The organism is Thalassotalea sp. G20_0, assembly GCF_017744175.1.
Taxonomy (GTDB): Bacteria; Pseudomonadota; Gammaproteobacteria; order Pseudomonadales; family Endozoicomonadaceae; genus Endozoicomonas.
This window is the reverse complement of sequence record NZ_JAGHQV010000005.1, coordinates 1-57,671: the sequence shown is the minus strand read 5'-3', so window position 1 is coordinate 57,671 and position 57,671 is coordinate 1. Positions and strand designations below refer to the sequence as shown.

Sequence of the window (57,671 nt, the reverse complement as noted above, 5' to 3'; positions counted from 1 at the left end):
CCGGGTCAGTCTGTGTTCTGTCTTCCGGAGAATTCTGTGAACTCTGTTGATTCTGTGGATTTTGTGGACTCTGTGGATTTTGTGGATTCTGGTTCTGACCACTATTACTCTGTGATGGATTCTGCGGGTTACTGAATAGAATATTATGCGTTGTTACTCCCAAAGCTACGCCCAGAAAAGCCAGGGCACAAATTGCGAAAAAAATCGCAGCATAAGGTTGTCCTGCCATGAGAGTGACAAGAAAAATGGCGCTGCAAATCACAAATCCAGCCCATAGCGGGTTATTTTTGACCACATTCAACAATTTGTTAATTGCACCCAATACTCGCTGAAATAGCTTTTTGCTGGTTTTATCCCCCCCTCCTTCAATAGTGACTGAACCACCACTCCTGACGGCTGGATCATCATCAAGACCACCGCCTTCGATCGAAACGCTTGCAACGTCCGATTCATCATCCGTCGATGACGTTTTACTATGAGTCGCAGGCGGTTTATAAGGAGCCGGAAGCTTATTTTCATAATGCTCAGGATCTCTGTTTTCTCTGACAATCTGTCCCACTGCTGTGCCAAATTCAGGCCCAAACAACCTACTGGTATCATGCCTGGGCGACATTTCATGTGTCCTGACATTACGAGGCTCTTCTGCAAGCTCAGTGGTTACCGACATAATTTCATCTTCGTCAACCGGTGATAAGATTTTTTCATGGTGTTCAGGTTCTACTGGATCACCATACAAACCCTTTTCAACACGGGAATCATGAGTCGATGGAAATAAACGTGACTCTTCATTATTGGGTAGTGTGTTATCAGCAGATGCTCCGTCAGGCAAATCAGACGTCGATAATCTCGCTTCATTAGAATCAAGGTTTGGTCCCGGACCATTTTCAGCCTGATCAGGAAGTGGATTTAAAGATGGCAATGAGTCCTGTTGAGGTTTAACCGTTCTCTCCCCCCGAGGGTGAGCTACGGAATCATGCGCTTTTTCACCCCGGACAGAAGGGTCTCCTTTGCCCACTTTGGAGGCCGTCACTTTTCGAGAACCATGAGGAGTAACCATAGTCCCCTCTTTTCCTGACTCAGGCTCTGAGGACGAACCATCAATTGGTGATGACGGGTGACGGCCCGTAGGAGGAGAAATTGTGCTGCCCATGCAAATTCCTTTTCAAAAATATCCGATATATAAAGAAAAAGTCTAGCTGATGAATGAAAAGCAAAATTAATAAACAAAGGAAATTAAAAAAATTTTTTAATTAAAAATATAAACTAAATTAATAACCCTAAAAGCAGGTATTTCATGTAATGAATCAAGATAATCAATGAATCGTTCAGGCTGGCAAGTCAATTATGCAGAATCCACCGGGTGTTCATAAAATTCAAGAACAGCAGACATCAAATCTTTGGGACTGAGTATGCCCACCAGGTTTCCATCAGCAACAACCGGAACACGGTGAGCCTTATCGGTCATAAAACGCTGATACACCGTAATAATATCTTCCTGAGGGTCAGCAGTGACCACCTGACTGGTCATATAATCACGCACCAATCCTGCATCCTGGGAAAAATAGCTGCCATTTAATGTCCCTTCGAGGCAGTCTGACTCTGAAAGAATCCCGATAAGTGTCCCTTCATTGTCAACTACCGGTGCTGCCGTAATATTATGTTGCAGCAGAATACGGATGGCTTCAGCCACTTGAATATCCGGAGAAACGGTAACAACTTTGGGGGTCATGCAATCTTCAACAGTGATCGATCTCACAATCACCTCCTTTGGCTTATGAATCCAGCTCACACCAGCGACTGACAATGAATTAATTTTAGTTCTCAATCAAGCAGATAGCTGAGCATAAGCAGCCGGAAATATTCAATACCATCAAGCCAGACCCAGAGGCACTCCCGGGGTCCCGGGTGGGATGCCCCTTACAAGTGGAAAAGAGCGTAACAAACTCTATATAATACGCGGCAATTTCAAACTGACCTCACACAGAGATTGACTGTCAATGAGCTATTCATCTGTTCCTGCTGGCAAAAGTCTGCCAGAAGACATCTACGTCATTATCGAAATCCCTGCCAATGCTTCGCCAATCAAATACGAAGTTGACAAGGATATGGATGCCATCCTGGTTGACCGCTTTATGGCAACCCCAATGTTCTACCCAGCCAACTACGGTTACATCAACCAGACCCTGGCTGACGATGGCGACCCTCTGGACGTTCTGGTAGTGACACCCTACCCGGTTATCCCGGGCTCAGTTATTCGCTGCCGTCCTGTCGGCATGCTGAACATGTCTGACGAAAGTGGCCGTGACGAGAAGCTGATTGCCGTTCCTCACGACAAACTCTCTACGCTCTACAAAGACGTAAAAGAATACACAGATCTGCCAGCCCTGCTGCTCCAGCAGATTGAACACTTCTTTGAAAACTATAAAGATCTTGAGCCTGGCAAGTGGGTCAAGATTGATGGCTGGGAGGGTTCCGAAGCGGCCCTGGAAGTCATCAAAAAGTCTGCCGCCAACTATAAAGGCTGATTTTTCTTAAGGCTCAGGTTTCGACCTGAGCTTATCCACTCATTTTTGCTGTTTTCTTTTCTCTGCAACCCCGCTCCTACTTGCATCTCTGGTATATCACTGCACAATACATAGTATTCACCATTATAAACAGCAGCTTATATGCCAAAATGCCAACTCCGCCTGATCTGGCCCCTTTTTCTGGGTCTGTTAATCTCAATATCTGCCCAGGCCAACCTGAGCCAGTTATTCGGGACAGAATCCAGTGAAAACCAGGGTTTTCTTCCGGTCGAAGAAGCCTTTCAATTCACCGGGCGAATTGAGCGGGGTTCGGCGATCATTGATGTTGCTGTAAAACCAGAGCACTACCTTTATAAGCACCGTTTCACCTTTACGCCGGTGACCGATATCTCAACACTGGGTACAGCTGACTATCCTGCCGGTGAAGCGATTTTTGACCCTTATTACAACAAAGAACTGGAAGTATTCAGTGAAAACCTGGTTATCAACGTTCCTGCCAGCCATTCAGGCAACCTGCCGGAACTGGAAATCGGCTTCCAGGGCTGTGCCAGTGCCGGACTGTGTTATCCACCCCATAAAGTTGTTATTCCATTGGTGATTACCCAAGTCAGTGATTCGCCCGTTTCAGCCAGCGTAACTCTTACGGCGGCATCAGACTCCGGGAACGCCTTTCAGCAGCAGCTGGAACAGAACAGTCTGCCAATTGCGCTACTCATTTTTGTCCTCGCGGGTATTGGCCTTAGCCTGACGCCCTGTGTCCTGCCCATGTTCCCGATACTGTCGAGCCTGATCCTGGGAACCAGGACACAGAGCAAAGCCCGAACCATTGCCCTGACGATGACCTATATACTCACCATGTCAGCCACCTTTGCCATTGCCGGTACATTAATGGGGCTGTTTGGTGCCAGTCTGAACCTTCAGGCAAAGCTCCAGTCCCCATGGCTGCTGATCCCTATGGCAATACTCTTTGTGCTGCTGGCCCTGAGTATGTTTGGCCTTTACGAGTTGCAGCTGCCCGCCCGGGTTCGGGACAAACTCAGTGGCAGTCCGCAAAACTCAGGCAGCTTGTCGGGGGCTGCCGTGATGGGGTTGTTGTCAGCACTGGTGGTTTCCCCATGTGTCTCGGCACCCCTGGCCGGAGCACTGGTCTATATCAGCTCAACCGGTGATGCTCTGTTTGGTGGGCTGACACTGTTTGCCCTGGGCCTGGGCATGGGTATTCCCTTATTTGTCCTGGCGTTAGGCGGAAGGCACTGGCTGCCAAGATCCGGGGCCTGGATGAATGGTGTTCGCTCATTCTTTGGCGTATTACTTCTGGGCGTCGCCATCTGGATGCTGGAAAGGGTTATCGCTCCATCAGCCACGCTATTCCTGTGGGGTGCTTTGCTAATTGGCTGCGCCGTATTCCTGGGCGCTCTTCACACCAACCTGACAGAAGCCCACCAGAAGCTCCGACAGACCGTCGGCATACTGTGTCTGATCTATGGAACCTGCCTGATTATTGGTGCCGCCATGGACAATAGAGACCCATTGAATCCGTTATTGGGTAAAAGCAGCACGGCAATAGAAAGCCTCACTGAACAGACAGAGAGTTCCCGCTTCAAGACGGTAACGACAGTGAATGAACTGAATAACCTGCTGACAGACGCAGCCCTGAACAACCTGCCAGCCCTGGTGGATCTCTATGCTGACTGGTGCATATCCTGCAAAATCATCGAGCGGACCGTGTTCCCTGACCCACTGGTCACTGATCAGTTGGCCAGAATAGCCCTGATCAAGCTGGATATCACCGATAACACGCTGGAACACCAACAGTTCCTCAACCAGTATCAACTGTTCGGACCACCCGCCATGCTGTTTTTTGATGCCAGTGGGAGTGAGTTGTCTGCACTGAAATCCCAGGGTGAAATCACCGCTTTGCAGCTGCATCAAAAGCTGACAAAACTGCTGACAGCCTCCGGAATAACTACAGATGTCTGAACTTGTCTGAAACAGGCATGAAATGCTTCGTAACTGTCGTTAACCTCCTGTAACACGCACAAACTGGACGCACTCTTGACAATGGGGCAAAATGCCTGATCAATAACGATTGCGATGTATTTCAAAGGTCAACTGCGTAGCCAGGTTAACCAAAGCAGGGTGACTACTGAAGCTCTCCCATTGGTCAGGGTCGCAACGGTGACCATTGGGGTCTTAAGAGGATAAACATGGCTGACATTCTTGTGCTCAATGGTCCAAACCTGAATTTGCTTGGCACTCGAGAGCCCGGTGTTTACGGTGCAACCACGCTTGAACAGATCAGCCAGAACCTTGTCCAGCAGGCTACTGATGCAGGCCTTAAGCTGGAAAGCTTTCAAAGCAATGCGGAACATCTACTGATAGACCGTATTCATCAGGCCGGTAAGGATGGCGTACGCTTTATCATCATCAACCCGGCCGCTTTCACTCATACCAGTGTGGCACTGCGGGATGCGCTGCTTGGGGTTGCTATTCCATTTATTGAAGTACACCTTTCGAACATCCATTGCAGGGAGCCTTTCCGTCATCACTCCTATTTCAGTGACGTTGCTGAAGGGGTTATTGCCGGATTGGGACCTAAAGGCTACGAAATGGCACTGTCTGCCGCAGTTGACAGGCTTGCCAGACAGCCAGAGCCATAAGAACGCGAACCATTTTTTCAGAACGCGACACCAAAACAGGACAGCGTTCTGATTTATGTTAATCGCAGTGCAGCTGCCTTAACCCTTTTAAACAGTGGCACTGTCAGGCAAAAACTGACCACCGGGGATCCTGCACTCGCCAAGTTGAGTGTTCGATTTTTCGCAAAATCAACCAGACTGGCCAGCCAGAGCTGCCAGTACAAGCATTTGAGACTGACAATGGATATCAGAAAAGTAAAAAAGCTCATTGAGCTGCTGGAAGAATCAGGTATTGATGAGCTCGAAATCCATGAGGGTGAAGAGTCCGTTCGTATCAGCCGTTACTCAAAAAATGCACCTGTAGCCGCTGCGCCCATTGCCTATCCGGCTGCTGCACCAGCCCCAGCTGCAGCACCTGCTGCCACTGAAGCAGCTGCTCCTGCACCTGCTATTGCTAAGCCTGTGGTTTCCGGCCATCAGGTCAAGTCTCCCATGGTTGGTACTTTCTACGGTGCTCCGTCACCGGATGCGCCTGACTTCGCCAAAGTCGGCCAGCAGGTTAAGGAAGGTGATGTACTCTGCATTGTTGAAGCCATGAAGATGATGAACCAGATCAAGGCGGACAAATCCGGCACTATTGATGCCGTTCTGGTAGAGAATGGTCAGCCTGTTGAGTTCGACCAGCCCCTGTTCACTATTGTCTGATAATCGCCTGAGAATCGCGTTATGCTCGATAAAGTCGTAATAGCCAACCGGGGCGAAATTGCTCTCAGAATATTAAGGGCCTGCAAAGAGCTGGGCATCAAGACCGTTGCGGTTCACTCCAAGGCCGATGCTGACCTTATGCATCTGCATCTGGCGGATGAGTCCGTCTGTATCGGTCCAAACAACCCGGCAGACAGCTATCTCAATATTCCTGCCATCATCAGTGCCGCCGAGGTGACTCACGCCACCGCGATTCACCCGGGTTACGGCTTCCTGTCAGAAAATGCAGATTTTGCTGAACAGGTAGAACGCAGTGGCTTTACCTTTATCGGGCCTTCCGCCGACGTTATCCGCCTGATGGGGGACAAAGTCTCGGCAATTGAAGCCATGCAGAAAGCCGGTGTTCCCACGGTTCCGGGCTCTAATGGCTCACTCACTGATGACCACAGCCGCACCATGGCCATAGCCCGGGATATCGGCTATCCCGTAATCATCAAGGCTGCCGGCGGTGGCGGTGGCCGCGGTATGCGCGTGGTCTACAACGAAGAAGACCTGATCAGCTCCGTCGCCCTGACCAAATCAGAAGCCGGTGCGGCATTCAACAATGACACGGTTTACCTGGAGAAATTCCTGCAAAACCCACGTCATGTGGAGTTCCAGGTACTGGCCGATGGCCAGGGTAACGCCATTCACCTGGGTGACCGCGACTGTTCTCTGCAACGTCGTCATCAGAAGGTTATTGAAGAAGCGCCTGCACCCGGCATTCCGGAAGAGAAGCGTCAAGAAGTGGCCAGTGCCTGTACCCGTGCCTGCATTGAGCTTGGCTACAAAGGTGCTGGAACCTTTGAATTCCTGTATGAAAACGGCGAGTTCTATTTCATTGAAATGAACACCCGGGTTCAGGTTGAGCACCCGGTGACCGAACTGATCAGCGGCATCGATATTGTCAAAGAGCAGCTGAGAATTGCCAGCGGCCTGCCTCTGAGCGTTGGTCAGGAAGATATCGAACTCAAAGGCCACGCCTTCGAATGCCGTATCAACGCCGAAGACCCAAAAACCTTTATGCCATCACCAGGCAAGGTTTTGCAGTTCCATGCACCGGGCGGTAATGGTGTTCGCGTAGATAGCCATCTGTACAACGGTTACAGCGTTCCTCCTTACTATGACTCCCTGATCGCCAAGATCATCAGTTATGGTCCGGATCGTGAAACGGCCCTTATCCGCATGAAGAACGCACTGGATGAAACCGTTATTGAGGGGATTAAAACCAATATTCCTCTTCATCAGGCGTTGGTGACTGATCCTCACTTCAAGGAAGGGGGTGTCAGCATTCATTATCTGGAAAAGAAACTGGCTGAGTGATTTCCAGTTTTTTTACTCTTTGGCAAGGCCGTCTCCCACAAGAGATGGCCTTTCTTTTTATTGGGCGATCAGCCAGCAAATGTTTATGAAATACCGGTGCTCAGCTACAATAAGTCGCCTATGTTCCATGAATTTCTTTCCTGAAGAACAGATCGAAATTCTTATTGCTTTTCATTCTGGGTAACACAATGTCTTGGATTCAAGTCAGACTGGACACAACTTCTGACCATGCTGAAATTCTGGAAGACCTGCTTCTGGAAGCCGGTGCCTGTGCGGTCACCCTGCAGGATGCAAAAGATCAACCGGTCTATGAACCAGAACTGGGCACCACACCGCTGTGGAACAACACCGTTGTTGTTGGCTTGTTTGATGCCCAGACCCGCACCGATAATCTCATACCTTTTCTCAAAGAACGTGCCGGACTGAACCCTTTCCCTGGTCACAAGGTCGAACTAGTGGAAGATAAAGACTGGGAAAGAGAGTGGATGACCCACTTCCACCCCATGCAGTTTGGTGACCGCCTGTGGGTTTGCCCCAGCTGGAAAGACGTTCCCGATCCTGAGGCTGTTAACCTGATGCTGGACCCGGGCCTGGCCTTCGGCACCGGGACGCACCCCACCACGGCACTCTGCCTGCGTTGGCTGGATCAGCAGAATAACCTGACTGGTAAAACAGTTATCGACTATGGTTGTGGTTCTGGCATCCTTGCTATTGCAGCACTGCTTCTGGGTGCACAATCAGCTGTCGGTGTTGACCTGGATCCGCAGGCACTGGAAGCCACTATCGAGAACGCTAAACGGAATAACATTCCGGTGGGTAAGCTGGAAGTTTTTCTGCCCGATGACGAACCCACGGATCAGGCTGATATAGTACTGGCCAACATTCTTGCTGGCCCTTTGACTCAACTGGCTCCCAAACTGGCCAGTCTGACCAGGGAAGGCGGTTCCATTGCTCTGTCCGGTATTCTGGCTGAGCAGGCGGATGAAATAATTCAAACCTATGAACAGTGGTTTGCCATGGATACAGCAGTCACCTTTGATGGCTGGGCCATGCTCTCTGGTAAGCGACGTTCATAAGCTGGCATTGATGTGATGCAGGTATGACAGAACTTGTTACTCCCCGGGCTTCAATAGAAACTAAAGTACCTGTATTATCAATTAGACTGGATTCAGTACTGGGGCTCTGGTCTAATAAAAAATGCTGCTTTAAAATCAGGTAAACAGTAAACATGACGCCGTCAAGTGTCACTTGCCCTCACTGCCAGACCATATTCCGCATTACCCATGCCCAGCTTAAGGCTGCCAGGGGTTCGGTGCGTTGCGGTTCATGCCTTCAGGTTTTTAATGCCATAGACCAGCTACCGCGCCTGAAAGAACAAGAAAAGGAGGCATTCAACACTTCCATTGAAAACGTTGAAACATCATCCTCTGACCATCGGGAAGAGCCCCAGACACCCACTCAAACCCAAAAAAAACTGCGGGAAACACTGGTCGTCCAACAGCAAAAACCGGTCAAAAAACCAGATTCAACACAACCGGAAACATCCAGAAGCAAAGACCTTGACCCTTCCATAAAAGCAAAGGTTGCCACTGCGCCCATCCAGTATGATGGCTACCATCAGCAAAGCATCGAAACCCTGATTCACGAACTGGACCAGCGGGAAACCGAAGAAACCATTAACGAACAACAGCTCCGCAGAAAAAGAACCTACTGGGGTGTTGCGGCCTGCTGCCTGCTGGTGTTGCTGACACTGCAATTTGCCTGGTTCAACCGCAATACACTGTCACTGAGCCCTGCCCTGCGACCAGCTTATACCATGACCTGCAATCTGCTTTCCTGCAAACTTCCCCCCATGGTTAACCTCAATGCCATTAAAAGCGTTGATCTTGTGGTACGCAGCCACCCTGAACAAGACAACGCCCTGCAGGTAGATGCTGTCATCATTAATGAAGCCAGGCACCCACAGCCGTTTCCAGACTTAAAGCTGACCTTTACCGATATCAACGGCCGACTGGTGGCTAACCGTACCTTTACCCCATCGGAATACCTCGGTGGCGAGCTGGCCGGCTCAGACGAAATGCCTAAAGCACAACCTATCCGCCTGGGGCTGGAAATTGTCGACCCGGGAGAGCAGGCTGTGAACTACCAGCTGACCTTCAGTGAAAACTGAGTAACGCACTGCATGCCAGAACACAACACCAGTATGAAGAGCGTTTCATAGGGCATCACCAAAAAGGCACTGCGTTAACTTATTCGGATTACCCGTTGTCAGCAATGAATACAAATCACTGCTAACCCATTGGTTCAATGGCTATCAGCCCCAGTGCCAATACCGCGAATCATATGGTTATGGATATCAATCATGCAGCCTTATAAATCAGTAAGTCGCTGACATCCTCAGCTTCTGGACAGCAGCCAACGAACCATCAATGTCAGCAAGCACGCAGGAACCAGCAACAATACCCCTGTCAAAAACAGTGCAACAGGTACAGGAACATGAAAATACGTAAACGCAAAGGCAATGCTGCACACCGCATCCACAATACTTAAACTGAACGGCGTATTATCCGGCCCGGAAAAGGCATTTATCAACAGAATTTCCACGACCAGAATCACCATAATCAGGGGGATATCCCACCCTGCGACCCACTTTTTCATGAGAACCGCACCCTCAGATTACCCGTCAGAAGTAACAGAATCTCGTCAATCCACGGGCGTACCTGCCAACAACCGGGATAACCCGCCGCAAAACTGTCGATAAATGCTAACAGCTCACATTAAACAGACTCAATCTATCGTCAACAGCTACAAATATAAGGAGAAGGATTTAGTAGTGCAGTACCTTCATGGAGGAAGTAATGTTGTTTTCCACCCGTTCTTTATGCCTTAACATTTGTGCCATTCTGGCACTGGTAATCATACCCGGTACACTGGTAACCGCTGCCCCCAAAAAAAATCAACATCAGTGTCAAACCGGTGACCGTTACCTCTTTGGTCTGCAAGAAAGGGTTGATCAGATCGATGAATTTCCCTCTCAGATCAATGCATTGATTGACTCCGGCTCGACCCTGTCCTCCATGGATGCCAGAGACATCAAAATCAGAAAAAACACCAATGGCACCCTGTGGGTTCACTTTACAGTCCCTACCACCAGAGACAAACGTAAACTGGTAAAAATGGCCAAGCCACTTAAACGATTCGCCCGGGTACAGACCCATCATGGCATCCCACAGAAGCGCCCGGTAATTGAAGCAAAGATACGTCTTGGCCCAATAGAAACCCGAACCGACTTCAGCCTGACTTCCCGTTCAAGATTCAGAAACCCGATTCTGCTCGGTACCAACACCCTGAAGAACCTGGCAATCATCGATATATCGAGGGAATTTCTTCTGAAAAACAATTGCCTGCAGGTCAGCCGTTCTCCTTGATGCCAGCCAACAGGTGAATTTCGGAAGGCGGATTTCTGCCAAGAACACCCAGCGCCATCAGTGCAAAAATTACCTTATGCCCTTTGTGCGTTAAAACAATCCTTCCACGACTAAAAAACGACCAGTTTCATGCGACCTGACAACAAATTGTACAATTTCATTGCTTATGCCTACATTGAACCCGTTTCTTGCTGACCTATATCAAAAAATGCACAACCCATTGGCTCTATTATTGATCTGCGCCAGAAGGCCTTAGGTGAAGCGAGTAATGGTTTTTGCATTAGCAAATCCATCACTTTTAGCTGAACAAATATTGATCAATTTCACTTTATCGTGAAATATGTAGAGAGTATGATGACCCGTTGGTTTCATCATCATCCATCAGATCGAGGCTTTCTTTTTTGTCAGGTCAACTCTTGTCAGAACACACAGCGCCAGCACCGTTGAAGATTGGTCCTTACTCCATCGTTAACCCGGTGGTACTGGCACCCATGGCGGGCGTTACCGACAGTCCGTTTCGCAAACTCTGCCTGAAAATGGGTGCAGGCATGGCGGTGTCGGAGATGGTGACCAGCAACCCGAAGCTCTGGAATACCCGTAAGTCCAGGCTGCGCATGGATCACAGCTGTGAGTCCGAACCGCGCTCCGTGCAAATTGCCGGAGGCGATCCGGAGCAGATGGCCGAGGCGGCCAGGCTGAACCAGGCGTTTGGAGCCCAGATCATAGACATCAACATGGGCTGCCCTGCCAAGAAAGTGTGCAACAAGGCGGCCGGTTCTGCCCTGCTGCGGGACATTGATCTGGTGGAGTCCATCCTGAAAGCGGTAACGGCAGCGGTGGATATTCCGGTGACCCTGAAGATTCGTACCGGCTGGGACCCCGACAACCGCAACGGTGTTGCGGTTGCCAAACTGGCCGAACAGTGTGGCATTGCCGCCCTGGCGGTTCATGGCCGTACCCGGGCCTGCATGTATAACGGTGAAGCGGAATACGAAACCATCGCCAGCATTGTTGAGGCGGTAACTATCCCGGTGATTGCCAATGGCGACATCACCTCGCCGGAGAAAGCACGGCATGTGCTGGACGTTACCGGTGCCAGCGCATTAATGATTGGCCGTGCCGCCCAGGGCCGTCCCTGGATATTCCGGGAGATCAACCACTACCTGCAACACGGGGAACGGTTGGCAGCCCCGGATCCGAATGAGGTTCAGACAATCCTTTTGGGGCACCTGGAAGCCCTCCATCAGTTTTACGGCGCTTTTTACCAGGAGCTCCAGGCTGTGCGGATTGCCAGAAAACATGTGGGCTGGTACATGCAGGACCAGCCATCCGGTCTGGAGTTTCGCCGACATTTTAATAAGCTGGAATCTTCGGAAGAACAGCACACCTGCATACGAGAGTATTTTCAGCGTTTTTCAGAGTCGACTTTTGTAATGAACTCAAAAGGTAACGGAGAGGACATAGCGGCATGACGGCAACACAAGTAATCGTAGAAGAAGGTCGTCCAGTAAATGGCCATGGGGGAAGCCTTGCCACAGCGTCGAGAATCCCGGAGTCCCAGACTCTGCGCGACAGTGTGGAAAAATCCATGAATAACTACTTTGCCCACCTGGACGGGCAGGACGTCACCGATGTCTATCAGATGGTTCTATCTGAAGTAGAAGCGCCTCTGCTGGAAACGGTCATGGCTTACGTTAAGGGCAACCAGACCCGCGCGGCCACATTACTGGGCCTTAACCGGGGAACCCTGCGTAAGAAGCTGAAGCAGTACGGCCTGCTTTAATTGATTCATTACTCTTTTCAATGTAATCAGTAGTTTCTGGACAACGGACACTACTGATTTCCCCTTTATTCCCTCCCCCCCTGCCAATAGCCACCATTTCCAGCTAAAATCTGCCAGAATTTTTATTCCAACAAACGGTGAGTGAGAAACGATGGCAGTCACGACACGCCCGATTCGCCGGGCTCTGATTAGCGTTTCCGACAAAACAGGAATTGTTGAGTTCGCCCGGACACTGCAACAGCATTCGGTTGAAATTCTGTCCACAGGCGGAACTTATGCACTGCTGGTTGAGAACGATATTCCTGCCATTGAGATCTCCGACTATACCGGCTTCCCGGAAATGATGGACGGCCGGGTGAAAACCCTCCACCCCAAGGTTCATGGTGGTATTCTGGGCCGCAGCGGCCAGGACGAATCCGTCATGGACCAGCATGGCATCCAGCCTATCGACCTGGTTGTGGTCAACCTCTACCCCTTCGGGCAAACCATTGCCCGCCCTGACTGCGATCTGGCCACCGCCATTGAGAACATCGATATTGGCGGCCCGACCATGGTTCGGGCCGCTGCCAAGAACTACCGCGATACCACCATTGTGGTGAACGCCAGCGATTACCAGTGCGTACTCGACAGCCTGGCTGACAATAATGGCTTGATTGACCTGGCCACCCGCTTTGATCTGGCCGTGAAGGCATTTGAGCATACAGCCGGCTACGATGGTGCCATTGCCAACTACCTGGGCACAGTCATTAACAGCGATGACGATGAGCCGGAAGCTTTCCCCCGCACCTTCAACAGCCAGTTTATTAAAGTGGAAGATCTGCGCTACGGTGAAAACCCGCACCAGAAAGCCGCCTTCTACACAGAAAAGAACCCACCTGAAGGCACGGTTTCCAGCGCCAGACAACTGCAGGGCAAAGCCCTTTCCTACAACAATATTGCCGATACCGATGCGGCCCTGGAATGCGTTAAAGCGTTTGATCTGCCAGCCTGCGTTATCGTCAAACACGCCAACCCCTGCGGTGTGGCAACCGGCACAGATATTCTTGAAGCCTACAACCGCGCTTACGAAACTGACCCAACCTCTGCCTTCGGCGGCATTATTGCCTTTAACCGCAAGCTGGATATGGCCACAGCCCGTACCATTATTGAGCGCCAGTTTGTGGAAGTCATTATCGCTCCGGAAGTGGACGTTGAAGCGGCCGCCATTCTTCAGAATAAGCAGAACATTCGAGTATTAAACGCTGGCCAACTGTCAGCCGAGCCAACTCCGTTCCCGGATTTCAAGCGTGTCAATGGCGGCCTGCTGGTTCAGGATTCCGATATCCGTATTGTTGATCCTGCTGATCTGAAAGTGGTGACGGATCGCGCCCCGACCGAACAGGAAATGGCCGACCTTCAGTTCGCCTGGAAGGTGGCGAAATTTGTGAAATCCAATGCCATTGTCTATGCCAGACACTCACAGACAATCGGTATCGGCGCAGGCCAGATGAGCCGTGTCTACAGTGCCCGTATTGCCGGCATCAAGGCAGCGGATGAAGGGCTGGAAGTTCGTGGTTCCGTGATGGCATCCGATGCCTTCTTCCCATTCCGGGACGGTATTGACGCCGCAGCCAGCGCAGGTATAACTGCGGTCATCCAGCCCGGTGGCTCCATGCGAGACCAGGAAGTGATTGACGCCGCCAACCAGGCAGGCATAGCCATGGTGTTTACCGGCGTTCGGCATTTCCGCCATTGATGGTTCAAAACAAAAAGGCTGAAGAACAGGTTCAGCCTCCACGAAAAAATTTTCCCAAGCAGAAATCACAAAAAGAAAACCTTTGTACACTCCGTGGTCTCTGTGGTTCAAAAAAAGGACATCCTTTATGAAAGTACTGATCATCGGAAATGGCGGGCGGGAGCATGCCCTGGCATGGAAAGCGGCTCAAGACGACGATGTTACACAGGTGTTTGTCGCTCCCGGTAATGCTGGCACCGCCTCTGAAAACAAAGTATCCAACGTTGCTATCGATGTGCTGGATATCACCAGAATGGTTGAATTTGCCCAATCAGAAAGCATTGACCTGACCATTGTCGGCCCGGAAGCACCTCTGGTGGCCGGCGTTGTTGACCGGTTTGAACAAGCAGGTCTGGCGATATTTGGTCCACTACAGGCGGCGGCCCAGCTGGAAGGTTCAAAGGCATTCACCAAAGATTTTCTTGCCCGCCATAATATCCCCACCGCCGCCTACCAGAACTTCACAGAAATTGAACCCGCCAAAGCCTACATCAAACAACAGGGTACACCTATTGTGGTGAAAGCTGATGGACTTGCTGCCGGTAAAGGCGTGATTCTCGCCCAGACTGAGCAGGAAGCTTTTGCTGCCATTGACGACATGCTGGCTGGCAATGCTTTTGGTGAAGCCGGCCACCGTGTGGTGATTGAAGAGTTTCTGACCGGCGAAGAAGCCAGTTTTATCGTCATGGTGGATGGCAAAAACATTCTCCCCCTGGCCACCAGTCAGGATCACAAGGCCCGTGACAATGGCGATAAAGGCCCGAATACCGGTGGTATGGGTGCGTATTCTCCTGCGCCTGTGGTGACGCAGGCGATTCATGATCGCGCCATGAAAGAAGTCATCATCCCAACGGTACAGGGCATGGCCAGCGAAGGCATGCCATACCGGGGCTTCCTCTACGCCGGATTGATGATTGATACTGATGGCACCCCCAAAGTACTGGAATACAACTGTCGTTTTGGTGATCCAGAAACCCAGCCCATCCTGATGCGCCTGAAGTCCAGCCTGGTAGAACTGTGCCTGGCCGGTACCCGTGGTGAGCTGGATCAGGCTGACATTGAGTGGGACAGCCGCACTGCCCTTGGTGTGGTCATGGCAGCCGGTGGTTACCCGGAAGCCTACCACAAGGGTGATGAAATCACGGGCATCGACAACATCAGCAATGCCAAAGTCTTCCAGGCGGGAACCCGTGTTGAAGAGGGCAAAACCCTGACCAATGGCGGCCGGGTACTCTGTGTGACCGCCCTGGGCAAGACCGTGAAGGAAGCTCAACAGCAGGCCTATAACGCGGTCACAACCATTGACTGGAAAGACGTCTACTATCGTACAGACATCGGCCATAGAGCCATTGCCCGGGAAGAGGCATAGTTACAGAGGCCAGGCAAAAGACTGTTAACCACAGAGAACACAAAGCCCACAAAGATAAACTTCTTATCTTTTTTCTTCGTGAGCTTTGTTCCCTCTGCAGTTTAAAAAAAGCCTTTCACTTCGTCATACTTTGAGAAAATCCCCTGAATTTCCTGTTATTGCGTAAATCGTTGACTGATTCACTGTCCAACCCATCAGTTTTCAGTATAATTCTGCAATAAATATGAAAAACGGAATTTTCAACAGTGTTTTATCAAGCCTTTACACGGCAAAAATGGACATTCGCACTGTTATTTATTTTATCGTTTACTTTCTCCGCCCTGAATGCATCTGCGAATGTCGACATTAATCAATCGTCCTACTTACTCCAACCCGGAGCGAGTACAGAGTTCTATATTGACGACACTAGCCAACTATCTATCAATGCGCTGGTTGAGGGAGCGTTCAAATACCGCTTTGCCCCATGGCAGCCCAACTTACTCAACGCTGAAGAACAGCAACAAAACCTCTGGTTACGCTTTCCTGTTACCAACCATACGTCAGAAATAGTCCATCCCGTCCTGTCTGTGGATTATCAGCAGCAGGAACTGCCGACCCTTTATCTCAAATACATCAGCGCTGCCACTGGCAAGACGATCGTTAAACCACTGCCACTGGATCAGGTCAACACCACGACCTTTACACTGCTACCAGCTCAGTCCGCAATGATATACCTTAAAACACCGTTTCATCCGGAGCTGAGCAATAGTCTGAAACTGGGTAGCTTTGATCAGTTGATCAAACAGCAGCGATATAAGCTCTGGCAAACCGGATTAATCAGCGGTCTTTTGATATCAATGATTCTTGCCAATGCCTGGCTTTTCCTGTCGATGAAACAGCCATCGAAAGCTTCAAACAGCCTGTCACTTTCTGGTCACCGTCGTATTTTTCATCTATTGCTGGCTTCAGGTGCTATCTTTACACTCGTCTTTATGGCTTCCTGGCAGGGCTATCTGAGTACCTGGTTTTACATACCCATCCCCGCGGAAGCCTGTCTCTACAAATTATCACTGCTGTTAATCAGCCTGACCTTCTGTCAGCTGGCCATAAACCTCTTTGGCTATCATAGGCCGCGGCTTATCCGTTTCTTTAATATTTTCTCGTTTATTTACCTGGTATCAGCCCTGTGGTTGCCACTAAGCGACAGTAGTATGTTAAATACTCATCTGCTGGTACTGACACTGATCGGTAATGCCTGCTTCTGCCTGTCTTTCTGGCTGGTAAAACCCCATCGCCTCTATATCTCACCCTGGTTGCTGGCTCCCCTCGTCATCAGTCAATTTATTTTCGCCCTGAACCAAACCGGTGCATTGGGGATATCTTCCAGAAACACGACCTGGCTACTGATTCAAACATTAGCTTTGACACTCGGCTTCCTGTCACTGTCCGGGAGAGTCGACAGAAAAGTGCTCAGCAGGGAAAAATTGACTGATAGCAACCAGCACCAGAATGAGCTGGACGAAGAGACCATGAAGTCGCTGGGCCATGAAATGCGCACGCCACTGAATGGTGTGATGGGCATGTCAGAGCTGTTACTGAGCACACCACTGACCCCGAAGCAGGAAGACTACGTGCAAACACTTCGCTACGCGGGTTATGAACTGGGCAACCTGGTCAATCTACTGGCCTCAAGCATTAAGGCTCAAAACCAGGAAATAACGTCGGACACACGACTGGTTGATATACACAACACAGTGGATGAGCTGATTCATCATTTCCAGTATCGTGCGGAACAGCAGAATATTGAAATCATCTGCTTCGTTGATGAAAGCATGCCCGCCGAATGTCATATCGATGGCTATCGGGTGTCATTGATTCTGGAAGCATTTCTGTTCTATGGGCTGAGTCAGACTGAAACGGGAGAGATTGCGCTTTCTATTCAGAGAGATACTGCTGGTAAGCTGCTGTTTGAGTTCAGTTTCAAAAACCCTGCCGGTAGCAGCCTTGCAGAAAAACATTTATCCGGTGAGCACTCTTTATCCGAGATAAAAACAGAGACAGCCATAGGGCTGAATCTATACCTTGCGACTCGCCTTATACGACAGCTTGGAGGAAAGGTCAGTAAACGGACCAATATCATCTCATTTACCTTGCCCTGCTCCTGTGGAGAAGAAAATAAGCAACCCGGTCAAGATGAAATACCTCAGCAAAACCAGTATGAAAATATGCGGGTACTGATTGCTGATGATAACGCAACCTGTCGTAAGGTGCTCCGCCAGCAATGCCAACTATTGGGTATTACGGTGATTGAAGCAGAAGATGGCCTGAAAGCCCTTGCCATGATTCGTAACGAAGCTTACCTGAACCGGGCATTTGATATCATTATTCTTGACCACCAGATGCCCGGGCTGAAAGGACTGCAGGTTGCAGAAAGAATCAATGACGACCCGGTTGTTGACCCCTTGCCAGCCATTATTATGCTCACCGGGGTCAGTAACCCTCCCAGTAAGTACCAGTCCAGCAAACTGGGTATCAGCTCAATTCTCACCAAGCCGGTTACCCGGTTTACCGTACAAAGAGCCTTGATAAAGGCCCTTAACAGCAGGCAACAGCGTTATACGGAAGCATGATATTGGGCAGACAGTTCGTGTACGGCATTGACAAAGGCACCCGCCTTTTCCGGTTCAACATATTGGTGAATGCCATGCCCCAGATTGAACACATGGCCATTGCCTGTGCCAAATTTTTCCAGAACGGTTGCCACTTCCCGGCGAATACGTTCAGGTGATGCATAAAGCGTTGATGGGTCCATATTGCCCTGTAAAGCCACCCGGTTACCTACCCTCTGTCGTGCTTCACCCATATCGGTTGTCCAGTCCAGACCCAGGGCATCGGCACCGGTATCGGCCATCGCTTCAAGCCACTGCCCACCATTTTTGGTAAAGAGAATAACCGGCACTTTTCTGCCTTCATTTTCCCGCTTCAGGCCTTTAACAATCCTGCCCATATAGTGCAGTGAGAAGTCACGATAGTTCTGTGGACTGAGCACCCCACCCCAGGTATCAAAAATCTGCACCGCCTGGGCACCCGCTTCTATCTGGGCATTCAGGTAGCTGGTCACTGACTCGGCAAGCACGCTCAGCACTTGCTTCAGCATTTCTGGCTGATCAAACATCATCGCTTTTATACGACGAAAGTCTTTGCTGCTGCCACCTTCAATCATATAGGTTGCCAGTGTCCAGGGGCTGCCGGAAAAACCAATCAGGGGCACCCGGCCATTGAGTTCACGTCGAATGGTTCTCACCGCATCCATCACATAACCCAGGTCTTTTTCCGGATCTGGCACGGTCAACGCTGCCACATCAGCGGCAGTACGAACCGGCTTTTTGAACTTCGGCCCTTCACCGGCTTCAAAATAAAGCCCAAGGCCCATGGCATCGGGAATCGTGAGAATATCGGAAAAGAGAATCGCCGCATCCAGCGGGAATCGCTCCAATGGCTGCAGAGTTACTTCACAGGCCAGCTCTGCGTTCTGGCACAGGGCCATAAAGTCACCGGCACGGGCCCTGGTTTCCCGGTATTCCGGTAAATAACGACCGGCCTGGCGCATCATCCAGACGGGAGTTACATCAACTGGCTCCCTGAGCAAAGCTCGAAGAAAGCGGTCATTTTTCAATGGAGTCATAAAAGTCCCGATACCAGCGTTGCCTGAACCATCAGTATTCCAGGCTGTAGAAAAAACAGGGGCGCTTCCGGATTGGAAAAACGCCCCTATGTTATCGTAAAAAAAAGTGAATAATCAGACATCCAGATAATCAAGAATACCATCTGCTGCCTGACGACCTTCCCAGATGGCGGTGACCACCAGATCTGAGCCACGAACCATATCACCACCGGCAAACACCTGAGGGTTACTGGTCTGGAATTTGTACCTGGCTTTTTCCGGGGCTACCACCCGGCCACCTTCATCAATCTGAATATCATGCTGTTCAAACCAGTCAGCCGGGCTCGGGCGAAAACCGAAGGCCACCAGAACCACATCCGCTTCCAGTATCTGGTCACTGCCTTCTACCACCTGTGGGCGGCGGCGACCGTTGTCATCCGGTTCGCCCAGTTCAGTAGTTACCAGACGGATGCCCTCTACCTTGCCATCACCAACAATTTCTACCGGCTGGCGGTTAAACAGGAAGTTCACACCTTCCTGTTTGGCATTGGCCACTTCCCGGCGGGAGCCCGGCATATTCTCTTCATCACGACGATAGGCACAGGTAACCGACCTGGCACCCTGACGAATAGCCGTGCGGTTACAGTCCATGGCGGTATCACCACCACCAAGCACCACCACCCGCTTGCCCTTCATATCAATAAAGTTTGCCGTATCCTGTTCAAAGCCGAGGTTACGGTTCACATTGGAGATCAGGTAAGGCAGCGCATCATAGACACCCTCAAGATTTTCACCCGGAAAGCCGCCTTTCATATAGGTGTAGGTTCCCATACCCATGAATACCGCATCATACTCCTCAAGCAACTTGTCCATGGTGATGTCTTTACCGATTTCCGTGTTCAGCTGAAACTCAATCCCCATTTCAGTAAACACTTCACGACGACGGCTCATAACGTGTTTTTCCAGCTTGAACTCTGGAATACCAAAGGTCAGCAAGCCACCGATTTCCGGGTTTTTATCAAACACAACCGGCGTCACACCATTGCGTACCAGCACATCGGCACATCCCAGACCAGCAGGTCCGGCACCGATGATGGCCACTTTTTTATCGGTCCAGGACACCTTGGACATATCCGGACGCCAGCCGAGCGCCAGCGCTGTATCAGTAATGTATTTCTCGGTTGACCCGATGGTTACCGCACCAAATCCGTCATTCAGCGTACAGGCACCTTCACAGAGGCGATCCTGTGGACAAACCCGGCCGCACACTTCCGGCAGTGTGTTGGTCTGGTGTGACAGGTCTGCCGCTTCAAAAAGACGACCTTCAGAGACCAGTTTCAACCAATCCGGAATGTAGTTGTGTACCGGACACTTCCATTCACAGTATGGGTTACCACAGGACAGGCAACGATGCGCCTGATTTTTTACCTGCCGTTCATCAAACGGTTGGTAGATTTCCACAAATTCTGTTTTGCGCTGACGAAGGCTTTTCTTATCCGGATCATGACGACCTACATCAACAAACTGAAAGTTGTTATTCAGCCTTCTCTCTTTTTGGCTCAGGCTGTTGCCATTTTTTAATGGTATCTGTGACATTTCGCTGACCTCACAAAGCTGTTCGTAGGTTCAATACCTGATCTTTTGCCATCCCTGCGGACACCCTGATTACTCAGGGCTACCATGGGTACTGGCCAGCAAGGTATCGAGACTGGCAGCTTTTGGCTTCACCAGCCAGAAACGACCACTGTAGTCATAAAAGTCATCAATCAGCTCCTGTCCCCAGGCACTGCCGGTCTCGGCAACATAGTCTTCCAGGATACTCAGCAGGTGTGATTGATAAGGTTCCATGGCTTCATTATCAATGCGATGTATATCCACTAATTCATGGTTATAACGATCAACAAAACTTCTTTCCAGATCCAGCACGTAGGCAAAACCACCGGTCATGCCCGCACCGAAGTTATGGCCCGCCCGGCCCAGTACAGTCACCAGACCACCGGTCATGTATTCACAACAGTGGTCGCCTGCACCTTCCACCACAACATTGGCACCAGAGTTACGAACACCGAGGCGTTCACCGGCACGACCCGCTGCGTATAGTGTTCCACCGGTGGCACCATAGAGACAGGTGTTACCAATGATAGAGGTTTCATAGGTGACGAAACTGCTGCCAACCGGCGGGTAGATCACCAGCCTGCCGCCGGTCATGCCCTTACCCACATAGTCGTTGGCATCCCCTTCCAGGCGCATCTCCAGACCACCAGCGTTCCAGACACCAAAGCTCTGACCCGCTGAACCGGTCAGGTTCAGCTTCAGGGGGTTATCTGCCATGCCCTGGTTACCGTAACGTTTGGCAATCTCACCGGATAGACGGGCACCGATGGAACGATCACAGTTGCCCACCGTAAAACTGAACTCACCACCTTCTCCGTTTTCGATGGTATCCATCGTCTGGCGAACCATCTCTTCCGCCAACTCACCTTTGTCGTAGGGTGGGTTACGATCTACCTGACAGGTCATGGGCTTGTCCGCAGGCACATCAGCACTGCCGAGAATCGGGGACAGGTCCAGGTTCTGCTGCTTTTCCGTCAGGCCCGGCAAAATCTCCAGCAACTCAGTGCGGCCGACCACCTCCTCAAGGGTTCTGGCACCCAGCAAGGCCAGCCACTCACGCACTTCTTCAGCAACAAAGGTGAAGAAGTTCATAACCATTTCAACATCACCCTTGAAGTGCTCTTCCCGGAGTGACTTATCCTGAGTCGCCACACCGGTAGCGCAGTTATTCAGATGACAGATACGCAGGTATTTACACCCCATGGCAATCATGGGTGTAGTACCAAAACCAAAACTTTCCGCACCAAGAATGGCCGCCTTGACCACATCCAGACCGGTCTTGAGACCACCATCCGTCTGCAGGCGAACCTTACCACGCAGATCATTACCACGCAGCGTTTGATGGGCTTCACTCAGACCCAGCTCCCATGGTGAACCGGCATAACGAATAGACGTCAGAGGACTTGCAGCAGTACCGCCATCATAACCGGAAATGGTGATCAGATCCGCATAGGCCTTGGCAACGCCTGCTGCAATAGTACCGACGCCGGGTTCAGATACCAGCTTGACGGAAACCAGCGCCTCGGGATTCACCTGTTTCAGGTCATAAATCAGCTGAGCCAGATCCTCGATGGAATAGATATCATGGTGTGGTGGTGGTGAAATCAGGGTAACTCCCGGCACAGAGTAGCGCAGACGGGCAATCAGCTCATTTACCTTGCCACCGGGCAACTGACCACCTTCGCCGGGCTTGGCCCCCTGGGCAACCTTGATCTGCAGGACTTCGGCATTCACCAGGTAGTGAGGAGTTACCCCAAAACGACCCGAGGCAATCTGTTTGATTTTGGACATACGATTGGTGCCGAAGCGGGCTTCATCTTCACCTCCTTCACCGGAGTTGGAACGACCACCAAGACGGTTCATCGCTTCCGCCAGAGCTTCATGAGCTTCCGGGGACAAAGCACCAAGACTCATGGCCGCAGAATCAAACCGGCGCACGATATCACCAACAGATTCAACCTCGTCCACCGCAAGTGCCTTATCATTGCGCTTGAGACCCAGCAGGTCACGCAGAGTAGCCACTGGGCGTTGGTTGACCAGTTCGGCGTATTTCCGGTACTCCTGATAGTCGCCGGTTTTAACGGCAACCTGTAACTGTTGCACCACATCCGGATTGAAAGCGTGGTACTCACTGTCGTGTACATACTTCAACAGGCCACCCTGCTGAATTGGCTTACGGGCTTTCCAGGCCGTTTCGGCCAGCAGGCCCAGTTCATAATGGAAGTCTTCGAAGCGGGCACCCTGAATACGGCTTTGAACACCGCAGAAGCACAGATCGACAATCTCTCTGGCAAGACCCACGGCTTCAAACAGCTGCGCTCCCCGATAAGAGGCAATGGTAGAGATTCCCATTTTAGAAAGGATCTTCATTAACCCTTTGCCAATGCCTTTACGATAAGCCTTGTACGCTTCCCGGGGATCGGTCATTACCTCACCGGAGCGAATCTGGTCATTAATGATTTCATAGGCCAGATAAGGGTATACGGCGGTGGCACCAAACCCGATCAGCACCGCAAACTGGTGGGAGTCACGGGCAGACGCGGTTTCAACAATAATATTGGACTCAGAACGCAGGCCTTTGCCAATCAGCCGGTGATGCACGGCACCCGTTGCCATAGCCGCTGGCACTGGCAGCAGCCCCTGATCGATATGGCGGTCAGAAAGGCAAATTAACACCTTGCCAGATTGCACCGCTTGTTCCGCCTGGTCACAGATATTCAACACCGCCTGCTCAAGACCAATAGACGGGTCGTAAGTCAGGTTGATGGTGGCTGGCTCAAAGGACTTATGCTGATGACGAACACTCATCAGGTCCAGGAATTTCGCAGTGGACAGTACAGGTGACTTGAGAATGACCCGGGCAGCGTGCTCCGGTGTTTCTTCAAACAGGTTCAACTCACGACCCAGGCAGGTTTCCAGCGACATAACGATCGCTTCACGCAGCGGATCAATGGGTGGGTTGGTTACCTGGGCAAACTGCTGGCGAAAGTAATCATAGACCGTTCGGGTTCTGCCAGAGAGCACGGCCATTGGCGTATCGTCGCCCATAGAACCAACCGCTTCCTGGCCAGACTCGACCAGTGGACGGATCACCTGATCACGTTCCTCAAAGGTGACCATAAACATCTTCTGATAGACGTTTAGCTGTTCAGGAGACAGGTGGTCAACCTTGTAATCATCTTCACTGAAGTGCGAACGGATACGATAGGCGTTCTGCTTCAGCCACTTTTTGTAGGGCTGACGGACTTTCAGTTTGTCATCGATATCATGGGCCTGGTGCAGTTCGCCTGTTTCGGTATCAATCGCCAGAACTTCTCCCGGCCCAACCCGGCCTTTGGCAACCACATCTTCAGGCTTATAGCCATGAACGCCAACCTCTGAAGCCACAGTCAAATAACCGTTTCTGGTAATAACCCAGCGTGACGGGCGCAGGCCGTTACGGTCCAGGGCACAGACGGCGTTGCGGCCATCGGTAATAACCAGGCCGGCAGGGCCGTCCCAGGGCTCCATATGCATGGAACTGTATTCATAGAATGCCCTGAGGTCCGGATCCATGGTGTCGACATTCTGCCATGCGGGCGGAACCAGCATGCGAATGGCACGGTAAAGATCCACACCACCAGCGACCAGCACCTCCATCATGTTGTCCAGGCTGGATGAATCAGAGCCGGTGCGATTCACCAGGGGAGAAATATCATCAAGCGTTGGCAGCAACGGTGACTGGAACTTTTGACGACGGGCCTCTGCCCAGTTGCGGTTACCGGTGATGGTATTGATTTCACCATTGTGAGCCAGCATGCGGAATGGCTGGGCCAGCTGCCAGCGCGGCATGGTATTGGTAGAAAACCGCTGATGAAATACACAGATGGCGGTTTCAAAGCGGGTATCACCAAGGTCCGGATAAAACGTCGGCAGGTCCACCGGCATCATCAAACCTTTATAGGTGATGACCCTGGGCGACAGTGAGCATATATAGTAATCCTGGTCTTCCGCCATCGCCATATTGGTGTAACGGCGAGCCATGTAGAGCCTGGCATTAAACTCTTTCTCGTCAAGCTCACCTTCGGGGGTAACAAAAATCTGTTCAATGCCCGGCAGCAGGTCTTTGGCGATGGGGCCAAGGCAGTCAACATTAACAGGAACCTGGCGCCAGCCTACCACGTTGAGCCGTTGCTTCTGCAACTCTTTCTCAAGCGTTTTTTTGCCTTTCCCCGTCCGGGCTTTATCCGTGTTGAGAAAGACCATCCCCACGGCATATTGTCCGGGCAGCTCGCAGCCAAACTTTTCTTTCGCAACCGTTCGGAAAAAAGTATCCGGTGTTTGAATCAACAGGCCACAGCCGTCGCCTGTTTTACCGTCGGCAGCAATACCGCCACGGTGAGTCATACAGGTCAGTGCTTCAATCGCCGTTTTCAGAAGGTGGTGACTTTTCTTACCTTCCATCTGGGCAATGAGCCCGAAACCACAGTTATCCCGAAACTCCCCGGGATTATACAGACCTGCTTTCATAGGCACTTTCTCTACCAACCTCATCAACCCATTATTTTTCTGGCTCGCCTCGCCTTAACTAAAAGTCATCCCGACTTTCCCGGAGCCCGCTTCCACCTTGAAGTTGACTCCTATCCGGAAGGCTTCATGTTCCACTTTCTGAATCAGGTGAATACACGTCATTTAAACATTTTTGGTGTACCACCGGCACACTACCCTGTAGAGCCATAACTATTTTGTAACCGGTTTTGTAACCCGTGTGCTTTCCGCCTCTGGTAACAGGACTTCCCGCCATAATTATGCAGCTTAAGTGCATAAAACCAAATCTGGCTTATGGCCACTTGACAGGCAAAACGGCTCGCCATTTTACACGGCTGTCACTGCAATCACAAATGACCCGCATCAATGCAAGTAAAAACCGTAATAATAGATTGATATATCGAAGTTTTTTACAGCGAATTCGCACAACCAGGAATAGTTATGACTAACATAGTGAGAGCTGGAGAGCACGCTCCAGCCATTGAGAAAGTATTCAGGAACAGAACTGCGCAAGACAGTCCATTAAATGTTGATGGCTAAAACCATCCGTCACCACAGCATGACCAACAGAGTCCAGAAGCACCAGCCGCAATTGGCCATCCAGCACTTTTTTATCCACTGCCATTAGCTCGAGAAAGCGATCCGGGTTGATACCAGAAGGAGGCATTACCGGCAGGCTGGCACGTTCAAGCAAATATATAAGCCCATCGACGTCTTCTCTGGATATATGACCTTCCCGGCAGGAAAGATCAGCCGCCATCACCATACCAGCAGCCACCGCTTCACCATGCAGCCAGGAGCCATAGCCGGTATGCGTTTCTATTGCGTGACCAAAAGTGTGCCCAAGATTGAGAATGGCACGAATACCGGACTCGGTCTCATCCGCCTCGACCACTCTGGCTTTGTCCTGACAGGATTGATGGATTGCGTAGGAAAGCGCCTCCGGATCACGATCCAGCAAACGCCCAATGTTTTCCTGCAACCACTGATAAAACGGTTTATCACAAATCAAACCATATTTGATCACCTCTGCCAGTCCTGCTGATAGCTCCCGGTCAGGTAATGTGTTCAGTGTCAGCGTATCGATAATGACGGCATTGGGCTGATAGAATGCACCGATCATGTTTTTACCCAGGGCATGGTTGACCCCGGTCTTCCCACCTACTGAGGAATCAACCTGGGAGAGCAGTGTTGTTGGTACCTGAATAAAATCCACACCCCGCTGATAGCAGGCCGCAGCAAAACCGGTCATATCCCCGATAACACCGCCACCCAACGCCAGCAACGTTGTTTTGCGGGTATGCCGTTCCTGTAACAGTTGATCGAAAATAAGGTTGAGTGTGTCGAGGTTTTTATACTGCTCACCATCCAGCAAAGTGATGACCGTCAAATCATAATTTGCCAGGGTGCGCTTAATGAGATCCAGGTAGAAAGGGGCGATCGTCTCGTTGGTGACAATGGCAACACGCCGACCTTTAATGTAAGACTGGAAATAGTCAGCGTTTGACAAAAGATCGGAGCCGATAAAAATGGGATAGCTTCTATCTCCCAGATCGACTTTAAGTTCCAGCATGGTAGATGACTCCCTCACTGTTTTCCCAAACCAACCGTTTGAATGATTTTTTTTATAACCTGCCGGGGTGACATGGTGGCAGTATCCAGAACAAGGTCTGCGATCGATCGATACAGTGGGTCACGCTCTTCAAGCAACCTGGTCAGAACCTCTTCACGGTCTGCCCGCTGCAACAATGGTCGTCGTTTGTCTTTTTCCGTTCTCTGCAATTGAATTGCTACCGGGGTACTCAAATAAACCACAAACCCATTGGTGCTCAACTGTCGTCTGTTCTCCAATCGGCCAACAGCCCCCCCACCGGTTGCCATAACGACGCCTTTCTGAGTGCAAATATCTTCGATGACCTGGGTTTCCCTGTCCCGAAACCCCAGCTCGCCTTCAACATCGAAAATCCAGGGAATATCCGCGCCACTGCGTTCTTCAATCACATGATCCGAGTCAAGAAAGGGTCGGGCCAGCTCTTTTGCCAGCATCCTGCCAATGGTACTTTTGCCTGCCCCCATGGGACCAATAAGATAGATATTTGTTAATGGCATGCTCTTTGCCAGCCTGACTTCCTGCCTGTGTGCAGCGAGCGTAGCGCATCGTAAGCAGTGATGACAACAAAAAACGGGAGCCAAGGCTCCCGTCAGAGATTTTAAAACCTGCTATATGCCAGCAGTTTAACGCAATGAAACACCTTCAGTAATGATTCTGGGCGTTATAAAGACCAGAAGCTCTTCTTTTTCATCACTCTCTGTTTTTTTGCGGAACAAGCCACCAACCCAGGGAATATCACCCAGAACTGGTACTTTATCAACGCCGTTTTTTATAGTCTGCTTAAAGACACCACCCAGAACGACTGTTTCACCATCTTCAACCAGAACCTGGGTAGTGATCTCATTGGTGGAAATAATTGGTACGTTATTGGATGCCTGATTGGTTGTATCGTCATTATTGATCTTGATATCCATAATGACGCGACCATCCGGGGTAATCTGAGGTGTCACCTCCAGCCCCAGCACCGCATCCTTGAACGCGACCGAAGTTGCACCGCTGGAAGTTTTCTCCTCATAAGGGATTTCTTTACCTGACTTGATCACTGCGGTTTTCTTGTCCGCTGTAATGACTTTTGGCTGTGAAATTACTTCGCCTCCGCCATCACTCAACAGGGCAGAGAGCTCAAGGTTCAAAATGGTGCCACCTTTACTGGAGAAGCCGATGGCAATAGCACTTGAAGTCCCTCCGGTTATACTCAGGTCAGTGAATACATCATCATCCTTACCACCACCAATTGAGAGTTCCCTGTTATCATTCTTGAGCGCATCTTCTTTTGACCCACTCCACTTAACACCCAGCTCTTCTTTGAAGTCGGAGCTGAGCGTCACGATACGAGCCTCAATCATCACCTGCCGAATAGGAATATCCAGCTGATCAATCAGCGACCTCAATTCATCCAGCTTGGCCTGCGTATCCTTGATCAACAGACTATTGGTTCTTGCCACCACCTGAACCGAACCCCTTTCTGTCAACAGGCTGGCACCTTCTGCGCCTTTCAGTACCGTGGCAATTTCTTCTGCGTCAGCGTAATTAATCTGAACCAGATCAGTATATACCGGGGCTAACTCACGAATCTGTTTTTCGTTCTCCAGCTGCTCACGTTCACGCGCAGCAATTTCCGCTGCCGGAGCCACGGTAAGAACATTGCCTTCCAAACGCTTATCGAGCCCCTTAGCCTTAAGCACAATATCAAGCGCCTGATCCCAGGGAACATTTTGCAGTCGCAGGGTTACATTCCCCCCAACCGTATCCGATGCCACCAGATTCAGATCGGTAAAATCAGCGATCAACTGAAGCACCGCCCGGACTTCAATATCCTGAAAGTTTAACGACAGCTTATCACCTTTATAGGAGAGCCCAGCTTTTCGTCTACTGCGATCTTTAGGGTCTGGAGCCTTGACACTGACAGTCAGCAGATTGTCTGTCTGATAGGCCAGATACTCAAACTCTCCCTTGGGCTCTATGGTAATAATGCTGTTACCATCCTCAACAGTGGCATCAATAAACTTGATCGGTGTAGCAAAGTCGATAACATCCAGGCGATTTCTCAGGTTCTGTGGCAATACATCGCCCTGAAACTCCAGACGGATACGCCCCCCCTGCTCATTCATATCCATCGGAATCCTGGCATCGGACAGGGCAATGATCACCTCTCCCTCACCATCATCACCTCGCTGGAAATCAATATCGGTAATACCTCTTCGCATTTCCGCGACTTGATAGGATGACTGACTCCGCTGAGGTAACTCCCTTTGCACGGCAGTGGTGCTGTTATTCTCGCCGAGGTAAATGCTGAGCGTCCTGCCATCAGCCTGGGTGCTGAAGCGGGTAGGCTGCTGAAGATTAATAACCAGGCGGGTTCTGTCTCCGGCCTCAAGCACAGTCACACTCTTGGCATTATTAAAGCCAATCTCGTTGTACTTGGGGAGTTCACTGCGGGTAAAAGGCAGGTCTATGGAAATCCGGGGAGGCTTCTCAATGCTGTAGCCATGAGCAACCGGTGCCGCGCCATCAAAGCTCAAACGTATCTCAACCATCTCACCCGGCAATGCCGCTGTATCCATATTTTTCAGGGTGACACCCCACGCGGAAATAGGCAACATGGCCAGCAACGTATACAGAAGCCCTTGGACAGCCCTGGCCTGCAACAGGGGACTAATATTCATCTAACTTACCTATTTCAGAATTAGAATTGTTTTTTTCATCGGCATCACTGTTAAATAATCCAGCCCATTCCGCCACGATGGCTCAAAACCATACCCTCTCATACTGAAGCATCCCCCAGATAAAAAAAGCCGTCCATCCCTGAATAACAATCGGCTAACTCAACACAGCCAGCAGCGCACTGTCAACCGCTCAGGGTGTGACAGCAGCATCCTTGCTGGAAATATGATGATTAATTCACAATAAAGGAAATAAAATCACTGATTATTAAAATTAACGCGGAGAACTCTTGGTCGCTCAATCCAGTAACTTGGACCAGCAGGAACAATCTCGGTCACACGCAACTCCTGGTCATCGAGGTAAGTGATACGACCATGGTTACGCCCCAGGTAATCACCCACACGAACCCGGTGAACACCGTCAGAGCCACGCACCAGTCCCCAGAATCCTTCGTCGTTACTGATAGAGCCTACCAAACGAAACGAATCCAGTTCAAACTGTTCCAGGTACTGCTTAACACGGTGTGGGTCTGGCTTGATGTTGCTATTGAGCTGTTCCGTGGTCAGTTCAATTTTCACCGGCTGCTTAAAAGGACTGCGCAAGGCTGATGCCTGATAAGTAAACGCCTCATAAGGACTGAACTTGGGCAATGGCTCAATATTACCCGTAGGACGGGCCCTCATCTCTGCCATATAGTCATCAATGTCTTGATAACCCTGGCGACCACCATCCGAGCATCCAGCAAGAATCAGCGCAGCACCGGCAACAAAGACAAGTTGAAGCAGCTTCATCATAGCCCCCCCTGATCATTGTAGCGGTAAGTTTTTGCAAGGATGTTCATGGTTAACTGACCATTCTTGCCCGGGCGAATCTCAAAATCATGCAGGGTAACTATTCGCGAAAGACTGGCAACACCACTGACGAAGTTACCCAGATCATGGTATGTACCCGTCACGCCAATGCTGATTGGCAGTTCTATATAAAAGTGGCTGACATTTTCATCCTGAAGTTTTATTTCTTCGATCTGAAGACCTGCTCCACGCCCGGTAAAGGTAATGTCTTCAAGCAGCCCGGGCACCTCTGTATCACTGGGCAGCTGTTTCACCAGTGCACCAAACGAGTTTTCCATTTCTGCCATCTGTTCGCGGTAGGCTTGCAGGTTTGCCGACTGGAACGCCCTGATTCGATACTGCTCCCGTAAATCCTGCTCTTTACTGGCAGCAGTATCATAACGCTTCTGCAAACTGGTCAGGTGAAACTGATAACCAAACCCAAGCACCAACGCCAGAGTCAGAATACAGACAAAGACCCTGGCTCCGAGGGGCCATGAACCAATGTTATCGAAATCAATGTCATTCAGATCAAATTCATTCAGCTTTTGTATTGAATCTGCAAGGCTCATAGTCCCCCCTTGGCCTGAGTGGGGTTGATCTGCTTAACCGTTAGATCAAACTCATTCCAGCGCTGGCTGTTGGCCGCTACTTTCCTGACCGCTGTCAGATTTGGTTCAGCAAACCATTCAGAGTTATCGAAGTTTCTCATCAAGGCGGAGATACGATTATTGGACTCGGCAACCCCGACAAGCGACAGGCGATCTCCCTCCAGGGTTATCTGCTTGAAATAAACCCCTTCAGGAACCACATGTGCGACCTGGTCAAATATGCGAACAATCACCGGGCGGTTGCCCTGCAGGTTTTGAATGACCTGCATCCTCTCAAGCAGTTGTTCTTTCTTGGTTCTCAGGTCCTTGATTTCACTGATCCGCTGATTCAGCTGCGTAATTTCATTTTGTAGATATTGGTTACGACTTTTCTGGTGACTGATGTTATGGCTGATGTAAAGGTCACCGATAAAGATCAGGCCAATACCAACCAGCACCGTTATCGCCCAGAAGGCAATGAAACGCTGTTTGCGTTCTTTCCTGAGCTCTTCACGCCAGGGTAAAAGGTTAATTCTTGCCATCAGTCGAAACTCCTCATGGCAAGGCCACAGGCAATCATCAGCGCCGGGGCCTCAGTGGCCAGTCGGTCCTTATCCACTTTCCCGGCCATGGACATTCCGGCAAAAGGATTGGCCAGCCTGGTCGGGACCCCCAATTTATCCTGAATCATTTCCGCCATACCCGGGATTGATGCGGATCCTCCTACCAGGGCAATGGCATCCACATCATTGAACTGGCTGGATGAATAAAAGAATTGCAATGAACGTGATACCTGCTGAACCACCGTTTCCCGGAAGGGCTCCAGAACTTCAGGTTCATAATCATCAGGCAGCCCCCCTTTACACTTGGCCTTCTCTGCTTCTTCAGGGGTGAGCCCATAACGGCGCTGAATCTCATCAGTCAACTGCCGTCCACCGAATAACTGCTCACGGGTATATACGGTTTTACCCCGGCTGATCACATTCAGTGTGGTTTTCGTGGCACCAATATCGACGATAGCCAGCACCGGATCCCGATCTGGCAGGTCAAGCTGGCCGTCAATCAATTCGCATGCCCGCTCCATGGCAAAAGCTTCGACATCAACAACTTTGGGCGTTAATCCCCCAAGCCGAAGCGCCTCCTCGCGCATTTCAACATTGTCACGACGACAGGCTGCCAGTAAAACCTCAACTCGCTCAGGATTTTTTTCGTTCAGACCCTGGACTTCAAAGTCGATGGCCACTTCATCCATGGCATAGGGAATATACTGGTCTGCCTCAACAGAGATCTGGGTTTCCATCTCATCTTCACTGAGGGAAGCATCCATATCGATGGTTTTGGTGATAACGGCAGCGCCTGACACCGCAACGGCGGCATTTTTCAGGCCAGTTCTGGATTGGGAGAGAGCTCTTGCAACGGCTTCACCAATGACATCAACTTCATGAATATTATTTTCAACCACGGCTCCTGGCGGAAGGGGCTCAACACAGAAAGCTTCGACTCGGTAAACACTGCCTTTTAGCCCTAACTCAATGACTTTGACAGATGTCGAGCTTATATCCACCCCTAACACGGCATTTGATTTTTTCTTCAGCAGCCCAAACACTGGTGCAATCCTTGATTATTAGTTATAAGATCAACAGCTTTAGTTTAATAACAGTCTGTATACTTTCGCAATTACCGTCGCCATTCAGCCAACTCTAAACACTGGATTTTTAAGGAAGATCCTTCGGCAACCCAGGACGGTGCCACGTACAGGAAAACCACATTTTCAGCTGATGGCCATTTCACCATATAATACTCAGTCACGAACGGCTGTCAGGACGACTCTTGTTATGACAAGACAGTTCAAAGATGTCACAACTTCAGCCGGTGGCCTTCGCTTTATCAGGATTCCCTAACAGCATGAAACGGTCGGTTAAACTTCTTAAATTCCTGCTCTGGTCACTAGTAACAGTAGCCAGTGGAATTCTGCTTGTCAGTGCCAGTGCCTATTTATACCTCAGTCCTTCGCTACCTTCTGTGGAGTCATTGCGGGACGCCAAATTACAGACACCTCTGCGAGTTTACTCTCAAGATAATCTGCTCATTGCCGAGTTCGGCGAAAAACGCCGGTCCCCCATTCAGTTTGAAGACGCCCCCATACACCTGATCAAAGCCTTTATGGCTGCCGAAGACGACCGTTTTTATTACCACCCCGGCGTTGACATCATGGGCCTGATGAGGGCCGCTGTGCAACTGGTCAGCACCGGCAGCATTCAGTCCGGTGGCAGCACCATAACAATGCAGGTGGCCAAGAACTTCTTCCTGAGCCACGAGCGGGTATTTTCGCGCAAATTCAATGAAATCCTACTCGCTTTGCAAATAGAACAGCAACTGTCCAAGGATGAAATCTTTGAACTCTATCTCAATAAAATTTATCTGGGAAACCGCTCTTATGGTGTCGAGGCCGCCGCACAGGTTTACTATGGCAAAGCCATCGATGAGTTGAATCTGGCCCAGATTGCCATGATTGCCGGTCTGCCAAAAGCACCTTCCCGCTATAACCCGATCAATGATCCCAAACGGGCCCTGATCCGGCGGGACTGGATCCTGGGAAGAATGAAAGATCTTGGCTACGTCACCCATGAAGAATATAACGACGCCATCAGCCAGCCGGTCACTGCCCGCTATCATGGCGCAAAAATCGAACTTGAAGCACCTTATATCGCCGAGATGGTTCGACAGCAAATGGTTGAGCAATACGGCCTGGATGCCTACACCGAAGGTTTTAAAGTCTACACCACCACCAGCAGCGAGCTGCAGAATGCGGCCAACCTTTCGGTAGCCCATGGGTTAATGGCCTACAACGAACGCCATGGTTACCAGGGCCCGGTCACCAACCTGTTTGATAATATTCCGGAAGAAGGCTGGCAGCAGCGCATCAACAAAACGCCATCGCCCGGTATTCTGTTACCCGCCATGGTCACCCGGGTTGGCGAGGAAGACGTTGAAATTGGCCTGAAAGACGGCAACAGCGGTAAAATCAGCTGGGAAAATCTGAGCTGGGCAAAGCCTTTTCTGACCGTAAACAGCGTTGGTCGTACACCTGACACACCTGCGGATGTTGTGAGAATCGGAGACCAGATCTGGGTAAGGCTTACAGAAGATGGCAGTTATCGTCTGGCCCAGGAACCACAGGCACAGGCAGCCCTGATTTCCATGCACCCGGAAAATGGTGCAATCCTGGCTTTGGTGGGAGGGTACAACTTCTATGACAGCATGTATAACCGGGCCACTCAGGCCATTCGCCAGGCAGGCTCATCATTCAAACCCTTTGTTTATGCGGCGGCCATTGCTAACGGCATGACTGCGGCAACCATCGTCAATGATGCACCGATTGTGTTTGATGATGCCAACCTGGAAGATAGCTGGCGGCCAAATAATGACAATATGAAGTTCAATGGCCCCATGCGTTTGCGTGAAGGTCTCTATCGTTCAAGAAACCTTGTATCTATCCGCGTTCTGCGTCAGATAGGTATCAGCAAAACCGTTAACTATCTTAAGCAGCTGGGTTTCAAGGAAGAGTCTTTAAGCCGTGACCTGTCACTTTCCCTGGGCAATGTCTCCATGACACCACTGGAACTGGCTTCTGGCTATGCAGTTCTGGCCAATGGCGGTTTCCGCATTGAGCCCTGGCTTATCCAGCGAATTGAAACCGCTGATGAACTCATTTTTGCCGCCAACGCAGCAATAGCCTGCAATGAAAGCTGTATCGCCAGCCTGAATCAAGACACCATGGAGAGTGAAGAAGAGAGTCCCCTTTTCAGCGATCCAGAGCTTGAGGAAATGCTGATTCAGGAAGACACTCCATTCTCTGAACCCGACGATCAGCCGGTAATCGCCAAATCCGTTATGTCACCCCGGGTGAACTACATCATGAACGACATCATGAATGATGTCATCTGGAAAGGCACTGGCAGACGTGCCAGGGAACTTAAACGGCAGGATATCGCCGGTAAAACCGGAACCACCAATGACAGTAAAGATGCATGGTTTGTTGGCTTTAACCCGGATGTCCTGACTGCCGTCTGGGTGGGCATGGACGACTTTTCAACACTCGGGCGCTGGGAATACGGAGCCAATGCAGCTCTGCCAATCTGGATTGACTATATGCACACCGCCCTGGAGGGCAAACCGGAACATAAGCCGACACAACCGGAGGGCATGATCACCCTGAAAATTTCACCAGAAACCGGACAGCTTGCCCTGCCCGGAGACCCCAACGCTATTTTTGAAATTTTCCTCCAGGAAAACGCCCCGCAACAATACAGTGATGAAGGGCTGCCATCTCTTGGCGAGATGGACCATGAGTTTTCACCGGAAGATCTTTTTTGATATTGATCAAATATCCGCAACAGAGTTCAAAGGGTAATGGCCAGGGTATTCCACCCTGGCAACGCCAGAGTCAACGGCTGCCTGAGCCACAGCGGCAGAAACCCTGCCAAGCAGTCGGGAATCCATAGGCTTGGGAATGATATAGCCCGGACCAAAACTCAGCTTGACGCCATCGTACGCCTTCATTACCACTTCCGGGACAGGCTCTTTTGCCAGCTCCCGGATGGCATTAACGGCCGCAATTTTCATCGCTTCGTTAATGCGTGAAGCGCGGACATCCAATGCACCACGGAAGATAAACGGAAAACCAAGGACATTATTGACTTGATTCGGATAATCTGAGCGCCCGGTAGCCATAATGACATCAGGACGAACCTCCTTAGCCAGCTCAGGACGAATCTCCGGGTCAGGGTTGGCACAGGCAAAAACGATCGGGTTTTCAGCCATTTTCGCCAGCTGTTCCGGAGACAACAGGTTAGCACCGGAAACGCCAAGGAATGCATCCGCCCCATCAATGGCGTCATCCAGTGTGCGGCAGGGCGTTTCTACAGCAAACATCGCCTTGTACTGGTTCAGATCATTCCGCTGCGAATGAATGACGCCCTTACTGTCCAGCATGAGAATATTTTCTGGCTTGAAGCCGCAGCTAATCAGCAGTTTCACACAGGCAATGGCCGCGGAACCGGCCCCCAGGCAGACCAGCTTTGCCTCTTCAATATCCTTTCCGGCAATCTCAAGGGCATTAAGCATGGCCGCTGCCGTCACGATCGCAGTACCGTGCTGGTCATCATGGAAAACCGGAATATCACAATCTTCAATCAGACGACGTTCAATTTCAAAACACTCAGGTGCTTTGATATCTTCCAGATTAATACCGCCAAAGGTACAGGCAATTCGCTTCACCGTATCAATAAACGCCTGCGGGCTCTCAGATTCCACTTCAATATCGATCGAATCAACCCCGGCAAAACGTTTAAACAGCAGAGCCTTGCCTTCCATAACCGGCTTACTGGCCAGTGCGCCCAGGTTACCCAGACCGAGAATCGCTGAACCATTACTGATTACCGCAACCAAATTACCTTTGCCGGTATAACGGTAGACATCCTCTGGATTTCCGGCAATCGCCCGCACCGGCTCCGCAACACCCGGGCTATATGCCAGTGAAAGATCCAGCGCGGTCTCTGCCGGCTTGGTAATTTCAATCGAAATTTTTCCAGGTTTTGGAAGAGCGTGATAATCAAGTGCAGCTTGCTTCTTTTCCATGAGTTTTTTACTGATATGGGGAGGAGGTTATATGAAGGCCCAGAATATATGATGGAAATGGGGGTAACAAGGTCAATTCGTAAAATATCAGGCCATACAAAAAAGGCGACTGCAAAACAGTCGCCTTTTTAAACCTTTCGGTCGGTATGCTACCAGCTCGATTACTTGCGAGCGCCCAGCTTGCCAAAACGCTTGTTGAAGCGCTCGATACGGCCGCCGGTATCCATCACCTTCTGAGTGCCGGTGTAGAATGGGTGGCACTTGGAGCAGACTTCGATGCTCAGAGGTTTGCACAGCGTAGAGCGAGTTTTGATTTTGTTACCGCAGCTACAGGTAACTTCGATTTCTTCGTAGTTAGGATGGGTATCCTGCTTCATTTGAGCTTCCTCGAACTGGTGTATGCCGCCACCTGACTCTCAATAGAGCCCTGGTGTTATCAGGCTCGGGAGACAGGCACCGCAAACGGAATCCATCTCAGCATAATGAGCTGAGAGGGTAAAGAGCGGTGGATACTACCAGAGATTATGACAGAGGGAAACAGTCTTATGTTCGTCCCATATACGTAGTTTTCAAGCCATTATCCGATCATCAGCACAACCTGCAATGACAAAAAAGCAATACACAAAAATTAACAAATTACCGTTTTAATTCTGTTACCTCCCACTTTGTTTCAGGAGAGAAACCATTAGCTTAACCCTCCCATGATGTGGAAAAACTATTGGATAAATACGGACATCCAGAAAAAGTCTGGCGAAAACCGGCGACAGAGCCCTTGAAGCAGTAGACTGGATATCCATCATCAATATTAATGAAACCACAAAGGCCTTTAAGTAGTTAACCAAATGAAATCATATTTTCTGGCTTAGTGGGCAGTCACTCTGCTGCGTTACAACACCGGTCACATAGCTAAGGCTATTCTCCCTGCGTTGTGCCTTGCATAGTAACTGCCCACTAAGCCAGAAATATACGATTCCATTTGGCCAACTACTTAACAGTGCCCAACTGTGTCCGGTGAATACCATGAACATAGAATGCTTGTATTTTTATGATATTGACTTGGTCTGGGCCGCCAGCAGGCAGGGCTATATCGGAATACACAATGTGCTGCAAGCCAACGAAACTGATTCACCTCCTCCATATGATCTGGCATGGGCAGCCGTGAATGGGCAAATAGAGACCATCAACGAACTTCTTGACAATGGAGCTGTTCCCTGTCTGTCTACCTATGCCTTATCGTTGGCAGCCGGCCAGGGGTATGGCGACATCGTCGATATTCTGCTGGCCCACGGTGCCACTCCACATCAGTCACCGGATGCATTGGTGTGGACCGCCCAGAATGGTCATATTGTGATTTTCAACACCCTGCTGGCCAACGGTGCCAATCCGCACCAGTCGCCAGACGCCCTGGTAAAGGCCGCCAAAAACGGGCACACCGACATCGTTAACATCCTGCTGGCCCACGGAGCCGTACCCAGCCTCGCTCCATTTGCCCTGTCACTGGCAGCCCGGAATGGGCATGCCGGGATCGTCGAAACGCTGCTGGCCCACGGAGCCACCCCCCAACAATCACCAGAAGCCCTGATGTGGGCCATCCAAAAGGGTCACAGCACGATTGTCAACACCCTGCTTTGTCATGGAGCCGACCTTAACCAGTGCCCGAAGGCCTTAGTGTGGGCCGCTGAGAATGGTCACGTTGAGACGGTCAAGACATTGCTGAACAAAGGAGCCCCCCCGGAGTATTGTCCAGAAGCATTGGTGCAAGCCTCAAGAAAGGGACAGCTTGAGATCGTTAACGCTCTGTTAGCCAAAGGTGCCAACCTCCATCGGTCGCCAGCGGCCCTGGATTATGCCGTAACTAATGGGTACGTCGAGATCACCAGCGCATTGCTGACCACCGGAGCCACACCTCAACAGTTATCCAGGGCCCTGGTCTGTGCCGCTACAAGAGGACATGCAGGGGTCGTCCACACTTTGCTGGCCTATGGTGCCATCCCACACCACTCTCCAGATGCCCTCGTGATTGCCGCCCGTGAGGGTCACATTCAGGTTGTCAGCTTGCTGTTGGCCAACGGTGCGACTACCCATCAGTCTCCTGAAGCCCTGGTGCAAGCCTCCTCGAATGGCCATGTCAGTATCGTTAAAACTTTACTGACACACGGAGCCAACCTCCACCAGTCACCGTTAGCCCTGTCCTGGGCATTCAGGAAAGGACAAACCGAAATCACTTACCTTCTGAAAAACCACATACCCGAATTACAATGCCAACAACCAACGCCTCTGCAACTGTGCGCACGAACGTGCATCCGTAACCGATTGATCGAAAATCTGAACATCTGTGGGCAACCGTTGCGTCCAGCAATTGAAGCACTGCCACTACCCGATCAATTGAAGAAGTTTATCTATAACCCACTGCTTCCGACACCTTCCTGAAAAACTGAGGCAGAAGAGATCAAGGTGGATAACCTCAAACCACCCGACCCGGTTTCTGTTCATGCCAGCTTTCAGTTCCTGTATCATCTCCCCCCATAGAAATACCACGATGGAACCTGAATGAGCAGCAAACCGGCGGACACTTCTGACGCAGCAAATGATCAAGCAACCACTGAACAGTCCGTCTCCGCCAGGCTTATCGCAGAAAAATTTATCAGAGTCGCTATCCCTTCACCTCTAAGGCAGTTGTTCGACTATTTACCGCCAGACACGCATTCTGGCATGGCCATTCGCCCCGGCAGCCGAGTTATCGTGCCTTTTGGCCCACGGCAAATGGTGGGGATCGTTCTCTCCATCGAATCCAGCACTGACATTCCTGCCAATAAGCTGAAACAAGTCATCTCGGTCCTGGATGAAGAGGCTCTTGTTCCAGAGGATATTATCCAGCTATGCCAGTGGGCAGCCCGTTATTACCATCACAGCATCGGAGAAACCCTGCACCAGGCTCTGCCGAAAAACCTGCGCCTGGGAAAACCGGCATCCACCGGCAGCATTCCTTTCTGGTACCCACTTATGGAACTGGACAGTGAGTTACGAAACCAACTGAAGCGAGCAAAAAAGCAGCTGGCCGCCCTGACGCTGATTGGTGAAAATCCTCACGGCATCAGCGCCACGGAGCTCCATGAATACGGTTTCAGCAAGAGCACTCTAAAAGAGCTGGTCAAAAAAGGATTAATCCATTCCCGGGACGTTGAGCCTTCCCCACGCCTGTTTACCGAAACCACCACCCCACTGAAGTCTGCCCACCTTCAGCTGAACGAAGAACAGGCGTTTGCCTGTGAAGCCATTACCGATGGTCTGGGATCCTATCGCACCTATCTTCTGGAAGGCATCACCGGCAGTGGCAAAACCGAAGTGTATCTGCAGGCTATTTCAGCAGCATTGGCCAACGGTAAGCAGACATTAGTACTGATTCCGGAAATCGGCCTCACGCCTCAGACGGTCAGGCGCTTTCGTGATCGTTTCAATGTACCGGTTGCCTGCCTGCATTCGGGGCTCAGCGATGGTGAACGATTACAAGGCTGGCTCGAAGCGGCCAGAGGTTCGGCGGGCATATTGATTGCCACCCGTTCAGGTATTTTCACCCCAATGCCACACCTTGGGCTTATTATTGTCGATGAGGAGCATGACGGCTCTTATAAGCAGCAGGAAAGCCTTCGATATAACGCCAGGGATCTTGCCATATTCCGTGGCAGCCAATGCCACTGTCCGGTCGTCCTTGGATCGGCAACCCCTTCTCTGGAAACGCTACACAATACGCATCAGGGAAAATACACCCAGCTTCACCTGAAGCAGAGAGCGGGGAATGCACGTCCACCCGCCATGGAGTTACTGGATATGCGCCACCAGGTTCTGAAAGACGGCTTATCCACAGAACTGCTGCAAAGAATGGCTGCTCATCTTGGACGAGGCAATCAGGTGATGGTTTTCCTGAACCGTCGTGGCTATGCGCCATCCATGATCTGTCAGGACTGCGGCACCATTATCGACTGCCCGCACTGCGATGCGCACATGACCATTCACCGTTACCCTCCCCATATGCACTGCCATCATTGCGATCTGCAACAGGCCATCCCATGGCAGTGCCCATCGTGCCGGAGCCGTAAGCTTCAACCTGTTGGCCAGGGTACAGAGCGGACAGAGCAGACCCTCAGCCAACACTTCTCCGGCTATCCCGTGCTGAGAATCGATCGGGACACCACTCGCAGAAAACAGGCGTTGAGCGATATGCTGGAGGAAGTACAATCCGGCAAACCCTGCATACTGCTGGGCACACAGATGCTGGCGAAAGGACACCACTTCCCGAATGTGACCCTGGTTGCCATCGTCAATGCCGATGCCGGGCTGTTCAGCTCTGACTTCAGAGGACCGGAAAGAACCGGCCAATTGATTATGCAGGTGGCGGGGCGAGCAGGACGGGGGAATAAGCCCGGACAGGTTATTATTCAAACCTATAATCCAGAACACCCTGCTCTCCAGCTTCTGTCCATGAACGACTACAGCCGTTTTGCCAGCAGTCTGTTTATGGAAAGAAAAAGCCTGAATCTTCCCCCGGAGGGATATTTAACCCTGGTTCGATCAGAGTCGGTTAATCAGGGGGAAAGTGAAACCCTGCTCTCAGCCCTGAGACACTATGCTGAGCGGGCAGCCGAAGGCAGCAATGTTCGGTTACTGGGTCCGATTCCAGCCCCCATGGAAAAGCGTCAGGGACGCTACCGCTGGCACCTTCTTATCCAGGGAAAAAGCAGAAATCATTTACACGCAGTGGTGAGTAGCGTTGTCTGCTACCTGGAAAGCCACCGGCTTCCCAGGCAACTGAAGTGGACGGTAGATATTGACCCTCAGGAGATGAGCTAGAGCATCCGCGATATAGCCTGAATTTGCCCCCTCTGGAAGTTCTGCATGGCACTTTTCCGGGCAAAGTCGAGATATCTCCGGATATCACTGTCTGGCAGGGATTTATAGGTGTAGAGAAAGATATCCCGCATTCTTTCCGGCATATCTTTCCGGATATAGGGCTTCTCCCGGGCTTTCAACACCTGGGCAGGCCTCATTGGCTGCTCGGCACCCGCGGGCATGACCTCGCGAAGCATTCTCTGGGCTCCCACTGAAGCACTGGCAGCCAGCTCGGTACTCAGCTCAACAGCATCAAGTGCTTCCATCAACTCTTCTATCAAGATTATCCGGCTATTTCTGGGCAGCTCCGCCGACAGTTTTTCCCGGATATATTTCTCCATTTTTGCCTGATTGGCAGGATCACTGGCTTCGGCCTCAAGGCGGAGAATTTTCTTACCCAGGGGCGATCCGAACCAGTCAATCAACCGGTCCAATTCACCCACCGACAACGCTTCATCCAGAGTTACTTTCATGGAAGCCCGAAAAAAGTCGGGACTATAGCGAATTTTGACCACCTGATTGACCGTATCCACAACTGGCTCAGGAATCGGATATTTCTGCTGCTGAAGAGTCATACTGTCGTGTATCCAGTCAAGCTGACGTTCCAGCCCTGTCTGGTCATAAAGTTTATCCAACAGCTGATGCTTTGCAGGTGATGCCAATGCATTGGCAATAAAAAGCAGGGGAGCAAACAAACCTACAACTACTAATCTCTTTCCGTCCATAGTCAGAGCCGTGTTGATACCGTTTATTGTGAAACAGTCAGTTAATATATCTGGAAACTCACTGTATGGAGTGAGCGACAGTGACTGCATTATCGCCAGAACGCTCACCTTTACCATACTCTGTTGAGTATCAATCGTAAAGTTTGCTGACGATGGCCGTTACCGCAGTTTCGACCCGTAAAATACGTGGTCCAAGATGGATCCTGTGAAACCCGGCCTGTTCCAGTTTATCCACTTCATAGTCAATAAAGCCTCCTTCCGGGCCAATAGCCAGCACAGCAGGATCAGAAATCTGATGAGGACAACTCTTACCCCCTACCGGATGAGCCACCAATCCCAGCTTTCCTGCCACCAGGGTCGGCAAACGATCTTCCACAAAAGGTTTGAAACGCTTTTCAAGAATCACTTCTGGCATGATCGTATCCCGGGCCTGTTCAAGACCCAGTATCAGCTGCTCACGCACTTTCCCGGGGCTTAACCAGGGGGACTGCCAGAAACTTTTTTCAACCCGATAACTGTTCATCAGGATAATCTTTTTAACACCCAGCGCCGTCAGATGCTGGAGTGAACGTTTGAGCATTTTGGGCCGGGGTAAAGCCAGCAGAACCGTCAAAGGCAGGGCCGGAGGGGGAGGCGTATTCAGCTTCACCTCAAGACGCATTATTTCTGAAGACAGATGAGTAATTTTCCCCGTACCCATGTTGCCATTCACCAGGCCAACACGCAGCACATCGCCTTCACTGGCCTGATGAACATCCAGCACATGCCTTAACTGTCGCTGGTCCAGCTCTGCATGCCATTCATCAATAAAGTGTTGTTGCTCAAGGAGGAGAAGATTCATCTAAACAGCCATACGCTGATAAGCCAGTTAATCAGCAGGGAACTGAAACTGACACATTCATATAAAAGGAAAATCAGAGCACCCAGAGTGCTTAAAAAGCGACGCCTTTCCGATAATCATCCACAAGCCGGTCAATCTCATCAAGTACCCGATCAATGGCTACCGACGATAGTTTGATCTTACCAGATACCAGCTCATCCCTTAACTCATCCACAGTCAAAAAATCACTCGAAAGCGATGCTTTAAGTGGGTGAAAAACCGGATCAGAGAGTAGCCAGAGCAGGCCGTTCTGGACCACCTCAATGGGAACGTCAAATGGTGAATGATGGTAAATGCGGTCAGAATTAAACTCTTCCTGACCATCTGAGAAGTGGGGATATGGCATACTTCCTCCCTGAAACAACCGTATCATAGGATAGCATAGCACCCGTCTGGGCGACCCCGTCTGGGCGACCCCGTCTGGGCAAGCAGATAGCGAGGATGGTAAAAATTGAGGAAAAAATCCTGTTTTTGAGAAAAATCAGTGATTCTAATAGCCGGGCAAACCTCACCTTCAGATCAATTGGCTACCTCGCAGGACTGCATGGATGCTGGAGCCGCGAAGATCATGCCATTCGCGGACAGCTTTCCGTGGACTTACTCAAAAAAATTCTCGTCATTCTGCATATCTAACTTCTCCATAGGCATGAGAGGTAGCAGAGGCACAGCTTCATTAGTACGATCAGTAATCTGGTCACGCGGACACCCCAAATCTCTTTGATTCTGGACCAGAGTATCTCGAATAGACCCCTTGCAGATATCTCTCAGGCTAGAGGCCTGAGTATCTGGCATTGACCGGAGTAAGCTGATCATCTCTTCCGATTGGGCTACAGTTATTGCTGATTTCCTACCAGTATTCACATTGCACCTGCTAGCGACGGCTACGGCGATCTTACTCTTCTGGTCAGGCAATACTGAATTGTGCTTGCTTACCACATACTCCAGCAGTTTATCCATACTGTTTTTGCCTGCATATTCAAGCCAGGTAAATTCTTTTTTATCTCTCTGATTGCCATTTACGCCATGCTCCAGCAACAAACAGGCTACCATGCCGCCGAAGACGTTATTGTTCTTTTTAGACATACACAGCCAATGCAATGGTGTCTGGCCAGACTTATTGAGTGCCATGACATCCGCTCCCAGCGTCAATAAGGTCTCTGCCGCACCCAGTCCATTATTACCGGCGGCAATGTGCAATGGCGTATTGCCATGTCGATCACGGCTATTAATGATATCAGTGGAACGATCAGTACCGTCAATGCCAGCACCCCCCTGCTCCGCCATACGCTTGATCAATCCTGGGAAGTTGTACCTGGCGGCATGATGAACAGGCTTGCAGCCATTGCGATCCGCTGTGTGCTGATTGGCTCCCGCCCCAAGCAAAGCCTCCAGGCCCAGAAGTCTTGCTTTGTGCTCTTCAGGCTCACTGGCAAAACGACAAACGAATTTGGCTTTCTCAACCCTGGCTCCACAAAGCAATGCCAGTGGCGTAAAACCATTTCCATCAACAACATTGATATCTGTTACCTGTCCCGTGGCGATGATGGCTGCCACCGCCTCTCCATTGCCTGATATGGCCGCTGAGTGCAATGGATTACAATCTCGCAAGTCACCGGCAGTAATCTGTGTATTCAAATCAACGCCATTAAAAAGGAAATTCTGAATCTGCTCCAGCTTAACCACCTTATGACTCTCCAAGTCAAAACATAAACGCCTGGTTAAACGAACCCTACCGGGTTCAATGGCTGGCATTACATCCGGTAAAGCACTGACACCGTTGACATTACCATTTGCCGGGGCCTGGTTCTGCCCTGACCCGAAAGACATGGATTGTAGATCTGGCGCAATAGCGCTGCATAAATCTCTGTAAAAATTCATCTGTCACCTCAGGTAATCTACCTATCATCATTCAATCTTTAACTTGATGATAAATATGACCGACGAAACAGGAAAACGTTCAATACTTCTTCGCCTAAAGTGATAACCGTCATGCTTTAAGACAACTGTAATGAGCATTAAAACAGAGTGCTATGCTTCCGCCTCATCCGGTTTCCGGCTTTTCACAAACCGGGCAAAGAGAATTCCGCACTCAAACAACAGCCACATCGGAATGGCCAGCAGAGACTGGGAAATAACATCAGGCGGCGTCATGATCATACCGATCACAAAGCAGCCAACCACCACGTATGGGCGCTTTTCCTTGAGGCTTTCGACCGTAGTCACCCCCGACCACACCAGCAGCACCGTCGCCACAGGGATTTCAAAAGCGATACCAAAGGCGAAGAACAGTTTCAGGATAAAATCCAGATAACTATTGATATCCGTCATCACGGTGACTGACTCAGGGCCAACGGTGGTGAAAAACGAGAAAATCAAAGGGAAGACCACATAATAGGCAAAGGCAATGCCCAGATAAAACAACACAATACTGGCAACCAACAGGGGAATTGCGATGACTTTCTCATGCCGATACAGGCCAGGCGCAATAAAGCCCCATGCCTGATGAAGAATAAATGGAATCGCAATAAACAGCGACAGCACAATGGTCAGCTTAAAGGGTGCCAGAAAGGGTGAGGCCACCTCGGTGGCAATCATGGTACTGCCTTCCGGCAGGCTGGCGCGGAGCGGTTCCGAGATATAAACGTAAATATCGTTGGCAAAGTAAAACAGCCCGGCAAAAACCACCAGCACGGCAACCAGGCTTTTCAGGATACGCCCACGCAGCTCAAGGAGGTGATGAACGAGAGGCTGCTCTTTATCCTGACCTGTCCCTTTCGTTGTCTGAGAATGATCCGATTTTTTTCCCGACGTTCTTTGCGACATAGTTACTTACTGCCCTTTTCCTGAGACAGACGAGCAGAGGTGTCATTCACTGCCTGTTTGTTAACACTGCCATCTCCACTCACTGAGCCACTGTCACCCCCGGGCGAAGTATTTACACCGGAAGACGTCTGGTCTTCAGCAGGATCAATGCTCACAGACTTTTTCAGATCATTGATCTGACTTTGAAACTGTTCGCGGGTTTTATTCAGCTCTTTCATGACAGCTTCATTGTGCAATTGCTGTTTGATTCCGTCGGCATCAATCTCCCGCTCAAGCTCCTCTTTGACGGACTGAAAACTGCGACGAATTTTGCCCACCCAGTAAGCGGTTGTCCGGATGGCCCGGGGCAGGCGCTCCGGACCCAACACCACCAGGGCAATTACGGCAACCAATAACAACTCTGTAAAACCTATATCAAGCACAGCGAACTATCACACCTCTCGACTAGCCACTCAATCACCAAAGGGTAGCTGTAGTCTCCCCTGCATGAGGGGATCACACTTGGCTCAAAAGGACAGCTTCCGCCAGAAAACAGGCCTGAAAGCCCTTTTATACAGTCAAGACTGCTTATGCCTGGACTTTTCCAAGTCAGACTCAAGATTACGCTGCTCAACAGAGCCAGCCTTTAGTTCAGCTTTCCCTGAGTTTTTTTCATTATTTTTCTCACCTTCCGACTCTTCATCAGAGCCCAGTGCTTTTTTAAAACCTTTCACTGCACTGCCCAGATCACTGCCTAATCCGCGAAGCTTTTTCGTACCAAAAAGCATCACTACGATCAACAGAATGATCAGCAACTGCCAGATACTGATGCCACCAAAACCCATTTTCTACTCCTTCAGCTCTCCATAAAAGCTGATCAGATAATACACAAAGAGAGGACATATTACCCCATTCCATCGCTAGGAGGCTGTCCGAGAATAGACTGCCCTACTGTGGTGGCAGCAAATTGGTCTAAAAAGTCGGAAATTTTTAGCAAATAGAACCACTATTCGCTAAAAATTTCCGACTTTTTATCCTCAATTTTCTGCCATCCTCGCTACGGGCGCTATTCTCGGTCAGCCTCCCAGGGGTGTGGCTATTTTGCAACAAACGTTCAGGAAAAGTCGGGAAATACAGTTACCCGCGGGATGCTTTCTCTTCTATACCGGAAAGCCCGAAACGACGATCCAGCTCATTCAACACATCAGCAGGCTCAAGCCCAAGATGAGACAGCATGACCATGGTGTGAAACCAGAGATCAGCCGTTTCATAAATAACCGCCTCCCGATTATGATCATATTCTGCTGCCTTGGCGGCAATCAGCACTTCTGCTGACTCTTCCCCCACTTTTTTCAGAATATGGTCCAGTCCCTTATTATGAAGCTGTGCAACATAAGAGGAATCCGGATCAGCCTGCCTGCGGTTGCTTAATACTTCAGTCAATTTTTTGATTATATCGTTCATGTTTTAACCTGTGGGATGATTTACAGCAAAGAATACAGCCTTTACTGATGTCCATAAATCGTTGCCGGATCCTGCAACACCGGATCTTCGGTATTCCACGATGCTTCTCCATGGTTATCCCTGAGGCGACGATAAAAGCAAGACTTACGTCCTGTGTGACAGGCAATACCACCGGTTTGTTCCACTTTCAGCAGGATCGCATCGCCATCACAGTCAAGGCGGCACTCTACCAGCCGTTGCGTATGACCAGAGCTTTCACCCTTGCGCCATAGCCTGCCCCGTGAACGGGACCAGTAAATAGCAACCTGTTCTTTCAGGGTCAGTTCCAGCGATTCCCGATTCATCCAGGCCAACATCAAAACCTCTGCGGTTTTATGATCCTGGGCAATGGCTGTCACCAGGCCATCATCGTTCCATTGAACCTCATCCAACCAGTGAGTTGTTTTCATAACACTATCCAATCATTTTATTTGTTCACATACTTACGCGGCTGATCAGATATCATATCCCTATTTCCCGCAGAGACACGACAACGTTAGCATACAGGCACTAACACAACAGATTTGGAGAAGATCACCTAAACAACCATTGCCAAATAGCTGTTCACAACACCCTTTATCGTTAGCGCGCCGCTCTACCTGGAAAGCATCTTCTCTCATCTGTCTCCTGACGTTATTGAGCAAAAGCACATTATTACGGTCAGGAACAGGTTTATTACGGTCAGGAACAGGTTTATTACGGTCAGGAAAAGCTTGTGGAGTCTGCCTCATAGCTTCCGAGTAGGACGGCGGGGGCGCAGCACACAGGTGGCAAGGCTGGGAAGCAACGACGTCATGCCCCGAGAAACGTCCAGGCACATCTGAACCTGACGCTTCAGTAGCACCGTAGCCTGGTGGTTGGGTGCCGCTTACAAAACCACCCGGAACCGAATTCATGGGGCAACTCCTGATAGCTGATGGATACCAATATTTTGACCCCCGGTATGAGAAAAAGTTCATGGGCCGATTTGTGGCTGACCCGGGGGTTTTCATAAAAACGGTGTAAGCTGGCAACCTTCTTAGCGAACAACCAGCCAACCACCCATTGCCACAGCCAGTAATCCAACCATTGTCTGATCCAGCAGCTCTTTTTCCACAAAAAGGGAACCTGAAGTCACCATCAATGCCCCGCCTGCCAGAAGTAGCAGAACGCCAAAACGTCTCTGCTTTTTCTGGCGTTTTTCCGCCCTCACCTGATGATGATGCAACGCCTGTTGCTGATCAACCAGGGTTCGCACCGTTGACATCACTCTTTGAGCCATCACGGGAGCACTTAGCAGCCAGTCTGCACTTTGCTCCTTAATATTGCAGAGAATGCCGGTTGGACTGACCTGGTCTTTCATCCACTTTTCCAGATAGGGCTGAGCCGTGGCCCAGAGATCCAGATCCGGATATAGCTGCCGCCCCAATCCCTCCACATTCAATAATGTCTTCTCCAGCAGCACCAGCTGCGGTTGAACCTGCATATTAAAGCGGCGGGCCACCTGAAAGAGCCTGACCAGCAGCTGGCCAAAGGAGATATCCTTAAGTGGCTTTTCAAATATCGGTTCACAGACGGTACGAATCGCTGCTTCAAGCTCCCCTACCGGCGTATCTCTGGGCACCCATCCGGAATCCACATGCAACTGGGCAACCTTGCGGTAGTCCCGCCGAAAGAAAGCCAGCAGGTTACTGGCCAGATAGTGCTGATCTTCCGGCTCAAGCGTACCGATAATGCCACAATCGATCCCGATATAGCGAGGCTCGGCAGGATTGGTGGTATCAATAAAAATATTGCCCGGATGCATATCCGCATGGAAAAAGCGATCCCGAAACACCTGGGTAAAGAATATTTCAACGCCCCGCTCTGCCAGCTTCTTCATATCCACATGCCGGGCTTTCATCGTGGCAATATCGGAAACAGGAACCCCATAAATCCGCTCGACGACCATTACTTTTGTGCGGCAATAATCCCAGTAAACCTGGGGCACAAACAACAGGGGAGAGGTCAGGAAGTTACGTCGCAGCTGCGAACAATTAGCCGCTTCCCGCAACAGATCAAGCTCATCCAGAATTGTACGTTCATAGTCGGCCACCACTTCCACCGGCCTCAAACGACGAGCGTCTTTTGATAAAGCAATCAGCAAGCGGGCAAACAGATACATTAAGCCAATGTCTTTGCGAATCACCCGGTCAATGCCCGGACGAATCACTTTGACCACCACCTCTTCACCGGTATGCAGCTGAGCGGTATGAACCTGGGCAACAGAAGCAGAAGCTAATGGCCCACGATCAAAACGGGCAAACAGGGTATCGACATCGCTGCCCAGACTGGACTCAATAATGCCAATCGCCTCGGCGGCGGGAAACGGCGGAACATCATCCTGAAGCCGGGACAACTCATCACTGATATCATCCGGCAACAGGTCCCGCCGGGTTGAGAGAATTTGCCCGAACTTGATAAAGATCGGCCCGAGCGCCTCCAGAGAGAGGCGGACACGCTCACCCCGGGGAGCATTATTACGGATAAAATAGCGCCAGGGCAGCAGAATCAGCAGGCAGCGCAGCCAGAACGGTGAGCGCTCCGAATCAATCAGATTATCCAGCCGGTTACGGGCGACAGCGGCCACAATTTTCAACAAACGGATCAACGTCAGGCCCCCGATTTGGCATCAGATGTATCTTTTGCAGGTTGTATGGTTTGCCATTGCTCCTCCAGCCGGTCCATGGACTCAACAAGGCACCCCACTTCTTCTGCAAAACCTGCCACCTCAACCCTGGATGGAATCAGGCGAAGTTCTTCCTGAAGGTATTCCCCGAGGTTGTCCATAACCAGCTGCTGCCCTCTGTGGACATGGTCACCGACAAAGCGGAGCCCCCGGGCCATCACATGCCCGGTGATATCACCAAAGGTCTGGCAAAGCGGTCTTTCCCAGTCCAGCTCCATCTGCTGATGAATCTGCTGCAAATCAGCAATCAGCGCCTCATCACCAGAAACACTCAACCCGGGAATATCAGCAAACGGTAGATTTCTGCGTGTCGCCAGTGTGGCAAATGCAACGCTGGAACCTGTAAAGGTTGCATCCACCAGGCTTTCGCTCTCTTCCCCAAGAGTACCGGCAAGACGAATACGGTCATGCTCAAAGTGGACATAACATAACCACTGTGGCGAAGTGCACTGGAAAGCGACCACCTTACCAAACCAGAGAGACAGTTTTTTTATGATTACCGGGTCCAGAGCCAGCAGCCCATTGACCTGGCGTTCGAAGGCTGCCAGCAGACCCGTTTTGATGATGATGTTGTCAAAAGCACTGTCAGAAGAGCCGACCATCAGGGCTTAACTCCCTTATGCAGCGCCACAATACCGCCGGTCATATTGTGGTAAGCAGTATTGACAAACCCGGCCTTTTTCATCATGCCTTCCAGCGTCTCCTGATCCGGATGCATGCGAATGCTTTCCGCCAGATACCGATAGCTTTCGGAGTCCCCGGCCACCAGCTTGCCCATGATCGGCAACAAACTGAACGAATAGAGATCATAAGCCTTGGTCAGCAGTGGATTGTTGGTTTTGGAAAACTCAAGAACCAGTAATCTGCCACCCGGTTTTAACACCCTACACATGGACCTCAGCGCCGCATCCTTATCCGTCACATTACGCAGACCAAAAGAGATGGTAATGCAGTCAAAGGTGTTATCCGGGAAAGGCAGGCATTCCGCATTGGCCTGGACAAACTCCATATTGCCAACAATACCCTGATCAGTCAGTCGATCCCGACCGACGCGTAACATGGATTCGTTGATATCCGCCAGCACCACTCGGCCGTTTTCCCCAACGATACGGGAAAACTGCTTTGCCAGATCGCCAGTCCCCCCGGCGATATCCAGCACCACATGGCCGGGCCTGGCGGCAGAAAGCTCAATGGTAAAACGCTTCCAGAGACGGTGAATGCCCATGGACATCAGGTCATTCATCACATCATAGCTGCTGGCTACCGAGTGAAAGACACCCGCTACCAGCCCTTCTTTATCACTCTCTGGCACATCACGATAACCAAAGTGCGTTGTGCCATCATGCTTTTGCTTGCCACTGTCAGTCATGATCCTTCCCGGCATTCATTCGATCAATCTATCTATGGCTGGCTATTGTAAAGGCAAATGGCTTATGGCGTAAGCATGAGAACAGGTATCGTCGCCATTACCGGAAAAAACGGCGAATGCTCTCTATGGAACTGTCCTGAAATAACTGCCACATTTTCGATGTTATCCAGCAAAGAAAAGCCCTGCCACAGAGACACGGAGGCACGGAGAAAAGAAAAATCTTTTCCTCTGTGCCTCCGTGTCTCTGTGGCAAAAAGAGGAAGTTATTCAGGTAGAATTTCTAGCCGGGGGAGAATAAGAGCGAAGTCATGGAATAAGCTTCCGTAATCAACTACCATCACTGCCACTATTTATTATTGGTTCTGTCATTACTCATTCTACCCCATGGACTTCAACCGTATCTCCGGCCTGCGCAGCCACCCGGCCTGGCGACTGTTGCAGGCGGACAGCGCACCACTGATTATCAGCTTCCTCCACCGTGCCTTTATTGCCACCAACCAACGCTCGGTGGGGGCAGAAGAGCTGGCCACGAAACTGGACGACTACCTGCACCATTTACGGGAAACCACCGGGGAGAACCGGTATCCCAAAAAAGGGCGGGATTATCTCAACAACTGGTCTGCCGGTGATCAAGGGTATTTAAGAAAGTACTACCCACCCGCCAGCATGGGCGATGAACCGCTGTTTGACCTGACGCCCGCCACTGAAAAAGTGATTGAGTGGATTGCCAGTTTTGAGCAGAAACAATTTGTCGGCACCGAGTCCAGACTACTGACCATCTTCCGGCTACTGCGGGAGATTGCCGATGAGACCGAGACCGACCCCACCCTGCGCATTCAACAATTAGAGCAGGAAAAGACCGCCATTGAACGACAGATTGCCCAGCTGCGTGAGGGTCATGTCACCCCTCACGATGGCACCCGTATCAAGGAAAAATTCCTGCAGGCAGAAGATACCGCACGGCAACTGTTGTCTGACTTCCGTCAGGTTGAAGAGAACTTCCGGGCACTGGACCGGGGCGTCAGGGAGCGGATCACCACCAGCAGCAGCGGTAAAGGCCAGATGCTGGACACCATTTTCTCCGAGCAGGATGCCATTACTGAATCGGACCAGGGCCGCAGTTTCAAGGCATTCTGGAGCTGGCTGATGTCCCCGGTCAGCCAGAATGAATTGCAGGAGACATTGCAAAAAGTTCTCCGGTTGCCGGAAATCAATAGCCTCAACAGTGACAAAGACCCTTTGCTGGACGGTATCCGTTTCCGCCTGCTGGAAGCCGGGGAAAAAGTGAACAGCACCTGCGCCCTGTTAGTGGAACAGTTACGCCGCTACCTGGATGATCAGGCCTGGCTGGAAAACCGCCGGATTATGGAGATTGTCCGGGATATTGAGCAGAACGCCATCACCATTCGCCAGACCCCGCCACCGGATAAACTGTTCACCACACTGTCTCCGTTAAAACCGGAAGTGGAATTGCCCATGGGCCGGGGACTGTTCCGCCCTGCCCTGCGCCCGGTGATTGATGAAGTGCCGGAAGAGGGTCAGGGCGATGTGGACACCAGCGCACTGTACAATCAGCACTATGTGGATGAGCAGACCCTGAAAAGCCAGATTCGCTTCGCCCTGCAGACCCGGTCACAAATCACCCTGGCAGAACTGCTGGAACTCTACCCGGTGAAAAAAGGGTTAAGTGAAGTGGTCGCCTACTTACATATCGCGGCAGAATCGGATCGGGCGGTCATTAACGCCGAGCATAATCAGGCGGTTCAGTGGCTGGACAATACCGGGAACACCAAAGCGGCGTGGATGCCTTCGGTGATTTTTACCCGTTAATGGTTTTTTACCTATTAATAACTTCGTCATAACAAAATGAGTAGTAATGTATCAGCCCCATCATCGGGGAACGCCAATCTGGGTGTGGTTGTGGTCAACCTAATGAAAGGCGTTGTCTACCGGGACCAGAATCCGGCGGTATGGCAACAACTTGAAGAACTTCATGGACCGGTATTGGACTATGTCCGGGTAATGGGTCTGGACCTGATCCTGGACGAGGCCGAAGGTTATGCTTTTCTCCGGCAACTGGACGAAGAGACCGTCGAAGCAGACGACGACAAGACAAAGCTGCCGCGACTGGTGGCCCGTCGCCCCCTCAGTTTTCCGGTCAGCCTGCTCTGCGTACTGCTGCGTAAAAAAATGGTAGAGCAGGATGCCAGCGGTGGTGATGCCCGGCTGATCCTGAACCGTGAACAGATCGTTGAGATGATGCGGGTGTTCCTGCCGGACCGGGCCAATGAAGCCCGGCTGTTTGACCAGATCGACACCCACATCAATAAAGTGGCGGAATTTGGCTTCCTGAAAAAACTGTCAGGCAATCCCCCCGCCTGGGAAGTGCGGCGCATCATCAAGGCACTGGTAGATGCCGACTGGCTGGCCGATTTTAACGACAAACTCAAGGTATACCGGGACCATGCAGACACACTCGTTTGATTTTTCCGACAGCCCGAAGCGGGCTGGCTTCCGCCTGGCAGCCCTGGAAGTGCTGAACTGGGGAACCTTTCACAAAAAAATCTGGGTCGCCACCCCCGGTGGCGATAACAGCCTGCTGACCGGGGATATCGGTTCCGGTAAATCCACCCTGGTGGATGGTCTCACCACCCTGTTGGTCCCCAGCCAGAAAATCACCTATAACAAGGCGGCCGGCGCAGAAACCAAAGAGCGCAACCTCACCTCCTATGTGCGCGGATACTACAAAAGCGCCAAAGATGACGACACCCTCAGTGCCAAGGCGGTGGCCCTGCGGGACCATAACAGCTACAGCGTCTTGCTGGCCCGTTTTGTCAACGAAGGGTTTGACCAGACCATCACCCTGGCCCAGGTATTCTGGAGCCGGGATAACAGCAATACGCCGGAGCGATTCTATCTGGTGGCCCGCAAACCGTTAGCCATTGCCAAACACTTCAGCGGCTTTGGCAGTGATATTGGCGACCTGAAAAAAAAGCTGAAACGAAAGGAGCACATCAAGCTGTTTGACAGTTTCAGTCAGTACCAGGCCGAGTTCCGCCGCCAGATGGGCATTGACAACGATCAGGCCCTGGAGCTGCTTTATCAGACCGTCTCCATGAAATCCGTAGGCAACCTGACCGAGTTTGTCCGCAGCCATATGCTGGAAAGCACCGATGCCGGGGAGAAAGTCAACGAACTCAGTCGTCAGTTTGACAACCTTAACCGGGCTCACGAGGCCGTACTGAAAGCTCGCCAGCAAATTGACCGCCTCGCCCCCATGATTGATAACTGCAACCAGTATGAAAGCATTGAGTCGGCCATTGCCGCCCTGCGCCAGTCCAGGGAAGCGCTGTACGGATTTTTTGCCGATAAAAAAATCACGCTGCTGACGGAACGCATCCAACGCCGGGAACAGGAACAGCAAAAACTCGAATCCCGCCTGCAGGAGCTGCGGCTGTCCATTGATGACCTGCGCACCACCAGCCGCGAACTGGAACGGGCTATTGACCAGAACGGCGGCCAGCGCCTCTCCGAACTGAAAACGGAACTGGAACGACTGGGGCGGGAACGGAACCGCATCGCCAAAGCCTGTGATGATTACCAGGCACTGTGCAACATCCTGGAATTCTCCCAACCTGCAGACGACGATGGCTTTTTTCATAACCGACAGCAGGCGGAAACCGGGCTGGAATCCCTGGACAAACAACAGGCCGATCTGCAAAACCAGCAAGTGGAACATCGCGTTGAGTTTCAGAAACTGCGCAGCCAGCACGATGAACTGGAAGCAGAGATCGCCTCGCTGAAAAGTCGTCAGTCCAATATCCCCAGCCGCAACCTGGCCATTCGTCAGGCCCTGAGTGAATGTCTCAACCTGCCGGAATCCGCCCTGCCCTTTGCCGGTGAACTGCTCCAGGTCCGTGAAGAAGACAAACACTGGGAAGGGGCCGTCGAACGCGTACTCCATAATTTTGCCCTGAGCCTGCTGGTGCCCGATGAGCACTACCAGTCCGTTGCCGACTATGTAGATCGCACCCACCTCAAGGGACGTCTGGTCTATTACCGGGTTCGCCAGCCCGCCCGTGCCACGGCCGATACCCTTGACCCGCGCTCCCTGTGCCGCAAGGTCTCGATCAAAACCGACAGCCAGTTTTACAGCTGGCTTGAGCAGGAACTGTCCCAGCGCTTTGACTATATCTGTTGCGATCAGCTGGCCGACTTCCGCCGGGAGATCCGGGCCATCACCACCGCCGGACAGATCAAAAGTGGCGGCAGCCGCCATGAAAAAGACGACCGTTACCGTATTGATGACCGTTCCCGTTTTGTCCTGGGCTGGAGCAACCGGGAAAAAATCTTCACCCTGGAAGCCACCCGTAAACAGCTGGAAGCCGACATTCAGAAATCCGCCAGCGCTGAGATACAGTTTAACCAGCAGATCAACCAGCTGAACCAGCGGCAGCTGGATCTGAAGCTGCTGCTGAAATATACGGATTTTGCCGAAATCAACTGGCAGCCTCTGGCCATCCAGATCAACAGTCTGGAACAGGAAAAGCAGCAGCTGGAAACCGGCTCCGACATTCTTCGCACCTTGCGCCAGCGCCTGGAACGTTGCGAAGCGGCGACGGGTGAAAAAGAACAACAGGAGCGTAAACTGACCAGGGAGTCCGGTACCGCTGCAGAGAAGCTGAAACAGGATCACAAACTGCTGAAGTTTTCTGAACAACAGCTATCGGAGCTTTCGGAAACTGCCCGTGAATCCTGCTTCCCCACGCTTGCCGAAATGGAAAAGGACGCCCTGGGGGACAAAAAAGTCACCATTGAAAACTGCGACAGCTCCCAGTCCACCATGCGCAGCTGGCTGCAAAACCGCCTGGATAGCCGGGAGAAAAAGTCCCGGGAACTGGCGGCCCGGATTACCGGGCAGATGGCGGACTATAAAAACGCCTATCCCCAGGAAACCCGTGAAGTGGACGCTTCCATGGGCTCCGTAGCTGAATTCACCGCCATGCTGGAAACCCTGCAAGGGGAAGACCTGCCACGCCATGAGCAACGGTTTAAACAGATGCTCAATGAAGGCACCATCCACAACATGGCCATGTTCCAGAACTGGCTGGATCATCAGCAACAAACCATTCGGGATAAAATCGCCACCATTAACCGCTCCCTGGCCGCTATTGACTACAGCGACGGCACCTATATACGACTTGTGGCGGACAATCACCGGGACCCGGAGATCAACCAGTTCAAAATCGACCTGCGCAACTGCCTCGGCGATACGCTGAATGCCGATAACAGCGATGATGCCTATGCGGAAAACAAGTTCCTTCAGGTAAAAACCATTGTCGAACGGTTTAATGGCCGGGAAGGCCAGAGCGAGCTGGACAAACGCTGGACCCGGAAAGTGACCGATGTGCGCAACTGGTTCCTGTTCAATGCCTCGGAACGCTACCGGGAAGATGACTCGGAAAAAGAGTTTTATTCCGATGCCGGTGGCAAATCCGGTGGCCAAAAGGAGAAACTGGCTTACACCATCCTGGCGGCAGCACTGGCCTACCAGCTGGGGCTGGAGTGGGGGGAAAACCACTCCCGTTCTTTCCGCTTTGTTATGATCGACGAAGCCTTTGGCCGGGGTTCTGACGAGTCCGCCCGCTACGGGCTGGAGCTGTTTCGCCGGTTGAATCTGCAATTACTGATTGTCACCCCCCTGCAGAAGATTCATGTAATTGAAGATTATGTGAACTCTGTCCACTTTGTTCATAACCAGGGCGGGAACCACTCGATGCTCCGGAACCTGACCATTGAACAATACCGACAGGAGAAACAGCAGGAACAGGAGCGCCTGCTGCAGGAAACCATAAGCCAGCACAGGGCAGAAGCCATTAGCTAAATGATTACTCTCACCGAACTGCAGAAAAAATCCCTGCGCCCCTGGAGTTCCGGGGCGTTTCTGAGAAGTGTTTTGCAGGGAGAATCCCTGTTCCCGCTGGAAATCACGTTTCGCAAACCGTCCGGTAAAGTGCTCAGCCAGGAGTTTGTCAAGGTTCGGGACTGGATAGCCCTGTTGCACAGCAATAGCAAAGCGGTAAAAGGCAGTGG

48 protein-coding genes (1 of these 48 running past the window's edge) are annotated in these 57,671 nt (G+C 51.0%); 20 read left to right on the top strand and 28 right to left on the bottom strand.

All coding sequences use genetic code 11. From position 1 onward, the window contains the following. Positions 1 to 919: the 5' portion of a hypothetical protein gene (locus tag J7438_RS04135; RefSeq protein WP_209275553.1), read on the bottom strand. Its footprint begins 791 nt before the window's first position; 919 of the gene's 1,710 nt are visible here — the first part of the coding sequence; the start codon lies at positions 917 to 919; its stop codon lies beyond the left edge, outside the window. 423 nt (positions 920 to 1,342) lie between these two features. Beyond that, entirely contained in the window at positions 1,343 to 1,756 is a 414-nt protein-coding gene (locus J7438_RS04130; RefSeq protein ID WP_209199962.1) for a CBS domain-containing protein, read from the bottom strand. Between the two features lie 241 nt (positions 1,757 to 1,997). Between J7438_RS04130 and ppa the strand changes: the two genes are divergently transcribed. The 7 genes from ppa to J7438_RS04095 all read left to right on the top strand — a co-directional run bounded on the left by ppa (position 1,998) and on the right by J7438_RS04095 (position 9,401). Next, positions 1,998 to 2,525 (top strand): inorganic diphosphatase, encoded by a 528-nt coding sequence (gene ppa, locus J7438_RS04125; RefSeq protein ID WP_101745973.1) that lies wholly within the window; start codon positions 1,998 to 2,000, stop codon positions 2,523 to 2,525. A gap of 141 nt (positions 2,526 to 2,666) precedes the next feature. Continuing rightward, a complete protein-coding gene (gene dsbD / locus J7438_RS04120; RefSeq protein ID WP_209275552.1) occupies positions 2,667 to 4,505 on the top strand; it encodes a protein-disulfide reductase DsbD in 1,839 nt (612 codons plus the stop codon). Positions 4,506 to 4,732: 227 nt separating this feature from the next. Next, positions 4,733 to 5,185, top strand: a complete 453-nt coding sequence (aroQ, locus tag J7438_RS04115) for a type II 3-dehydroquinate dehydratase (RefSeq protein ID WP_209275551.1) — start codon at positions 4,733 to 4,735, stop codon at positions 5,183 to 5,185. Positions 5,186 to 5,404: 219 nt separating this feature from the next. Then, a complete protein-coding gene (accB, locus tag J7438_RS04110) occupies positions 5,405 to 5,869 on the top strand; it encodes an acetyl-CoA carboxylase biotin carboxyl carrier protein (protein WP_209275550.1) in 465 nt (154 codons plus the stop codon). A 21-nt stretch (positions 5,870 to 5,890) separates the two neighbouring features. After that, positions 5,891 to 7,231, top strand: a complete 1,341-nt coding sequence (accC, locus tag J7438_RS04105) for an acetyl-CoA carboxylase biotin carboxylase subunit (RefSeq protein WP_209275549.1) — start codon at positions 5,891 to 5,893, stop codon at positions 7,229 to 7,231. 188 nt (positions 7,232 to 7,419) lie between these two features. After that, entirely contained in the window at positions 7,420 to 8,307 is an 888-nt protein-coding gene (gene prmA / locus J7438_RS04100) for a 50S ribosomal protein L11 methyltransferase (protein WP_209199968.1), read from the top strand. 152 nt (positions 8,308 to 8,459) lie between these two features. Beyond that, complete coding sequence (locus J7438_RS04095) at positions 8,460 to 9,401, top strand: DUF3426 domain-containing protein (RefSeq protein ID WP_209199969.1); 942 nt, start codon at positions 8,460 to 8,462, stop codon at positions 9,399 to 9,401. A 227-nt stretch (positions 9,402 to 9,628) separates the two neighbouring features. Here the strand turns inward: J7438_RS04095 and J7438_RS04090 are convergent, their stop codons facing one another. Next, positions 9,629 to 9,889, bottom strand: coding sequence for a hypothetical protein (locus J7438_RS04090; protein ID WP_209199970.1), 261 nt, complete (start codon positions 9,887 to 9,889; stop codon positions 9,629 to 9,631). A 200-nt stretch (positions 9,890 to 10,089) separates the two neighbouring features. Between J7438_RS04090 and J7438_RS04085 the strand changes: the two genes are divergently transcribed. The 6 genes from J7438_RS04085 to J7438_RS04060 all read left to right on the top strand — a co-directional run bounded on the left by J7438_RS04085 (position 10,090) and on the right by J7438_RS04060 (position 18,194). Then, entirely contained in the window at positions 10,090 to 10,659 is a 570-nt protein-coding gene (locus tag J7438_RS04085) for an ATP-dependent zinc protease family protein (protein ID WP_209199971.1), read from the top strand. Positions 10,660 to 11,102: 443 nt separating this feature from the next. Beyond that, on the top strand, positions 11,103 to 12,131 hold the full coding sequence (gene dusB, locus J7438_RS04080) for a tRNA dihydrouridine synthase DusB (RefSeq protein WP_209275651.1): 1,029 nt from the start codon (positions 11,103 to 11,105) through the stop codon (positions 12,129 to 12,131). Beyond that, the gene (gene fis / locus J7438_RS04075; RefSeq protein ID WP_209199972.1) at positions 12,128 to 12,442 is read left to right on the top strand and encodes a DNA-binding transcriptional regulator Fis; all 315 of its coding nucleotides are present in this window, start codon (positions 12,128 to 12,130) and stop codon (positions 12,440 to 12,442) included. The genes dusB and fis overlap by 4 nt, the downstream gene beginning before the upstream one ends. Positions 12,443 to 12,593: 151 nt before the next feature. After that, positions 12,594 to 14,177, top strand: a complete 1,584-nt coding sequence (gene purH / locus J7438_RS04070; RefSeq protein WP_209275548.1) for a bifunctional phosphoribosylaminoimidazolecarboxamide formyltransferase/IMP cyclohydrolase — start codon at positions 12,594 to 12,596, stop codon at positions 14,175 to 14,177. 127 nt (positions 14,178 to 14,304) lie between these two features. After that, positions 14,305 to 15,585 (top strand): phosphoribosylamine--glycine ligase, encoded by a 1,281-nt coding sequence (purD, locus tag J7438_RS04065; RefSeq protein WP_209199974.1) that lies wholly within the window; start codon positions 14,305 to 14,307, stop codon positions 15,583 to 15,585. Positions 15,586 to 15,830: 245 nt separating this feature from the next. Further along, positions 15,831 to 18,194: a response regulator gene (locus J7438_RS04060; RefSeq protein ID WP_209275547.1), complete on the top strand. Its 2,364-nt coding sequence runs from the start codon at positions 15,831 to 15,833 to the stop codon at positions 18,192 to 18,194. Here the strand turns inward: J7438_RS04060 and hemE are convergent. The 10 genes from hemE to J7438_RS04010 form a co-directional block, all read right to left on the bottom strand. Further along, positions 18,179 to 19,249, bottom strand: coding sequence for a uroporphyrinogen decarboxylase (gene hemE, locus J7438_RS04055; RefSeq protein ID WP_209275546.1), 1,071 nt, complete (start codon positions 19,247 to 19,249; stop codon positions 18,179 to 18,181). The two genes, J7438_RS04060 and hemE, sit on opposite strands and share 16 nt — an antisense overlap. A gap of 114 nt (positions 19,250 to 19,363) precedes the next feature. Further along, positions 19,364 to 20,824 (bottom strand): glutamate synthase small subunit GltD family protein, encoded by a 1,461-nt coding sequence (locus J7438_RS04050; protein WP_209275545.1) that lies wholly within the window; start codon positions 20,822 to 20,824, stop codon positions 19,364 to 19,366. Positions 20,825 to 20,893: 69 nt separating this feature from the next. Beyond that, positions 20,894 to 25,351, bottom strand: a complete 4,458-nt coding sequence (gltB, locus tag J7438_RS04045; protein ID WP_209275544.1) for a glutamate synthase large subunit — start codon at positions 25,349 to 25,351, stop codon at positions 20,894 to 20,896. A gap of 511 nt (positions 25,352 to 25,862) precedes the next feature. Next, the gene (gene aroB, locus J7438_RS04040) at positions 25,863 to 26,942 is read right to left on the bottom strand and encodes a 3-dehydroquinate synthase (RefSeq protein ID WP_209275543.1); all 1,080 of its coding nucleotides are present in this window, start codon (positions 26,940 to 26,942) and stop codon (positions 25,863 to 25,865) included. Between the two features lie 14 nt (positions 26,943 to 26,956). After that, a complete protein-coding gene (gene aroK / locus J7438_RS04035; protein WP_209199980.1) occupies positions 26,957 to 27,478 on the bottom strand; it encodes a shikimate kinase AroK in 522 nt (173 codons plus the stop codon). Between the two features lie 126 nt (positions 27,479 to 27,604). Beyond that, positions 27,605 to 29,647: a type IV pilus secretin PilQ gene (locus J7438_RS04030; RefSeq protein ID WP_209199981.1), complete on the bottom strand. Its 2,043-nt coding sequence runs from the start codon at positions 29,645 to 29,647 to the stop codon at positions 27,605 to 27,607. Between the two features lie 255 nt (positions 29,648 to 29,902). Beyond that, positions 29,903 to 30,439: a pilus assembly protein PilP gene (locus J7438_RS04025; RefSeq protein ID WP_286196401.1), complete on the bottom strand. Its 537-nt coding sequence runs from the start codon at positions 30,437 to 30,439 to the stop codon at positions 29,903 to 29,905. Continuing rightward, entirely contained in the window at positions 30,436 to 31,047 is a 612-nt protein-coding gene (locus J7438_RS04020; RefSeq protein WP_209199982.1) for a type IV pilus inner membrane component PilO, read from the bottom strand. The genes J7438_RS04025 and J7438_RS04020 overlap by 4 nt, the downstream gene beginning before the upstream one ends. Beyond that, positions 31,044 to 31,607 carry a PilN domain-containing protein gene (locus tag J7438_RS04015; protein ID WP_209199983.1) on the bottom strand — a complete coding sequence of 188 codons (564 nt, stop codon included), beginning with the start codon at positions 31,605 to 31,607 and terminating at the stop codon, positions 31,044 to 31,046. Before J7438_RS04015 ends, J7438_RS04020 begins: the two co-directional genes overlap by 4 nt. Next, positions 31,607 to 32,638 carry a pilus assembly protein PilM gene (locus tag J7438_RS04010; protein ID WP_353620095.1) on the bottom strand — a complete coding sequence of 344 codons (1,032 nt, stop codon included), beginning with the start codon at positions 32,636 to 32,638 and terminating at the stop codon, positions 31,607 to 31,609. The genes J7438_RS04015 and J7438_RS04010 overlap by 1 nt, the downstream gene beginning before the upstream one ends. Before the next feature lie 332 nt (positions 32,639 to 32,970). Here J7438_RS04010 and J7438_RS04005 point away from each other — a divergent pair, with 332 nt between their 5' ends. Next, positions 32,971 to 35,442 (top strand): penicillin-binding protein 1A, encoded by a 2,472-nt coding sequence (locus J7438_RS04005; protein ID WP_209275541.1) that lies wholly within the window; start codon positions 32,971 to 32,973, stop codon positions 35,440 to 35,442. Between the two features lie 6 nt (positions 35,443 to 35,448). On the opposite strand, the gene J7438_RS04000 is transcribed toward J7438_RS04005, so the two are convergent. Both J7438_RS04000 and rpmE read right to left on the bottom strand, forming a co-directional pair. After that, a complete protein-coding gene (locus tag J7438_RS04000) occupies positions 35,449 to 36,705 on the bottom strand; it encodes a malic enzyme-like NAD(P)-binding protein (RefSeq protein ID WP_209275540.1) in 1,257 nt (418 codons plus the stop codon). A gap of 161 nt (positions 36,706 to 36,866) precedes the next feature. Continuing rightward, complete coding sequence (rpmE, locus tag J7438_RS03995; protein ID WP_209199987.1) at positions 36,867 to 37,082, bottom strand: 50S ribosomal protein L31; 216 nt, start codon at positions 37,080 to 37,082, stop codon at positions 36,867 to 36,869. A 643-nt stretch (positions 37,083 to 37,725) separates the two neighbouring features. On the opposite strand from rpmE, the gene J7438_RS03990 reads away from it, so the two are divergent. Continuing rightward, the gene (locus tag J7438_RS03990) at positions 37,726 to 39,135 is read left to right on the top strand and encodes an ankyrin repeat and SOCS box protein (RefSeq protein ID WP_209275539.1); all 1,410 of its coding nucleotides are present in this window, start codon (positions 37,726 to 37,728) and stop codon (positions 39,133 to 39,135) included. Positions 39,136 to 39,255: 120 nt separating this feature from the next. Then, a complete protein-coding gene (locus J7438_RS03985) occupies positions 39,256 to 41,553 on the top strand; it encodes a primosomal protein N' (protein ID WP_209275538.1) in 2,298 nt (765 codons plus the stop codon). Here the strand turns inward: J7438_RS03985 and J7438_RS03980 are convergent. From J7438_RS03980 to ubiE, 13 genes are all read right to left on the bottom strand, one after another. Continuing rightward, on the bottom strand, positions 41,550 to 42,227 hold the full coding sequence (locus J7438_RS03980; protein ID WP_209199990.1) for a DUF2059 domain-containing protein: 678 nt from the start codon (positions 42,225 to 42,227) through the stop codon (positions 41,550 to 41,552). The two genes, J7438_RS03985 and J7438_RS03980, sit on opposite strands and share 4 nt — an antisense overlap. Positions 42,228 to 42,447: 220 nt before the next feature. Then, complete coding sequence (locus J7438_RS03975) at positions 42,448 to 43,158, bottom strand: 16S rRNA (uracil(1498)-N(3))-methyltransferase (RefSeq protein ID WP_209275537.1); 711 nt, start codon at positions 43,156 to 43,158, stop codon at positions 42,448 to 42,450. Between the two features lie 91 nt (positions 43,159 to 43,249). Beyond that, positions 43,250 to 43,543: a hypothetical protein gene (locus J7438_RS03970; protein ID WP_209275536.1), complete on the bottom strand. Its 294-nt coding sequence runs from the start codon at positions 43,541 to 43,543 to the stop codon at positions 43,250 to 43,252. Between the two features lie 251 nt (positions 43,544 to 43,794). Beyond that, positions 43,795 to 45,075 carry an ankyrin repeat domain-containing protein gene (locus tag J7438_RS03965; protein WP_209275535.1) on the bottom strand — a complete coding sequence of 427 codons (1,281 nt, stop codon included), beginning with the start codon at positions 45,073 to 45,075 and terminating at the stop codon, positions 43,795 to 43,797. A 150-nt stretch (positions 45,076 to 45,225) separates the two neighbouring features. Next, on the bottom strand, positions 45,226 to 46,020 hold the full coding sequence (tatC, locus tag J7438_RS03960) for a twin-arginine translocase subunit TatC (protein WP_209275534.1): 795 nt from the start codon (positions 46,018 to 46,020) through the stop codon (positions 45,226 to 45,228). 2 nt (positions 46,021 to 46,022) lie between these two features. Further along, positions 46,023 to 46,442, bottom strand: a complete 420-nt coding sequence (gene tatB, locus J7438_RS03955; RefSeq protein ID WP_209275533.1) for a Sec-independent protein translocase protein TatB — start codon at positions 46,440 to 46,442, stop codon at positions 46,023 to 46,025. A 135-nt stretch (positions 46,443 to 46,577) separates the two neighbouring features. Then, entirely contained in the window at positions 46,578 to 46,844 is a 267-nt protein-coding gene (gene tatA, locus J7438_RS03950) for a twin-arginine translocase TatA/TatE family subunit (RefSeq protein ID WP_209275532.1), read from the bottom strand. A 292-nt stretch (positions 46,845 to 47,136) separates the two neighbouring features. Continuing rightward, positions 47,137 to 47,463 carry a phosphoribosyl-ATP diphosphatase gene (locus J7438_RS03945; RefSeq protein WP_209275531.1) on the bottom strand — a complete coding sequence of 109 codons (327 nt, stop codon included), beginning with the start codon at positions 47,461 to 47,463 and terminating at the stop codon, positions 47,137 to 47,139. A 41-nt stretch (positions 47,464 to 47,504) separates the two neighbouring features. After that, the gene (gene hisI / locus J7438_RS03940; RefSeq protein WP_209275530.1) at positions 47,505 to 47,912 is read right to left on the bottom strand and encodes a phosphoribosyl-AMP cyclohydrolase; all 408 of its coding nucleotides are present in this window, start codon (positions 47,910 to 47,912) and stop codon (positions 47,505 to 47,507) included. Positions 47,913 to 47,972: 60 nt separating this feature from the next. After that, positions 47,973 to 48,398, bottom strand: a complete 426-nt coding sequence (locus J7438_RS03935; protein WP_209275529.1) for a hypothetical protein — start codon at positions 48,396 to 48,398, stop codon at positions 47,973 to 47,975. Positions 48,399 to 48,520: 122 nt separating this feature from the next. Next, positions 48,521 to 50,137 carry a ubiquinone biosynthesis regulatory protein kinase UbiB gene (gene ubiB, locus J7438_RS03930; RefSeq protein WP_209275649.1) on the bottom strand — a complete coding sequence of 539 codons (1,617 nt, stop codon included), beginning with the start codon at positions 50,135 to 50,137 and terminating at the stop codon, positions 48,521 to 48,523. Next, complete coding sequence (locus tag J7438_RS03925; protein ID WP_209275528.1) at positions 50,134 to 50,811, bottom strand: ubiquinone biosynthesis accessory factor UbiJ; 678 nt, start codon at positions 50,809 to 50,811, stop codon at positions 50,134 to 50,136. The genes ubiB and J7438_RS03925 overlap by 4 nt, the downstream gene beginning before the upstream one ends. After that, positions 50,811 to 51,578: a bifunctional demethylmenaquinone methyltransferase/2-methoxy-6-polyprenyl-1,4-benzoquinol methylase UbiE gene (gene ubiE / locus J7438_RS03920; protein ID WP_209275527.1), complete on the bottom strand. Its 768-nt coding sequence runs from the start codon at positions 51,576 to 51,578 to the stop codon at positions 50,811 to 50,813. The genes J7438_RS03925 and ubiE overlap by 1 nt, the downstream gene beginning before the upstream one ends. 384 nt (positions 51,579 to 51,962) lie before the next feature. Between ubiE and J7438_RS03915 the strand changes: the two genes are divergently transcribed. The 4 genes from J7438_RS03915 to J7438_RS03900 all read left to right on the top strand — a co-directional run. Beyond that, positions 51,963 to 53,408 (top strand): DUF3375 domain-containing protein, encoded by a 1,446-nt coding sequence (locus J7438_RS03915; RefSeq protein WP_209275526.1) that lies wholly within the window; start codon positions 51,963 to 51,965, stop codon positions 53,406 to 53,408. 36 nt (positions 53,409 to 53,444) lie between these two features. Further along, positions 53,445 to 54,062, top strand: a complete 618-nt coding sequence (locus J7438_RS03910) for a DUF4194 domain-containing protein (protein WP_209275525.1) — start codon at positions 53,445 to 53,447, stop codon at positions 54,060 to 54,062. Continuing rightward, positions 54,043 to 57,462: an ATP-binding protein gene (locus tag J7438_RS03905; RefSeq protein ID WP_209275524.1), complete on the top strand. Its 3,420-nt coding sequence runs from the start codon at positions 54,043 to 54,045 to the stop codon at positions 57,460 to 57,462. Before J7438_RS03910 ends, J7438_RS03905 begins: the two co-directional genes overlap by 20 nt. Further along, positions 57,463 to 57,671, top strand: a 209-nt coding sequence (locus J7438_RS03900; protein WP_209275523.1) for a DUF3322 domain-containing protein, incomplete at its 3' end; no start/stop codon positions are given. It lies immediately after the preceding gene.

Bases quoted from the DNA above. Each gene is read 5' to 3' on its own strand.
- ppa (WP_101745973.1), top strand. From the start codon at position 1,998: ATGAGCTATTCATCTGTTCCTGCTGGCAAAAGTCTGCCAGAAGACATC.
- accC (WP_209275549.1), top strand. From the start codon at position 5,891: ATGCTCGATAAAGTCGTAATAGCCAACCGGGGCGAAATTGCTCTCAGA.
- J7438_RS04025 (WP_286196401.1), bottom strand. From the start codon at position 30,439: ATGATGAAGCTGCTTCAACTTGTCTTTGTTGCCGGTGCTGCGCTGATT.
- J7438_RS03910 (WP_209275525.1), top strand. From the start codon at position 53,445: ATGAGTAGTAATGTATCAGCCCCATCATCGGGGAACGCCAATCTGGGT.
- J7438_RS04005 (WP_209275541.1), top strand. From the start codon at position 32,971: ATGAAACGGTCGGTTAAACTTCTTAAATTCCTGCTCTGGTCACTAGTA.
- J7438_RS04095 (WP_209199969.1), top strand. From the start codon at position 8,460: ATGACGCCGTCAAGTGTCACTTGCCCTCACTGCCAGACCATATTCCGC.
- prmA (WP_209199968.1), top strand. From the start codon at position 7,420: ATGTCTTGGATTCAAGTCAGACTGGACACAACTTCTGACCATGCTGAA.
- J7438_RS03935 (WP_209275529.1), bottom strand. From the start codon at position 48,398: ATGAATTCGGTTCCGGGTGGTTTTGTAAGCGGCACCCAACCACCAGGC.
- accB (WP_209275550.1), top strand. From the start codon at position 5,405: ATGGATATCAGAAAAGTAAAAAAGCTCATTGAGCTGCTGGAAGAATCA.
- J7438_RS03970 (WP_209275536.1), bottom strand. From the start codon at position 43,543: ATGCCATATCCCCACTTCTCAGATGGTCAGGAAGAGTTTAATTCTGAC.
- J7438_RS03925 (WP_209275528.1), bottom strand. From the start codon at position 50,811: ATGGTCGGCTCTTCTGACAGTGCTTTTGACAACATCATCATCAAAACG.
- fis (WP_209199972.1), top strand. From the start codon at position 12,128: ATGACGGCAACACAAGTAATCGTAGAAGAAGGTCGTCCAGTAAATGGC.
- tatC (WP_209275534.1), bottom strand. From the start codon at position 46,020: ATGTCGCAAAGAACGTCGGGAAAAAAATCGGATCATTCTCAGACAACG.
- ubiE (WP_209275527.1), bottom strand. From the start codon at position 51,578: ATGACTGACAGTGGCAAGCAAAAGCATGATGGCACAACGCACTTTGGT.
- aroK (WP_209199980.1), bottom strand. From the start codon at position 27,478: ATGCCATTAACAAATATCTATCTTATTGGTCCCATGGGGGCAGGCAAA.
- J7438_RS03965 (WP_209275535.1), bottom strand. From the start codon at position 45,075: ATGAATTTTTACAGAGATTTATGCAGCGCTATTGCGCCAGATCTACAA.
- J7438_RS03990 (WP_209275539.1), top strand. From the start codon at position 37,726: ATGAACATAGAATGCTTGTATTTTTATGATATTGACTTGGTCTGGGCC.
- aroQ (WP_209275551.1), top strand. From the start codon at position 4,733: ATGGCTGACATTCTTGTGCTCAATGGTCCAAACCTGAATTTGCTTGGC.
- J7438_RS04015 (WP_209199983.1), bottom strand. From the start codon at position 31,607: ATGGCAAGAATTAACCTTTTACCCTGGCGTGAAGAGCTCAGGAAAGAA.
- hisI (WP_209275530.1), bottom strand. From the start codon at position 47,912: ATGAAAACAACTCACTGGTTGGATGAGGTTCAATGGAACGATGATGGC.
- J7438_RS03975 (WP_209275537.1), bottom strand. From the start codon at position 43,158: ATGAATCTTCTCCTCCTTGAGCAACAACACTTTATTGATGAATGGCAT.
- J7438_RS04090 (WP_209199970.1), bottom strand. From the start codon at position 9,889: ATGAAAAAGTGGGTCGCAGGGTGGGATATCCCCCTGATTATGGTGATT.
- J7438_RS04030 (WP_209199981.1), bottom strand. From the start codon at position 29,647: ATGAATATTAGTCCCCTGTTGCAGGCCAGGGCTGTCCAAGGGCTTCTG.
- purH (WP_209275548.1), top strand. From the start codon at position 12,594: ATGGCAGTCACGACACGCCCGATTCGCCGGGCTCTGATTAGCGTTTCC.
- gltB (WP_209275544.1), bottom strand. From the start codon at position 25,351: ATGAAAGCAGGTCTGTATAATCCCGGGGAGTTTCGGGATAACTGTGGT.
- rpmE (WP_209199987.1), bottom strand. From the start codon at position 37,082: ATGAAGCAGGATACCCATCCTAACTACGAAGAAATCGAAGTTACCTGT.
- J7438_RS04085 (WP_209199971.1), top strand. From the start codon at position 10,090: ATGTTGTTTTCCACCCGTTCTTTATGCCTTAACATTTGTGCCATTCTG.
- J7438_RS04000 (WP_209275540.1), bottom strand. From the start codon at position 36,705: ATGGAAAAGAAGCAAGCTGCACTTGATTATCACGCTCTTCCAAAACCT.
- tatA (WP_209275532.1), bottom strand. From the start codon at position 46,844: ATGGGTTTTGGTGGCATCAGTATCTGGCAGTTGCTGATCATTCTGTTG.
- J7438_RS03905 (WP_209275524.1), top strand. From the start codon at position 54,043: ATGCAGACACACTCGTTTGATTTTTCCGACAGCCCGAAGCGGGCTGGC.
- hemE (WP_209275546.1), bottom strand. From the start codon at position 19,249: ATGACTCCATTGAAAAATGACCGCTTTCTTCGAGCTTTGCTCAGGGAG.
- purD (WP_209199974.1), top strand. From the start codon at position 14,305: ATGAAAGTACTGATCATCGGAAATGGCGGGCGGGAGCATGCCCTGGCA.
- aroB (WP_209275543.1), bottom strand. From the start codon at position 26,942: ATGCTGGAACTTAAAGTCGATCTGGGAGATAGAAGCTATCCCATTTTT.
- J7438_RS03945 (WP_209275531.1), bottom strand. From the start codon at position 47,463: ATGAACGATATAATCAAAAAATTGACTGAAGTATTAAGCAACCGCAGG.
- J7438_RS04050 (WP_209275545.1), bottom strand. From the start codon at position 20,824: ATGTCACAGATACCATTAAAAAATGGCAACAGCCTGAGCCAAAAAGAG.
- dsbD (WP_209275552.1), top strand. From the start codon at position 2,667: ATGCCAAAATGCCAACTCCGCCTGATCTGGCCCCTTTTTCTGGGTCTG.
- J7438_RS03985 (WP_209275538.1), top strand. From the start codon at position 39,256: ATGAGCAGCAAACCGGCGGACACTTCTGACGCAGCAAATGATCAAGCA.
- J7438_RS03915 (WP_209275526.1), top strand. From the start codon at position 51,963: ATGGACTTCAACCGTATCTCCGGCCTGCGCAGCCACCCGGCCTGGCGA.
- J7438_RS04020 (WP_209199982.1), bottom strand. From the start codon at position 31,047: ATGAGCCTTGCAGATTCAATACAAAAGCTGAATGAATTTGATCTGAAT.